Origin of the sequence: Bacillus sp. UNCCL81 (assembly GCF_900112535.1) — a bacterium.
Classification (GTDB): Bacteria; Bacillota; Bacilli; order Bacillales; family Bacillaceae_G; genus Gottfriedia; species Gottfriedia luciferensis_B.
Window position 1 is genome coordinate 1 of the sequence record NZ_FOMF01000016.1, and the last position, 57,671, is coordinate 57,671.

The window sequence follows — 57,671 nt, forward strand, 5'->3', positions numbered from 1 at the left end:
TGAATCAAGTGATGATAGCGAAGAGGTCACACCCGTTCCCATACCGAACACGGCAGTTAAGCTCTTCAGCGTCGATGGTAGTTGGGGGTTTCCCCCTGTGAGAGTAGAACGTCGCTTGGTTTATGATTATTCCGCAGTAGCTCAGTGGTAGAGCACTCGGCTGTTAACCGAGTGGTCGTAGGTTCGAACCCTACCTGCGGAGCCATTTTTAACTTAATGCTTCCATAGCTCAGCAGGCAGAGTACTTCCATGGTAAGGAAGAGGTCACCGGTTCGAGCCCGGTTGGAAGCTTAGGAAAAGTTGTACTGGCCCGTTGGTCAAGCGGTTAAGACACCGCCCTTTCACGGCGGTAACACGGGTTCGAGTCCCGTACGGGTCACCATTTTATTACGGAGGATTAGCTCAGCTGGGAGAGCACCTGCCTTACAAGCAGGGGGTCGGCGGTTCGAGCCCGTCATCCTCCACCATCTAATTTAATAAATACCGGAGGGGTAGCGAAGTGGCTAAACGCGGCGGACTGTAAATCCGCTCCCTGTGGGTTCGGCGGTTCGAATCCGTCCCCCTCCACCATTTATTGTTGGGCTATAGCCAAGCGGTAAGGCAACGGATTTTGATTCCGTCATGCCCTGGTTCGAATCCAGGTAGCCCAGCCATTTTTTTATTTTATCGTAATTTATTACGAGCCATTAGCTCAGTAGGTAGAGCATCTGACTTTTAATCAGAGGGTCGAAGGTTCGAATCCTTCATGGCTCACTCTTTTTTTTTATGTGCGGAAGTAGTTCAGTGGTAGAATACAACCTTGCCAAGGTTGGGGTCGCGGGTTCGAGCCCCGTCTTCCGCTTCATTCGCATATATTTTTATACAGTGGGGCCTTAGCTCAGCTGGGAGAGCGCCTGCCTTGCACGCAGGAGGTCAGCGGTTCGATCCCGCTAGGCTCCACCAATATACATAAAGTTAAACCTTAGTCATTTGACTAAGGTTTTTTGTTGTATATAATCATATGATATAGCAATTAATAAGCTCAAAATGCATATGTATACAAAAAAATGTCGAGTTGACCCATTTGTTTCAAAAGATTTAAACTATTAATATAATTAATAACTTTAACAGTCAAAAAATTATATTTTTTCAAAAACAAGTAAGCGTTTTCTTTTATGAAATCAGTCGATGGGGGAAATAAAAATGTTAAAAGATATTTCGATTATTGGAGTACCATTAGATTTAGGACAAACTAGACGTGGGGTAGATATGGGGCCAAGTGCAATTAGATATGCACAGTTGCACGAACGTATTGAAAGAATGTCTTATCAGGTAGAAGACTTAGGAGATATTTTAGTAGAACGTACACCAGTTAAAGAAGATAATTCAGAACATAATTTAAAGAACTTAAAATCTGTAAAAGATACATGTGAAAAGCTTGCTGCTGAAGTTGATGAAGTTATTAAAAGAAACAGAATGCCACTAGTACTTGGCGGTGATCATAGTATTGCAATCGGTACATTAGCAGGCGTATCAAAACATTATAATAATCTTGGATTAATTTGGTTTGATGCACATGGAGATTTAAATACTGCTGAAACATCTCCTTCTGGTAATATTCATGGTATGTCTTTAGCTGTTTCATTAGGTCATGGTCACGACTTATTAACGAAAATAGGTGGTTACTTCCCTAAAGTAAAACCAGAGAACGTAATCATTATTGGTGCACGTGATCTTGATGAAGGCGAAAGAGCAATTATTAAAGAATTAGGAATTAAAGTTTATACAATGCATGAAATTGATAAATTAGGAATGACAAAAGTAATGGAAGAAAGCATTGACCACTTAAAAGGGTGTGACGGTGTACACTTATCATTAGATCTTGACGGTCTAGATCCAATTCACGTTCCTGGAGTGGGCACACCTGTACCTGGAGGAATCACTTATAGAGAAGGCCACTTAGCAATGGAAATGCTATCTGATGCTGATATTATTACTTCAATTGAATTCGTAGAAGTTAATCCAATCTTAGACGAAAGAAATAGAACAGCAATCGTAGCCGTTGCATTAATAGGCTCATTATTAGGTGAGAAATTACTTTAATTTTTAAATAAAATTCAAACGGTCAATATGGATAAAGTTAAAAATATTATGCTAATTTTTAGTAAACAAATTAAAATGATTGCTTATAAATTAATGTTCGATCTTAATTGGCCAACAAACTGATTAATAAAAAGCTGTTAGATTACACTAAGTAAAGGCTATTTGATTAGGTTTTTATAACAAACTTATTTCGATGAATAAGTTGATTGGAATGGAAGGATGCTCGACTCCTATGGGATATGCGGGAAGCCTGAGACCCCACAGGCGCGCCGAGGAGGCTCAGGTCACGCCCCATGGAAAGCGAGCATCCTGTAATGCAAATCAACATCATTTTACTCCTTTACGAAAATTTGTTATTTAATTGACAAGGTTGTTTTTCAACAGCGTGAAGCTAGCATTTGCTAGCTTTTTTTTTATCAAAAAAATATGGAAAACTGTTTTTCAAAAACTTTAAAACCAAATAAGAATGGTTGGTCATTCTCCTATTAATATAAAGAGCCAATATATATAATTCTGTAATTTTGTTTAATATAACTAAAATAGTCGTTAAAGTATTGTTAATATAATTAATAACTCACAATTTTTGTGTATTGCAAAAATATGGTATAATACTCAAGATACAGTTTTATTCTAGAGAATTTGGAGGGTAAAAGATGCCTTCTTTACATATAAATTTTTTACAGTATTTACAGAATGGATTAGACATACTAATAGTTTGGTTTGTTATTTATAGATTAATTATCATTATTCAAGGGACAAAGGCAGTCCAACTCCTAAAAGGTGTTACAATCATTATCGTTGTAAAAGTATTAAGCAGCCTATTTGGCTTGCATACTCTACAATTCTTAATGGATCAAGCATTAACATGGGGATTCTTGGCGGTTATTATTATCTTTCAACCAGAATTAAGGAGAGCACTAGAACAGCTTGGACGTGGCCGTTTCTTCTCTAGAACGACTGGTAATGGGATTAATGACCGAAATGATATTGTTGAAAACATTGCAAAAGCCACTGAATACATGGCTAAACGAAGAATAGGTGCACTTATTTCTTTTGAGAGACAAACAGGAATGGGTGACTACATAGAGTCCGGTATACGTATGAATGCTAATTTATCATCAGAGTTATTGATTAATATCTTTATACCAAATACACCACTACATGATGGAGCTGTAATTATACAAGGTGAAAAGATTACGGCAGCAGCTTGTTATTTGCCTCTGTCTGAGAGTGCATTTATTTCAAAGGAATTAGGAACCAGACATCGAGCTGCAGTTGGAATCAGTGAAGTTACTGACAGTATTACGATTGTAGTTTCCGAGGAAACAGGTGCGGTTTCAGTTGCAAGGAACGGAAATCTATACAGGGAATTATCAAAAGACGAGCTTATAAATTTATTAAATACTGAACTAAAATCACCAGAAGAGTCCACTACATCTAAATGGAATTGGAAGGTGAAACGTAATGGATAATTTTATGGATAATCGTTGGATATTAAGAGGAATCGCTTTATTAGTAACATTATTACTTTTTATGTCTGTCAATCTAGTCCCACAATCAAGTTCATCGGGCTTAGGAGACATACCGTTTGTTAATAATAAAGAATTAGTGCGAGATGTACCAGTAACTCCTATTTATGATCAGCACAATCTAATTGTAACTGGGATTCCAAAGAATGTTTCAGTGCAATTAGATGGACCCAATAGTATTGTAAAAACAGCTGAGATGAAGAAGGATTTTGAAGTATATTTGGATTTAACTTCGTATGCTTTAGGTACATATGAAGTTCCTTTAAAAATTAGAAATATTTCAGATAAAATAAAAGCAACTATTAAACCAAGAACAGTTAGAGTAACAATTAATGAAAAAATTGAAAAAAATGTTTCAGTTAAAGTTGTTTATCTAAATGAAAAAAAGATTAAACATGGTTATAAGGCAGAGAATGCAATTGTTAAACCAGGTTTAGTTACAATAGTAGGATCAAGATATGATGTATCACAAGTGGCATATGCAAGTGTTGGTGTGGATGTTACTGATGCGAATCAGACATTTAGTCAGGTGCTACCTGTTCGATTATACAATAAAAAAGGTGTTCAACTTCCGTTCATTACAAGTCCAAGAAAAGTTGAAGTAACTGTCCCTATTGTTTCGGAAAGTGCTAGCTTCCCGATTAAGTTAGTGCAAACAGGAACACTTAAGGATGGTTTAAAACTAAGTAGTCTTGCTAGTGATGTTAATGCAGTAAGAATTTATGCGTCAAAAGATTGGTTGGACAAGTTTAATGGACCAATAGAAGTGCCAGTTGACATATCTTCATTTAATCAAAGTGGTACATATGAAGTAAATGTACCTACTCCAAATGGAGCATTTAGAGTTGACTCAAGCACGATTAATGTAAACGTTAATTTTGATCAAGAAATGGAAAAGAAATTTAGTAATATCCCAATTAATTTAGTGGGTGAAAATAATCAATTTGAATATAAGTTTACTAAGCCCCCTTTAGGAAAAGTAGTAGTTACTGCTAAAGGATTTAAGAAAGACTTGGATGCGATTAATCCAAGCGATTTAAATATTACAGCAAAAGTTAATGGACTAGAACCAGGAACTAGAGATGTAGCGCTTACTATTACCGGCCCAAAAGGAGCTATATATAGTTTAGATTTTGATACAATAACGATTGAAATTACTGATAAAAAATCATCTGCTCAAACTGATGAAAATGAGAATTCAGGCGATGTAGGACAGTCATCGAATTAGAAGGAGAGTTAAAATGGGTAAATATTTTGGTACTGATGGTGTACGAGGAGTTGCGAATAAAGAGTTAACTCCTGAATTAGCATATAAAATTGGACGCTGTGGCGGTTATGTTTTAACAAAAAATAATGTCAAACCTAAAATTATAGTTGGGCGTGACACACGTGTATCTGGACATATGCTTGAAGGAGCACTAGTTGCAGGTTTATTATCAATTGGTGCTGAAGTTATGAGATTAGGTGTTATTTCTACTCCAGGTGTTGCCTATTTAACAAAAGCACTAGGAGCACAAGCGGGTGTTATGATTTCAGCTTCGCATAATCCTGTTGCAGATAATGGAATTAAGTTTTTTGGTCCAGACGGTTTTAAACTGTTGGATGAACAAGAAGATGAAATTGAAGAATTAATGGATGCAGAAGTTGATCGTCTACCAAGACCAACTGGAAATGATTTATGTCAAGTTAGCGATTATTTTGAAGGTGGGCAAAAATACCTACAATTCCTTAAAAACACAATTGACGAAGATTTCTCAGGCTTATTAGTTGCTCTAGATTGTGCACATGGTGCCACTTCTTCATTAGCGCCATATTTATTCGCAGATTTAGAAGCAGATATTGTTACAATGGGAACAAATCCTAATGGATTTAATATAAATGATGGTGTAGGTTCTACACATCCTGAAGCTTTAGCAGCTCTTGTGAAGGAAAAAGGTGCTGACATCGGTTTATCATTCGATGGAGATGGAGATCGTCTAATCGCAATCGATGAAAATGGTGAAATCGTTGATGGTGACCAAATAATGTATATTTGTGCAAAATATTTAAATGAAAAAGGTCGTCTAAAACAAAACACAATTGTATCAACTGTTATGAGTAACTTAGGCTTCTACAAAGCAGTAGAAACAAATGGAATGAAAAGTGCAGTTACAGGTGTTGGAGACCGTTATGTAATGGAAGAGATGAGAAAGAATGGGTTCAATCTAGGTGGCGAGCAATCTGGTCACATCATCTTTTTAGATCATATTACGACTGGTGATGGTATGTTAAGTGCGATTCAGCTCGTTAGTATTGTTAAAGAAACAGGTAAAACTTTATCACAATTAGCTGGAGAAATGAAAAAGTATCCACAATTATTAATTAATGTTCGTGTTACAGATAAAAATGAAGCACTTAATAACGAACGCATTAAAGCAATCATTTCAGAGGTAGAAGAAGAAATGAACGGCAATGGTCGTATTTTAGTTCGTCCTTCTGGTACTGAGCCACTTATTCGTGTAATGGCTGAGGCTCCTTCTGAGGCAGAATGTAAACAATATGTAGAACGTATTGTTGCTGTTGTAAAAGAAGAAGTTGGAGAATAATATAAATTAAAAAAATATGCATTGATGAGCACTTTTGTGTAAGTCTATGCATATTTTTGTTATATACAGCTATTCTATAACTTTTTTTCAACATATTTTTGTTGACCAGTTTTAATACAGTATAGTATAGTTGTTTTATTGTTTTCCTAACAGGGAAGGAGTATAGAAATAATAAAGTATTAAAAAAGCGCCAGAACTACACTAGACGTGAATGTGTAGTTGACGAGGTGGAGTTTTATCGAAGTTTCGGCGGATGACTCCCGGTTGCTGTATCACAACCGAAATTATTTATGTAAAACACATGGGTGACTGTGTGCACAAACGTAAATAATCTGATACACCGTTTAAAACAAAAAAATGAACTCGCTAATGAGCGGAATATGAAAGGTAGGTGGATATTGCTTGTAAGTCCTCTACCATTATTAAACATGACGAGGGAATAGAAAATTAAATAGTTAAACGGTTAGGAAAACAGCGTTCCATTCCTATACATTTTGTATGTCTTGTTTTAGGACTTACTAAGCAATAGTTAATTATGTGTGGAATCGTTGGATATATTGGAAATGATAATGCGAAAGAAATTTTATTAAAAGGTTTAGAGAAATTAGAGTATCGTGGATACGATTCTGCTGGGATTTCTCTTTTAACTGACAATGGTGTAGAAGTTTATAAAGAAAAAGGTAGAATTGCAGTATTACGTAAATCAATCCCTACAAAAGCGGACGGAAACGTTGGAATTGGTCATACAAGATGGGCAACACATGGTGCTCCAAGTAAACGAAATGCGCATCCTCACCAAAGCTCTACTGAACGTTTTACACTTGTTCATAACGGCGTTATCGAGAACGATGTACAATTAAAAAACGATTATTTAAATGATATTGATTTTACAAGTGATACAGATACTGAAGTAATTGTTCAGTTAGTAGAACTTCATATTAAAAAAGGTTTATCTGTGCTTGATGCTTTTAGAGAAACACTTAAGCTTCTTAAAGGTTCTTATGCAATTGCATTATTAGATAAACAAGACGATGACGTAATTTATGTAGCAAAAAATAAAAGTCCATTACTAGTTGGTGTTGGTGAAGAGTTTAATGTTATTGCATCTGATGCGATGGCAATGTTACAAATTACTGATCAATTTATTGAATTAATGGATAAAGAGGTTATTTTAGTTACTAAAGATCGTGTTCAATTAATGGATCTTAACGGAAATATTAAAGAACGTTCTCCGTATACTGCAGAAATTGATGCTAGCGATATCGAAAAAGGAACTTATCCTCATTTCATGTTAAAAGAAACAGATGAGCAACCTTTAGTAATCCGTAATATTATCCAAAAGTACCAAGATGAAAATGGCGAGCTTGTAATCGACGCAGAAATTAAAGCGGCTTTAGCAGAAGCTGACAGATTATATATTGTTGCTTGTGGAACTAGTTATCATGCTGGTCTTGTTGGAAAACAGTTTATTGAAAAAATGGCGGGAGTACCTGTAGAAGTACATGTTGCAAGTGAATTCTCTTACAATATGCCACTGCTTTCAGAAAAACCATTATTCATTTATATTTCACAAAGCGGTGAAACTGCTGATAGTAGAGCATGTCTAGTACAAACAAATAAATTAGGTCATAAAGCAATTACACTTACAAACGTTCCAGGATCAACATTATCACGTGAGGCTGATTTCACTCTTCCTTTACACGCAGGTCCTGAAATCGCAGTTGCATCAACGAAAGCTTACACTGCACAATTAGCAGTACTTGCAATTGTTGCAAATGCTCTTGCAAAAGAAAAAGGAAAATCAGTTAACTTTAACCTAGTTAAAGAACTTGGAATTGTAGCAAATGCAATGGAATCAATTACAAACCAAAAAGAAGAGTTTGAAAAAATTGCTACAGAATATTTAGCTACAACTCGTAATGCATTCTTCATCGGTCGTAACGTAGATTACTTCGTTTGCTTAGAAGGCGCATTAAAATTAAAAGAAATTTCTTACATCCAAGCAGAAGGATTTGCTGGTGGAGAGTTAAAACACGGTACAATTGCTCTAATCGAAGAAGGGACTCCAATCTTCGCATTAGCAACACAAGAATCAGTAAACTTAAACATTCGTGGAAATGTAAAAGAGGTTGTTGCTCGTGGTGCTAACCCTTGTATCATTTCTATGGAAGGATTAAATATGGAAGGCGATCGCTTCATTTTACCAAGAGTACAAGAAGAATTATCTCCAATCCTTTCAGTCGTACCATTACAATTAATTTCTTACTATGCTGCTTTACATCGTGGTTGTGATGTTGATAAACCACGTAATCTTGCAAAATCAGTTACTGTTGAATAATAAAATTAGTAATCTCAAAGTTTATTAAAAAACAGATTTGAAAATAAAAACTGAGCAGGGAGTGTAAAAAGATGACCAAATTTAACGATGAAAATATCATCCCTACAAAAGACGATTTTCACGTTAGTGAAGTTGATGAGCGTGTTGTAATAAGAAAACCAATTAAATAACTTTAAATTTAAAATACAGGGGACTAGTGGTGATAACCATTAGTCCTTTTTTATTTTGAACATGATAATACATACAAGCAGCAAAAATTTAACAAAACTAAGAATAAAACTAGAACAAGCAATCCATCTTAAGAATATGGGAAAATTCGCATTTAAATACTGAGCAGGAGTGAAAAATGATGATAAAAGTTTACGATGAAAACTTCATTCCAACAAAAGATGACTTTCATGTTAGTGAAGTTGATGAGCGTGTTGTAATAAGAAAACCAAATCAGGTTGAACTTTAATAGAAAAGAGGCTAAGTTGAAATCTAAATTTTCAGCAGCCTCTTTTTTGTTTCTTCCGTAAATTATCGAACAAAGTGATGATATTTAAAAAAATTGTTTTTTATACACGTTTTTCTTATTGCCAATATTTACGAATATCCACATGATATTCGTACAAATTAATAAAGAGGTGATGTATATGAAGTTTAAATCAATTCAAAATAACATTGATTTTCAAAAACGTAGCCTAAAAAAATATAATAAAACGATCACTCTTTACTATTTAAATTCAGTATGTGATGGGAATAAAATTACTGAACTTCTTATTACACCTTTTTATGAATATGAATCATTTGTTTTATATAAAAACTACCTTAAAACATTAAATAATTGGGAGATCGTTTCCGAAGAATCAGTCATGGTTGAAAAGATTCTAAACGGAAATATTATTATAAATTTAGATGAAATAAACTACTCAATTATGATCAGCGAATTTAGTGCAAGTTCTGTTGGAGTGTCGACCGAAGAAAATGTGTTACAAGGACCAAAGGACGGATTAAATGAAAAAATTGATGTATCTTTAAACTTGATTCGTAATCGGTATAGAAAGAGTACTTTAAAGGTTGAAAACTATATTGTAGGAAATTTATCAAAAACTAAAGTACTTGTGTTATATGATGAGAACTTAGTAGATGGTAATGTATACAAACATCTCATAGAAAAAGTTAAAGGGATAACAATTGATGTATTACAATCCTGCGGTCAACTTCAAAAAATATTAATTAATAATAAGTGGAGTTTATTTCCTCTATTTCTAACTACTGAGCGGCCAGATCGAGTCGTATTTAATCTATCAACTGGAAAGATAATTTTACTTGTTGAGGGAACGCCATGGGCGCTAATTGGACCTGCGACTTTCGCCGACTTCTTTAAATCGATGGATGATACGGTGGAACTAACGTTAGTGTCGAAGTTTTTTATTTCAATCCGTTATATAGCTTTAATGATTACAGTGTTTTTACCAGCTATTTATGTCGCAGTTATTTCTTATTCTCCAGAAGTTTTACAAGTCCAATTCGCCTTACTCGTTGCCGGAAGTAGAATGTCAGTGCCGTTTCCTTCTTATATTGAAATTCTTTTTCTCATGTTAATGGCAGAATTTTTAATAGAAGCAAGTTTGAGATTACCTAAATCAATTAGTTCTACAGCTACTACTGTAGGGGGGCTAATTTTAGGGCAAACTGCATCACAGGCAGGTCTAGTAGCAGACATCATGATTATCGTTGTTTCATTAGTTGCCATCTCTTTATTTAGTATTCCAATTAATGCGATGCATCAAGCAATTAGAATTGTTCGATATCCGATTATACTATTTGCCTCATTGTTTGGGATGATTGGCGTTATAGTAGGTACACTAGCTATACTTTGCCATTTATGTAATTTAAGAAGCTTAGGAAAACCTTATTTGACACTTTTTAATAAAAATTAAATAATGGGGTGCATTTTTTGCTAGGGAAAAGATATATTACATACCTATTTTATTTAAATACGGTTATTAGCATAACTGCATTTGGGCCACAAATATTGTATAGGAATAGTTTAGATGGAAGTATTACAAGTATTGGTTTGGCCATTATAGTAGGTGGCTTTTTTATTTATATTTTACAAAAGTTATTTAGTAAATTTCCTGAACAAAATATTAGTCAAATCATAAAAAATGTAGTTCCCGACTGGTGTCGAAAATGCTACATAATTTATAGCTTAATTTTTTGGTACTTGACGGGTGCATTATTTATTATTGCGTTAATTCACGTTGTAAATATATTTATCAATCCAAATACCCCTATCTTAATAACTTATATTGTATTTCTCTTAGTAATAATTTTTGCGATTTTACTAAAAACAGAATCATTATTATACGTTACAGAAATACTCGTAATACTTCATATTCCAATTGTTTTATTTGTGCTTATAAGATTTTTGACTGATCGTTTTGTTGTAGTCGATTCCCTTTACCAATCTATTAACTATTTCAAACATCTACCAAAAATTAGTGCGTTCACCGCTGCCCTATTTGTCTTTACGGGATTCTCTAATTTAATTATTTTTAATGAAAAAATAAATTTAAATTTTATAACCAAAAAATTTCTTCTTTGGATTTTTCTATGTGGGATGTTTATAATCTGCAGTAATTATTTAATACCAATCGGATACTTAGGCTTAAACGGTGTTAGGAAAGAAGTGTTTGTTTGGTTAACGACAGTTGATAGTATGCATTTTGACTATTTGATAGTAGAGAGGGTTATTTACATTCTACTGTTTGGCCAAATCATTATTTCATTAATATATATCATACTTAGCTGGCATACCTCATTAGAGCTTTTTAAAACTCTCAATTTAAGTTATGGAGGATCTTATAAATGGTTATTAATTTCCTTCTTTATCTGTTTAACTACAGTTATTCAACTTCTAATAAGAGAAACAGATTTAGTAAAATATTTTACTTTGTATTTCAATTTAAATGCTATCTCAAACTTCTTATTAATCATTTCGTTATTATATGCGTCTATAAAAAAAAGGAACGTTATTTAAGTCTTAGCTTTTTTATGATTGGTGCAACGCTCCTATTATCTGGATGTACCTTTAAAGATATTGATAAGAGAGCATTCGTAACATCTATTGGAATTGATCAATCTGAGGATCCTCAAAAAAAATATAAAGTGATGATTAAAGTAGCAATTCCTAATGGAGATCCGAAAATACCAAAATCAGAATTTCTTATACTCACAGCAAATACTGACTCGATTTCAGAAGGTCTTAACTTAATGAAATCACAGATTGATAAGGAATTGGTTTATGGACATAGTAGTGCGATTGTGATTGGAGAAAAATTAGCTAAAAGTAATATACAACCGCTATTAGAGTTTTTTGTAAGAAGACCGGATATTCAAATGACGTCTTATTTAAGCGTTGCTAAACCGAATGCATTTGAAGTGCTTAACTTTAAACCTATACAAGAACAAGTATCAGGCGGTGTTTTAAAATCATATTTTGATTTTAGTAGAACTGAATCGCCATACATAGATTCAGTTTGTCTTTTCGACGCATATAGGAGAGAAACAGAAGACGGAATAGACATCGTTATGCCTATTATTGAATCAAATAAAAAAGATTTATTAGTAGACCGAATAGCATTATTTGATAAGAGTAAAATGATTATGGACCTCAGTCCAAGTGAATCAGAAACTTATCGACTTTTAACGACTGGAATTTACGATGAAAGCTTAAAGGTCAAAAACAAGAAAGTTATGTTTGTAATGAATTTAGAAAAAGGAAAGGCAAATTACAAATTAAAACATCAAAATAAAAATATTGTTGCCAATTATACGATTAAGGTGAGAGCGGTTATAGAAGAAAAGATTGATGACCTTGATTCGATCAAAGAAAGTGACATACCAAAACTTAATAAGCAATTGGAAGATAAAATAAGTGCAGAGACTAAAGCTTTACTAATTAAAATAAAAGAAAAAGACATTGATCCAATCGGTTTTGGTTTAAGATACTTATCTAGGAATAGCGAAAATAGAAATTTATCATTATGGAACAAAAAGTACGATAGCCTAGCCTTTAAGATTAAGTCTGAAGTGAAAATTAAAGGGACCGGATTAATCAAATAATTTTAAAAGAAAAAGAGATAGGAATGCAGATGAAAATCTGTTACCTATCTTTTTTTATGAACAAAATTAATTTTTGGTTTTCACCATAATTTCACCATCCTCTATTAGAATTCAATTTATTAAGAAATGAGAGGAGGGAAATAACATGAATAAAAGAGTAAAGAGAATATTTACGTGGGTCTCTATAACTGCAGTTTTTGTTTTAGGGGTACACTTTTTTCTTAGATTACTAGGTGGCTTTCATGAAAGACGTTTTGCTGATCAACATTCAATGTACATGGATAGAGGCGGTCGAAACGAATTTAGATCACATCAGATAATGCATGGTCCACACCATTTTCATGATTTTTCTTGGATTGGTTTAGTATTATTCCTTTTAATCGCAATTGCGGTAGTGACTTTTATCTTTAAAAAGTTAGTTAAAAAGGGACAAGCTAGCCAGGTTAATCAAATTTCATTAGATACAACTAGTTTTAATACACCTATAAACAGAACAAACGCAGACTTATTGGATAAATGGGAAAAAAATCTATTGTCAAAAAAGGAGAATAAATAAAATGGGCATTTTTAAAAGAATGAAATCAATATCATTGGCTAAAGTGAATGGAGCATTGGATGGTTTAGAAGATCCAATCTCAATGTTAAATCAATATATTAGAGAAATGGAAGAAGATCTTTTGAAAGGTCAGGAAGCACTCTCTCGTCAAATCTATCTAGAGAATAAGCAAAAAGCATTGATTTTAGAGACAGAAGGGCTGGTAAACAAAAGAAGTGGACAAGCTAAGCTAGCAGTTGAAAATGGTGAAGATTCCATTGCAAAACTGGCAATACAGGAAAAACTTGTTCATGAAAAACAGTTAAGTCTCTATACAGAGCAACTAAATACAATTCAAAATCAAACTCAGTCACTTTATGAAAAATTAGATGAACTGAAAGGTAAATATGATGAATATCTGCATAAGAGACTGTTACTAGTTTCTAGAGCAAATATTGCAAAATCAATTAAACAAATTCAACAAACATCTGTTTCATTTAATTCAGAAACAATCGCAAATGGCATATCACGTGCAGAAGATCGAATACTTATGATGGAGGCAGAAGTACAAGCTCAAAATAAATTTGCATATCATACTAACCTATCTAATGGATATAAAGATAACGTAATGAGTGAAGAAGTAGAAGAAGAGCTACAAAAGCTAAAACAGCTAAAACAGCATGCTGTGGAAACTGCGTAAGGTCATGATCTAAAAGAAATATAGGGGAGCACCGTATTAATTAACGGGTGCTTCCTTTTATTTTATAATTGATTTGAAAATGGAAAAGATGAAGAAGATAACCGAAAAAAAATAGAGATACTTATATAAAACGAGGGAGTATTTTTGATGATGAATATACTAGTAGCTGAAGATGATTTGAAACTCGGTGAGCTAATCAGTTATATGTTAAAGAAAAAAGCAGGTTATAAAGTGGAATGGGTTACAGAGGGAGAAGAAGCCTACTATTACTCTACAAACAGTCATTATGATGTATTAGTATTAGATTGGATGATGCCAGGTGGAACAGGAATAGAAGTGTGTCGTAGGTTACGCAAAGAAGGATATTCAGGAGCGATTTTAATCCTTACGGCTAAAGACGCCCTAGAGGACCGCATTGTAGGACTGGACTCAGGAGCTGATGATTATTTAGTTAAACCTTTTGAAATTGATGAGCTACTTGCTCGATTAAGAGCGCTTTCTAGACGTAATTATGCTCCTATATTAGAGGAAGAAATTATTATTAGTGATATGATTCTTAATCGTACAAGCCAATCAATCAGAGGTGGAGATACTGAAATTCAATTAAGCCCTCGCGAATTTCAATTAGTTGATTTTTTAATACAAAATAAAGGGCAAGTATTACCTCGTGAAATTATTTTGGAGCGGGTATGGGGTTTTGATTCAGATGTTGCAATGAAAACGATTGATGCCACTGTTAAACTTCTTAGAAAGAAACTAGATTTGCTTGGTAAACAAGATTTGCTACAAAGCATTAGAGGGGTAGGATATAAATTTGATAACTAATCTTATTTCTTCTTTACGTGATTTTCGAAATCGCGGAGGTAGAGATGTTTTTAAGCGTACGCAAAATCGCCTAACGATACTATATAGCGGACTTGTTATGCTTTTTCTAATTATATTCATCATCATCGTCTTTGCAGCGTTATATGTAGTCATAATGAATGATCAAAGACGTACAGTGGAATCATTGGCTAGTCAAGAAGCAAAGATTATCGAAAACTATATGATTCAAAATCAACAAGGAAACCTCCAGGATGATGACAAAGAGGTAGTTTTAGCAGGTGTCGATCAATTTTTTTATTATGTCGTTAATCCAAATGGTGAATTAATAATGGGACAGGAGGATATCCCACAAATAAGGTCAAGGCTGTTTGGGCAAATAAAAGATTGGATTCCTAAAGGAAATGAAACACGAAAGGTAAAAATTAAATTAGAACATGAAGAGTTTGAAAAGGACATGAGAAAATTCCATGATCATGAAATACATGTTCCTTCAAATCGAAAAGAGATTAGTTTGATGGTATCAGGTAAACCACTATTTTATAAGGGAGATTTCATCGGTACGATCTATGTTGGAAAAGATATTTCAGATGTTTACCATTTATTTAAATTTGTTGTCATCATATTGGTTGGCTTAACAATCGTATTTTCTGGAGTTGCACTATATATCAGTTTTTTTATGTCAAAAAAAGCGATGATTCCTATCTTTAAATCATTTAACCGACAACGCGAATTTGTTGCAGATGCTTCTCATGAATTAAGAACACCATTAAGCGTTTTGTTATCGTCGATAGATGCAATGGAAATGACGATTGATACAGAGAAAGATGATTTTTCTCGAAAGCTTTTATTTAATATGAAAGACGAAGTAAAAAGGATGACAAACTTAGTCAGCGGATTATTAACTTTAGCTCGTTCAGACTCAGATCAAGTTGAAATTAAATTAGAAAAGTTTGAGTTTCGCTCCATTGCAGAAAAGGCGATAGGATCTCTACAACCGTTAGCTGCATCTAAACAAATCAATTTAAACTTAACTGCTTCAGAGAATGTAATCGCTGAGGGAGACTCTGAAAAGTTATCACAGCTCTTATATATATTAATAGATAATGGGATTAAGTATACGCCAATTGGAGGAGAGGTTCAGTTAGTTCTTTCGAATAAAGAAAATGAACTATGTATTCAAGTAACAGATACTGGTATTGGGATTAAACCGGAGGACCACGCCCGAATATTTGATCGTTTTTATCGATCAGATAAAGCTAGATCTAGACAAATTGGTAGCCATGGTTTAGGCTTGGCAATTGCAAAATGGATCGTGGAAATTCATAATGGAACTATTCAAGTAGATAGTGAAGTTGGAAAAGGAAGTACGTTTACTATTCGGATTCCAACTTCTAATATGAGTAGTAAAAAGACATATGCCACAAGAGTAGAATAACCGATACAAAGAAGTAAAAAATATAAATGGTAAATTTGAATGGCGTATTTCCCAATGTTTAAAAAGAACAATTGCCGAAATTGGAAATCCATTTTTCCTAAAAGAGAGGAATGTTGACGTTGAAAATTGCTTTCATTGCACACGATCAAAAGAAAAAAGATTTAGTAAATTTTGCAATGGCATATGAATCTATCTTATCAAAACATGAATTATATTCAACAGGAACAACTGGAACAAAAATAATGGAAAATACAAATTTAAAAATACACCGATTTAATTCTGGACCACTAGGGGGAGATCAAGAAATCGGTGCCTTAATAGCTAAGAATTTGATGGATATTGTAATCTTCTTTCGCGATCCACTCACAGCGCAACCACATGAACCGGATATTTTGGCTTTAATTCGTTTATGTGATGTTTACTCAATTCCTTTAGCAACAAACATGGGAACAGCAGAAATTTTAATTCATGGTTTAGAGCGAGGGGACTTAAAGTGGAGAAACATCGTACATGATAAACAAATTCGAGAAAGATAAGCAAAAAATCCTAAAAAAGATGTAGTAATCGAATAATTAACTTTGATGAAGGAAATAGTAATTCTAGTTCAATTGAAAAGGAGGTTTATCATGGATAATCAAGGATTTGGACATACACATGATACAGGTGAAACAGTTATGATTTCGGGCTACTATACTGACGCAGACGGGGAGCATATTGAATTAGAAGCAGGACAAAAGTTCCCTAATTGCCCTAAATCAGGAAAACCAACTAAATGGAGACATGGAAGTTAAGATAGAAATTCAGTAAAAAAAGATTGTACTATGTACAATCTTTTTTTACTGAACAAATACGCTATACATTAGTCCAAGATACATTGTAAACAAAAAGCAAAGACTAAATGTAATTGGTAACATGATTTTTGTCTTTTTCATAAAGCTGATGACTAGTAATACTAGGAAGATGATCGACATACTCATTAACATCGTTCCTTCAGCCGTAAAACTAAAAGCTATTCTAATAGGTAAAGTAATATCAATCCCCATAATCCATTCAATCCATTTAGATGGACCCTCATTTTGCAAAGTTAAATTAATATTATGCGGTGGAGATTTAGTACCCATTATAGCTGTAAAAAAGAATACAATTATGATGGTAATATACTCTGCTTTTAACCAACTACGAATATTACTCGAAGGGCCTTCAGCGGACTTTCTCATTAGTACACCATTGAAAAAAGCAAAAAACAATACTGGAATGATGCTGATGTGCTTCAAGACTAACATCTGTCCATAAGGAAGCAACCAAGCATTTGTATAGTCTTTTAATTTAACGACTTCTAGCATTAAGACTACACCACTAATAAATATAATAACAACACATATGATGGCTAAAGGTGTAAACCATTTTAAGAAACGACCATAGTTATTAGTGTCCTTAGCTAGCCAAGTGACGTTAAATAGAATTCCACTCCAAATAGAAACCATTAGAAAATGACTACTTTGAAAGATAAAACCCGTCCAAAAATTCATAGAGGTTATATGACCAGCATAACCGATACTTAAAATCATCATAAATAGCCAAAAGAAATTAAAAAACTTTTTACCATCGCTATAAATATTAATGACAAGCATAATGGCAAACATACTCGAGTAAATCCATGCATTACCAACAGCTGTTTTTATGAAAACAGAATAAAGGGCTGTTTTAAGATGAACATCATCTAAGAAAAAAGTAATAATTCGTAGAGCAGGAAATAGTGAAAAGAATAATATGCCGACAATAACTAAATAAACAGCACCTTTCGAAATTCTGATTGTTGGTTTTTTATCTGACGGTACAAAATCTAAAACAAACTTTCCTGCTAATATCGAATAAAGGATATATGTTATGAACTCCGTGATTGGAACAATATAACTCATTTTCTATTCCAAAGAACAACTCCACCAACCATTAACGCGATTCCAAAAAGCCCAATTGCGATTAATGGAATAAGATATTTAGATCTTTCTTTTTTAGGAGTAGCCTCTTTTTGTTTTTCTTTAGCTGGCGTTTGATCCTTAACTGCTTTGTCAGTTGTTTTACTTTCAGTTGTCGTTTTAGTTTCAACTTGCTTCAATTGCACTTTGAATGGAATTTGACCTGTTACTGGATGACCATCTTCACTTACAACTTTCCACTCAATCTTATAATCACCATTTTCTAGATCGTTTGGTAAATCAGCAATTAATTTATTCTCTTTAACTTGCACGTTTGTAACAGCTGTAGCAGTTCCAGCTTTATACAATTTGATCGTACCTAATTGCTCAAGTGCTTCTTCAAATTCAAGCGTAATTTGTTTAATTGGTTCAGTGATTATTTGCCCATTTGATGGATTAGAAGAAACAAGCTTGGTATGGGCACTCGCCATAGATGGGAATAAAAATAGCAGTAAAATAATAATTGATAAACCTTTTTTCATATAAATCTCCTTCTTTGTGTAAAATTCGTGCTTAATTTAATATAATGTAAAACCTTGTGATTATGAAATATTATTGTTTTAGTTAAATTAACCACTCTATTCAATTAGATAGTTTAGTTCAAAAATGTGATGTATTTGTGAAGAAGACGGAACTAGTCAGTTTATATTTGAATGCTAAGAAAAGTTGTGGTTGGTTTTAATTAAGAAAATTAATATAGTAAAAACAATTCTTAATACTCTATTTACAGAACCTCCAAAGTAAATTAATAAAATTTCATTAAAATTAAGAGGTGAAATCTAATGAAATTTTAATTTTTAGGGGGTTTTTTTATGTTCAGAAACAAACTTAAGAAAAAGTTAATTCCAGTGGCGGTGCTTTCAACAATGGCATTTGGTTCGTTTATTGGCTCATTTGCAAATCATAAAGTACAAGCTAAGGAAACAAACAAGAATGAAATCAGAAATGTAATCTTTTTAATTGGAGATGGAATGGGTGTATCATACACGACTGCCTATCGTTATTTAAAAGATAATCCAAAAACAAATGTAGTAGAACAAACAGAATTCGATCATTACTTAGTAGGGCAACAAATGACATATCCTGAGGATCCAAAGCAAAATATTACTGACTCTGCAGCAGCGGCAACAGCTATGTCAGCGGGAGTTAAAACATATAATGCTGCAATAGGCGTAGATAATGATGGCTCAAGTGTAAAAACAGTACTAGAGGCTGCAAAGGAAAAAGGAAAAGCAACAGGGCTTGTAGCTACTTCAGAAATTACACATGCTACACCGGCGTCTTATGGAGCTCACGATGTAAGTCGTAAAAATATGAATGCAATTGCAGATGATTATTATGATGAACTAATTAAAGGTGGACATAAAATAGATGTCATGCTTGGTGGCGGATTAAGTAATTTTGTACGAGAAGACCGTGATTTAACAAAGCAATTTAAAAAAGATGGCTACTCTTATGTAACGAATAAAAATCAAATGTTAAATGATAAAAATAATAAAATGTTAGGCTTATTCGCACCAGGTGGAATGCCGAAAATGATCGATCGTGATGATTCAATGCCATCATTAAGCGATATGACAAATACAGCTATTAATAAATTAAGTAGAGATAAAGATGGCTTCTTTTTAATGGTAGAAGGTAGTCAAATTGATTGGGCTGGACATGACAATGATATTGTAGCAGCTATGAGTGAAATGGAAGATTTTGAAAAAGCATTTAAAGCTGCAATCGCATTTGCTAAAAAGGACAAGCATACATTAGTCGTTGCAACAGCTGACCACTCAACAGGTGGCTATTCTATCGGTGCAAAAGGTGATTACAATTGGTACGGTGCACCGATTGCTGCAGCTAAACGTACGCCAGATTTCATGGCTGAACAAATTAGTAAAGGTGCAGAAGTAGAAAAAACATTAAAATCGAATATTAACTTAGAATTGAAGCCTGAAGAAATTCAATCTGTTAAAAAAGCAGCAGAGTCAAAAAATATGGTAGAGATTGATAATGCAATCGAAGCAATTTTTGATAACCGTTCAGTAACTGGTTGGACTACTGGTGGTCATACAGGTGAAGACGTAAATGTTTATGCATATGGACCTGGCAGCCAATTATTTGCAGGGAAAATTGATAATACTGATCAAGCAAAAAACATCTTTAGAATATTAAAGAATGGTAAATAAGTAATAAATCAGATCCCGTTAAATGAACTTATTTAACGGGATTTAAGGATGAAAGGGGATTTATATGAAAAAATTGATTCCATTTATTTTACTTTCTTTAATGCTTTCAGGATGTAGCTTAGTTCAGAAGGAGAAAACAACTGCTTCAGCAGAGAATATAAAAAAGGTCTCTACAATCTCTAAAAGCCGAGCAAAGTCTTTAAACGATGTATATGTTCCTAATCCACAGGTTTCAGATGATACGAGTTTACTCCTTAAAGGTCAAACACTTAAAGATGATAAAGGAGAAGTTACTTTAGAGGGCATTGCTTCATTAAATAAGTCCTATTCAATTGGCCCAATCGAAATGAAACTTAAACAGATTAAGCTGATTAAAAACTTACCGACCTATTCTTTAATGGATTATTTTCATTATTATACAGAAAGCTATGAAAGTTTTCGATTTATTAAGGTAGAGGTAGAAATCATTAATCACTCGAATAAAAAATTACACTTTGGTCCAGTTGCCCATTTGATGACGAGTAATAATGAAGTAAAGGAATTTAAAGATGACTTCTATATTGAATATTTAGGTGGGGAAATGAGTCCTAATAGTTCAAAGCAAGGAGCAATGGGATTTATAGTTGATCATATTGATCCTAGCTTGAAATGGATTGAGCTAACAACTAGCGATGTATTGGATGATCAGCATAAAGTAATTGCGAAAGCACAAAAAATAAAAGTTAATTTTAATTAGATTGCAGATAAAAACTCCTTTCATTTAGAAGGAGTTTTTTCACGCTATTGAAAAACAATTTTGTCAATTAAATTACCAAATTTTCGTAAAAGGAGTAGAGTGATGTTGATTTCCACTACAGGATGCTCGCTTTCTATGGGGCGAGATTCTTTAGCCTCCTCGGCAAGCCTGCGGGGTCTCAGCCTTCCCGCTAATCCCATAGGAGTCGAGCACCCCTCCGTTCCAATCAACTTATTCATCAAAAAAAGTCTCTGCAATAAATACTAATCAAATAGCCTTTACTAAAGTAACCTAACAGTTGTTTATTAATCAGTTTGTAGGTCAATTAATATCAAAAATTATTTAAACTAAACTAATCAATTGAATTTGTTTTTCTAAAAATTAGCTCATAATTTTTTAACTTCTGAAAAAAATCATTACTTGTGTTATTAGAAACATGAAATTGCTCAAACATATTAACATTTAAAACCATTAAAAATGATAATCTCATCATTAAATAATGTTCATTTAATGTCTGTTTCCCCTATTAACCATTTTATATTTCAACACTCTTAAAAAAACTCCTTTCAATAGAAGGAGTTTTTATTTTATAGAGTTACTTCATCCTCAACTGGTGGAAGAAGTACGTCATTTTTATCAGGATACATTGTTTCAATATGGTTTTCTCCCCAAGTGCACAGTAGATCTAATACTTCTTTTAAAGACCATCCGTAATCCGTTAAGGAATATTCCACTTTTGGAGGAACCTGATTAAATACTTTTCGATGAACGATATTGTCTTCCTGTAATTCTTTCAGTTGCTGAGTTAACATTTTTTGGGTAATGTTCGGCATTAACTTTTTTAACTGAGAAGTTCTTTTCGTCCCTTTTGTCAAATGACAAAGAATCACTACCTTCCATTTACCACCAATTACATCTAATGAAGCTTCAACCGGAATATTGTATTTTTTCATTTTCTCCTCTCCCTCATTCATATTTAAACAAAACGACCTACGCAACATATTTTTAATGATTAAAATATCATAACATTCTCTTCGTAAACTGTGTAGTTTCAAGTCTGTTAAAAAACTTTTTGTAATTTTTTCTCTGTTTTAAGCCTTTATTCTCTTAAATGTTACTAAAAAGTAACTATATCACTTCAAAGTACATACTTCTCTAACTTATTCCTATCGCTCATAATGACAAATAGTTAATTGATTAACAAACATTTACTAAAAAGTATTTTTATAAAGGAAACTTTGATCTTTTTACTATTTCATTTATGTTTTGAATGACAATGAGACTTTATTCAGGCGCCACGTCTCGTGTATTCAAACTAATCATAAAAAATAACAATAACAAGGAGGATTCTCTATGAGTTCAACCGCTGCTTCAATTAAGATGCAAGAGAAAAAAAGTGGCACACCTGCGTTAATGGCTCTTGCCATTAGTGCATTTGGTATCGGAACAACCGAATTTGTTCCCGTTGGTTTATTATCAACTCTTGCTGGTGATTTGAACATTTCAATCACTTTAGCGGGATTATTAATTTCTGGATATGCGATGGGTGTTGCATTTGGAGCACCAATTTTAACCGCATTAACAAACAAAATTGGTCGAAAATCGTTACTAATGCTATTAATGGTTATTTTTATCATAGGAAATAGTGTAGCTGCTTTTTCAACTAGTTTTGGTTTATTGTTAGTTGCTCGAATCATTACTTCATTTTCACATGGTGTATTCTTCTCAATCGGTTCAACAATTGCCGCCGATGTAGTGCCTGAAAACAGACGTGCAAGTGCGATTGCATTTATGTTTACAGGTTTGACGGTTGCGACTGTAACAGGTGTTCCATTAGGCACGTTTATTGGTCAACATTTTGGATGGAGATCAACTTTTGGAGCTGTTGCATTACTAGGTGTTATTGCAATCATTGCAATTGCAATATTAGTTCCAAAAACAATTAAACAACCACCAGCATCAAAATTTAGTGATAACCTGAAAGTTTTAAAAAATGGACCATTACTTTTAGCTTTTGCTATTACAGCATTAGGATATGGAGGTACTTTTGTAGCATTCACATATTTGTCACCAATCCTTGAAAAAATTACCGGCTTTGCTCCAAACTCTGTAAGTATTATCTTACTTGTTTATGGAATTGCAGTAGCACTTGGTAACACGATCGGTGGAAAAGCGGCTAATAAAAATCCTTTAAAAGCATTAACGTGGATGTTTGCCGTTCAAGCGATTGTTCTCATCATTCTATCGTTTACGGCTCCATTTAAACTAGTAGGAATTGTAACGATTTTCTTTTTAGGCTTGCTTGCTTTTATGAATGTACCTGGTCTACAAATTTATGTTGTGAAATTAGCTGAGAAGTATGTCCCATCTGCAGTAGATATTGCATCAGCGTTAAATATAGCAGCATTCAACGTAGGTATTGCAATTGGAGCATTTATTGGTGGTTTAGTCGTAGATACAATCGGATTGATTCATACACCGTGGATAGGTGGAATCATGGTATTAGGAGCAGTTCTGCTAAGTATATGGAGCGCTTCTTTAGAAAAGAAAAAGTAAATTTTAAAAAATACTAAATAGATAAAAGGAGAAATAAAATTGAATAATTTAGTTAAGTTAAATAATGGTTTAGAAATGCCAATTATAGGGTTAGGAGTTTTCCAAGTAGAAGACGGACAAGTCGTAATTGATTCTGTAAAAGCTTCAATACGAAATGGCTACCGTAGTATCGATACTGCAGCGATCTATCAAAATGAAGAAGGTGTAGGGCAAGGGATTAGAGAAGCTCTTGAAGAAAATGATCTTAAACGAGAAGACTTATTTATTACTTCAAAGGTTTGGAATGCCGATCTAGGCTACCAATCAACTATCGATGCTTTTGAATTAAGTTTGAAAAAACTAGGTCTTGATTATTTAGACCTATATTTAATCCACTGGCCAGTTGAAGGTAAATATGTTGAATCATGGAAAGCACTTGAAACACTATATAAAAACGGAAAAGTAAAAGCAATTGGAATGAGTAACTTCCAAATTCATCACTTAAAAGAAGTAATGGCGAATGCTGAAATAATGCCTATGATTAATCAAGTTGAATTACACCCAATGCTAAGTCAAGTTGAACTAAGAGAATTTTTAAAAGAAAATTCAATTCAAGTAGAAGCGTGGGCTCCATTAATGCAAGGACAATTATTTGAAAACGAAACCTTATCACAAATAGCAAACAAACATAATAAATCAATTGCTCAAGTTGTATTACGTTGGCATTTACAAAACGGTGTAGTAATCATACCAAAATCAATCAAAGAACACCGCATTCAAGAAAACGCAAATATTTTTGATTTTGAACTAACAGAAGAAGATATGAACCAAATTAACTCACTGAACCAAAATCTTCGTGTTGGCCCAGACCCTGACAATTTTGATTTCTAATCAAAAAATAAAAGTAAACGACTGTCAAATCTTTGACAGTCGTTTTTATTAAGTGTTGAAATATAAAATGGTCAAAAGTATAGTAAGTGAATTGATAATTAATTTAATTAATTCATTTTTAGATTTCTTAATAATGATTTTAAATGTTAGTTGTTTAAGCAGTTTTATAATATTAACGAACACTAGTAATTGTTTATTCCGGAGAAGTAAAAATATTTGAGGGCTAATTTTTAAATGATTATTTTAATACTCTGATGTTCTATCCAAATTTACCTATTAACAGATTATCAAACTGTTATGCTACTCTAAGTAAAGGATATTAGATTATTTTTTTAGTGTAACCTTTTTTTGATGATTAAGTTGATTGGAGTGGAGGGCTGCTCGACTCCTATGGGATATGCGGGAAGGCTGAGACCCCACAGGCTCGCCGAGGAGGCTAAAGAATCACGCCCCATGGAAAGCGAGCATCCCGGAGTGGAAATCAACATCACTCTACTCCCTTTACGAAAATTTGGAAATTAGATGACAAGGTTAGTTGTTTTTCAACAGCGTCTAGACGACTGTCAAAATCTTTGACAGTCGTTTTTATTTCTACTCGAATGTGGTAATTGCACATCAAATCTTAAAAAAAAATATTAAATTCGATCTAAATCATAGAGGCATTTTGTACTAAGGGTCGAATATTCGAATATAACAATTTCAATTACAAAAACTTCCTCACTGTAAGACTTAAGACTTAGTAAGTTTAATACTTAAGTTCGTTTCATATTATATACTGTTTCGTTACGATAAACATAGTAGCGAAAAACATTGAACGGTCAAGCTGTAGTAGAGGAGTTGATTACTTTGAAGAAAGAGAATAAACAGTTTAATACGATGAAAGAACTTACGCTACACATAGTATTAGCTACAATATCGATCTTAATATTAGTCACTAGTTTACCTACTGTCGTAACGATCTATAAAATATCATTCATTTTTGCAATCATGGGAATTCTGCTACTAGATTTCTATCTAGTTGTCTCGAATCATAGAAAGTTTTTAAAGGTTACAAAAATAGCGCTAATTAGTTTACTACTTTGTATAGCAGTAGTTGGAATTGTATTTTATGCTAGTCAATTTCTAGTATTTGTAGATCAGTACGGAGTTGAGCGATTATTAACCAATCATATCGCAACTGCAAAATTACTATTTTTCTTAATCTGTTTATTTCAACCGATTTTTTTACCTTTACCAGAAGCACTTACTATTCCTGCGGGTAGTGCTGTAATTGGATCGTTTTCAGGAGCGTTAATTGGATTTTTAGGTTCAACTTTAGGTATTGTCATTATGTATTTCTTAGCAAGAATAGGTGGACTTAAACTAGTTTCAAAGTTTGTTAAAGAAAGACAGTTAAATAAATATCAGGAATATGTCAAAAAAAATGAAACAATTATATTAACTTTAATGTTTATCATTCCGATTTTACCAGATGAAATTATTTGTGTAGGGGCAGGAATTAGTAAAGTATCTTTCAAAAAGTTTCTATTAATTGCTTCGATTTCAAAATTAATTACATCATCTCTACTATCATACTCTGTCTACTTGGCTAAATTTTTCTCTTTAACAACATCGCAAATAGCTTTAACTAGCTCCATTGTAATTGCCTGCATCTTATCTTTATCATTTATGATTAAAAAATCAATTAAACGAACAAATTCAAAAGAAGCTTATGTTACCCAAAGTGAATAATACAAAAAGGCAATGTAATGGTTTAACATTACATTGCCTTTTTACTTATTAAGAAAGTTTAAAATTGCATTTGTCGAAATTGAAAATTTCCTGAGAAATAATGTAGAAAACATGACGAATTTACATCAGTACTTTAATACCTTGAACAATATTCCATATAAAGACGATTAAATTAACAATGAATGCTAATATAAATCCACCTATAAGAGCAAAACCTGCACCGTCACCAAAAGTATTAAAAGTGAAAAGGGAAATAACCGCTAAAATAATAATTGTTAGAAATGGTAGGATATGTGAAAAAAATGCTCGTTTAGAATGCGATTTTAGTTGTTGATCCTTTGCGACGAAATACACAATTATTGGGAATAAGAAAGGTGCGAAGAATACGCTAAAATAACATAATGAGGACAAAATCTTATTTGTTTCCATCTTTTTACCTCGGTTTCTTAAAGAATTCTAATTAATCTTAGTATAGTTTAATTTATATATAAAAATCGATTTATTTATTAATAATTTTTTAAAATACATATTGAAAAAGTTTAGGCTGAGAAATGTGTATCCTTTTTTTGTCTCTTTTTTAAAGAAATGAAAATGAAAAATCCGACTAAGATTGTAGCAGTAATACAGATTGTAATCCATGGTGAGCCAAGTAAGAAATTTCCGTATAACGTATAAAGAACTGCAATCGGAATATTACCAGCAAACACAATTGCAATATAGGACAAGTATTTCATATTAGTGGAGGCTGCGATAAAGCATGCTCCATCTGTTGGAGCTAATGGGGTGGCAACTGTTAAGAATAAGTATCTCTTTCGGTTCGAAATAATTTCTTCAAATAGAGAGGGATATTTATTCTCCATGAATTGTTGGATCGAATCACTAAAAATACTTCTACTTAATAAGTAAATAATTGATTCTGTGATGGCCATTCCAATTAATGATAAGAGAATGGTTTCAAACGGGTGAAAAAACAAGCTACCTACTACAATTAATACAGAGCTCGGAATGAATAGAAAGATTCTTGCACAGAAAATTGCGACAAATAATAGCATCGGATTGAAGGAAGAATTAGCAATAAACTGTTTTATATCTTGCAATGATAAATGAAATAAATGATATCGAATTGCGAGTAGTAGCATTAAAATCCAAAAGCCGATTACAATTAGTGGAACGACTTTTTTCATGATTCATGCTCTCCTTTTGAGTTAGAAAATCTTCTGTTATAGTATTCTATTCCTAAAAGACAAGAAAACTGATTCATTTTTAAAAATTTATAATAAAGGTCATATATATGTCAAAAAAAGAATAAAAATAATTATGCACTAAATATCTCAAATTAAAGAGAATTGAGGTGGAGATATGCTTGATGAAGGCCTATTAGTTATTAGACTTGTTTTAGGTATTATTTTATTAGGTCACGGGGTGCAGAAAGTATTTGGTTGGTTTGGTGGTTACGGTATTAAAGGAACTGGACAATGGCTAGAGTCGATTGGAATCAAACCTGGAGCATTTTTTGCTTTTATAACAGGAGCGGCAGAAGTTGTAGGTGGATTCTTTGTAGCGGCTGGTGTATATACAGAAATAGGTGCATGGTTGATAATAGTAGTGATGGCAGTAGCGGTAATAAAGGTTCATATAAAGAACGGATTCTGGAATAGTTCGAATGGATTTGAGTTTAATCTATTAATTATTGCAGCCGCAGTAGGGTTATTGCTCACTGGTCCAGGATCAATGGTATTATTTTAAGGCTTTGATTGTTAATAAGACTGGAGGGAGTCTCACTATTGAGGCTCTTTTTTTGATTCTTAATGATCGTTTAAACAGTCATCTGTTTCTATCGAGAAAACATCTTTTTCATGAAAAATATCCCTCATTCGTGATACGATCATTTTAGTAATAATCTGATATGGAGGGATCAAGATGGCAGATGCTATTTTTGAACAACTTAGGTTTACAAGAGTTTATACATTGAAAGTTCTTAGTTCTGTTTCAAAAGAATCTGTAGATGTAATACCGGCAGGATTCAATAATAATATTCTTTGGAATGCAGGTCATGTGCTAGGGGCATATGAGCAATTACTTTATGCTAACACTGGTGATGCTGGCCAACTTTCAAAAGAATTCATTGATTTCTTCAAGGGTGGGACTAAACCAGGTGACTGGCAAGCAGAGCCACCATCATATGAGGAAATTGTTACTTTATTAGAACAGCAAGTTGAACAAGTTATTGCTACATATGAAGGACGTTTAGATGAAATCATTTCAAAAGAGATGAAACTAGGTAGTTTTGAAATAAAGACTGTTCGAGACATGATTAGCTTTAACATTTTCCATGAAGGGCTACATGCTGGATTAATAAATGGTTTAAAAAGATCACTTCACCAGTAAAGTTATTTTTTGACTTTTGTCCATACATTAAATCTAAGAGTTTATGCTCTTAGATTTTTTTGTTATAATCATGTTTAACAATTTGTCATTTTGATAGTTTGAAAATTGTGGTTATTCAAAATAAAATATGGCTCTTTCTAATTGATTTTTGTTTTTTAGTAACAATAATAATATAAAATAGCAATGATTATGACGAAAAAGACCAAAAAAAACGAGGTTATATAAATGAAGAAAGAAAGTAATTTAATTATTTACGATCTAATTTTGTATTTAGTATTTCCGCTTGTTTTATATAAAGTTTTACAACACTATTTTAGTGATTATTGGGCGATGCTTTTACCGACGGTTCCAGGGATCTTATATACTTTATTTCGTTTTTGGTATACTAAACAGTTTAATGTTACTGGTATTTTTATTATCTCAACATTAACTGTAAGTACAGCTGTTGATTTAATGGCATTAGGTTCTGCGAAAAACTTAATTTTGTATAATGTGTATTACCATTTTGGGGTTGTCGCAGTATTTTTAGTTTTATTAGCTTTGAAAAAGCCATTACCATATTATTTTATGATTGATATTGCTGCAATACAGGGGCAAGATCGTGAAGAAAGTAAAAAATTATATAAACATCCTTCACTATTTAAAGTATTTCAATATTTGTTTGTCGCATGGATTATTAAAGATATCGTATTTGCTGTTGCACAATGGTGGATGGTTGATACGTATGGATTAAAAGCATATTACTCACGTACGATTATCTTTACAGTTGGTGGATATGTATTTGGCATAATTATGGCGATTGGCTATGCGATGGTTACGATGAGAGCTCAAAAATTAAAAGGAGACGACTCAGAGCAACCTTCCGATGAAATTATTATTTAGTAAAAGCCCTTTAAAAAGAATGAACCCCACAAGTTCTTTGTGGGGTTTTTTTAATTACTGATGTCCATTTATCCCTTGAATGAATTTCCTACTCTTTGTAATTCCTGCTCTTCTTTGTTTGCTGCGTTTATGAAATCACGTTTTTGTATTCTTTCATTTTCTGGTTCGACATGAATTAATATTTTAGGATCAACTAAAACCTTTTTTATTTCTTCTTCTATTTTGTCACATAGTAAATGGGCTTCTTCAATGCTCATGTGTGATGGTAATACTAAATGGAAATCAATATGCTCCTCAGCACCCGAACGTCTCGTGCGTAAATCATGGTATTCGATAAATTGGGATTTAAAAGAATATAATACATTTTCGATTTGTTTTAATTCATCTGTAGATAGCCCAGTATCAAGTAGGGGGGTAAACGACTTACGCCCAAGTTCGATTGATTCTTTCATTATATAAATTGCGATTCCAATTCCGATCAATGCATCGAGAAATTCCCAACCAGTAAGACTTACTAAAATTAAACTTACTGCGACTCCGAGTGATGAATAAACGTCTGTTAATAAATGCAAAGCGTTTGATTGCATTGCAACAGAATGTGTATCATTTCCTACTTTTTGAACGATTTTTCCTACTCTCCAATTGATTAACGCTCCAATTAACATGACGACTACACCGATCATTGGCATTTTAATTGGAGTAGGATGAAGTAACTTTTCAACGGATTCAATGATAATCCAAATACCAGCTACAAATATTAAGATTGTTTCGACTGTACCTGAAATATTTTCAAACTTACCATGACCATAAGGATGTTCCTTATCAGGTGGTCTATTTGAAATCCTTACAGAGAAAAATGCAATGACTGAAGCGACTAAATCCAATAAAGAATGAATTGCCTCAGAGATAATTGCTACGGAACCAGTAAAAATCCCGACAATTAATTTTAATAAAACGATGAATGTGTTACTACATATTGAAAGTACTGCTATTTTGCTTGAACGCAATCTATTCACCCCTGTCCAATTTTTTCTACTTAAGTTAAGAGTTTTGTAATAAGGCAACAAAAAAGAAAAACCACTAACAGTTTGTTAGTGGTTTGTTTTTTTTAGATTTAATTTAAATTTATTGAAATGATTTTTCATTTTTGAATCACCTTTTCTCTCGCATAAAACATATTCTATATTATAGATATTATTTTGAAAAGGAAAAGCTGTGTGTATGAAGTGAATATAAATCGACAATATTATTCAAAAATGGTTTGACATCTATTTTTAGACTGTGTTATACATAGACTAATATAAAAAATAACAGTCTATTCGTAGAGGTTGCATTGTATATGAGTATCATTTTAGAGAACTGTGGGTTTTATGACGAAATGAGAAAGGATCCTATGCCGAAGAAATAAATTGCCACACATTTTATTTCTGGGACTACATTTAATAAATGTAGTACTGTCACATGTGTTTGTGAAGAGCTATTGAAGAGATGTGATTGGCTAAGTCCTTTTTTAAAAAGAGATAGGCACATGAACATATCCTTCATGTGTCTTTTTTAATACACTAATACATTGAGGGAAGCTTCTTAGAATGATCTTACATTTGATTTGAAGGGAGAATACGAATGTATTTACATGGTAATAGTCGAATTAATAATGAAGGACATTTAGAAATCGGAGGTTGTGATACTGTAGATTTAGTAAAAAATTACGGTACCCCTCTATACATTTATGACGAAGCATTAATTGAATCAAAATGTAGGGAATTCCATGAAGCTTTAAGAGAAACGGGAATGAAATATCAGGTTGCTTACGCGAGTAAAGCGTTTCTATGTGTTGAACAAGCCCGCTTAATAGAAAGAGAAGGTCTATGTTTAGATGTTGTTTCCGGTGGAGAGCTATATACAGCTTTGCAAGCAGGTTATCCAGCTGAGAAAATTCATTTTCACGGAAACAACAAAACAATTGAAGAAATAGAAGAAGCTTTAAATGCAAAAATCGGTTGTTTTGTAGTCGATAATTTCTTTGAGCTAGAAGTATTACAGGCCTTAGCTGAACAACGTAATGAAGAAGTATCAATCTTATTACGTGTTACGCCTGGTGTTGAAGCACATACACATGAATATGTAATGACGGGCCAAGAAGACTCTAAATTCGGTTTCGATATTATGTCAGGTCAAGCTAATGAAGCAGTTGAAGTTTCGTTAAATTCAACTAACCTAAAATTATTAGGAGTACATTCACATATAGGTTCTCAAATTTTCGAACCAGATGGATTTGTTCATGCAATCAATGTATTAATGAGCTTTTTAAATGGACTTAAAAATGATTTAGGTTTTACAGCTGATATTTTAAATGTAGGTGGAGGCTTTGGTATTCGTTATACTTCAGAAGATGAGCCTTTAGCTATTGCTAAACATATAGAAAAAATTACTACTATTATTAAACAACAATGTGAAGAGCTAGACTACAAACTACCAGAACTATGGTTAGAGCCTGGCCGCAGTATTGTTGGTGAAGCTGGAACAACACTTTATACGATTGGTTCAACAAAAACTCTTCCTTCAATTCGTAAATATGTATCTGTTGATGGGGGAATGACTGATAATATTCGTCCTGCACTATACGGATCAAAATACGAAGCGATGCTTGCAAATCGAGCAAATGATGAGAATAAAGAAGTTGTATCGATTGCTGGTAAATGCTGTGAAAGTGGCGATATGCTAATTTGGGATTGTAACTTACCTGTTGTACAAAACAAAGATCTATTAGCTGTATCTTGCACTGGTGCTTATGGCTATTCAATGGCTAATAATTATAACCGTATCCGTCGCCCAGCAGTAGTATTTGTTAAAGATGGTGTTTCAAGAGAAGTAGTCCGTCGTGAAACATATGAAGATTTAGTTAGAAATGACAGAGTTTACATCGAAAACTCTAGTAGATAGATAATTAACGTTTTTGTGTTATTTGTATCAATACTGACACTTCTATATAATATAGAAGTGTTTTATTTCGTTTCCTTTAATAAAAGATGATAATTTATCGACATATAAAGACATATTTATCATTTATATTACAATATTGTAACAATTGCGACTCTCTTCGGGAATCTATGGTATAAATATTTACGTAGATTAGCGAGAGGAGAACGCTGAAATGTTAAGAAAAAAACTAGCAGTGCTGGCGATGGCAAGTACAATAGTATTATCATTAGCGCCAAATGCTTCAGTATTAGCTGATAGCAAAGTTGAAACAAAGCAAGCTGAAGTAGATAAGTTCCAATCACAATTTAAAGAATTAAGCAACGAGATAGAGAAAATAGATCAACAAATTAAAACAACGAAGCAAAACATAGAAGCAAAAAAAGCAGAAATTTCTGAAACAGAAGAAATTATTAAAGATAAAAATGCAAGAATTACATACTTACAAGACAGAATTCAAAAACGTAACGATTTATTAGAGGATCGTTTAGTTGCAATGCAAAAGCAACCAAAAGTGAATCTAGTAACAGACGTTTTATTTAATTCAGACTCAATCGTAGATTTCTTTAATCGAGTAAACTCAATTTCAACACTTTTTGAAGCTGATGAAAATATCATTAAAGAACAAAAGTCTGAACAAGCAGAAGTATTAAAAGAAAAACAACTTGTTGATGAGAAGAAAGCATCTTTAGTAACAGCAAAAGAAGATTTAGTTTCTCAACAAAGTGAACTTTCTAAATCACAAGCTGAAAAGCAAAAATCATTAAATACTGCAGAAGCAAACTTAAAGTTAGCTGTTAAAGAACTAGAGAATGCAAAAGAAGATGAGAGAGTTCAACGTCTTGAGCAACAATCTCTTGAATTAGCTGCTTTATCTAGCGATGATGGTGAAGATGACAGCGTTAGCAGCACTCCAGCCGCTAAATCTAGTTCAAATTCTGATTCGAAATCTGATTCAAATTCTAGTTCAGATTCAAATTCAAATTCTAAACCTGATTCAGGTTCAAATAATGATGGTCCAGTAGCAACTGGAGGCCTTGTAGATTATGCTTTACAATTCCAAGGTGTGCCTTATGTATTTGGTGGAACGTCTCCAAGCGGTTTTGATTGCAGTGGTTTCATCTGGTATGTATATTCACATAATGGATATGGCATCTCTCGTGGAAATGTAAAAACATATTGGAGCAATGCGACAAAAATCAGCTCTCCACAACCTGGAGACCTAGTATTCTTACAAAATACTTATATTAATGGTCCTTCACATATGGGTATTTATATTGGTGGAAATAAAATGGTTCATGCTGGAAGTAAAGGAATCAGCGTAATCAGCTTAAGTAATAGCTGGGTTCGTTCTCACTTCTTAGGTTATGGAAAATTCTAATAGTTTATTAACCTCGTATTATAATTAGTATAGTACGAGGTTTTTTATATTTTCTTACGGGTAATCAAAAAGGTATAAGCTTTTAGCTTATACCTTTTTGATTTGAAACCTGTTCTTTTAATAAATCACGTATTTCAATAAGTAGTGCTTCTTCTTTAGTAGGAACCACAGGTTTTGCTTCTTCTACTTCTTTCTTTCTAAATGAAAGTCTATTAATTAATCGAATAAAGAAAAATACTGAGATTGAGATGATTAGGAAGTCGACTACTGTTTGGATGAATGAGCCATATTTAATTTGAGTTTTATTGTATGTGTACATTAAACTTGAGAAATCTACACCTCCAGAGATCAATCCGATTAGAGGCATCATAATATCTCCAACTAAAGAAGATACGATCTTACCAAAAGCACCCCCAATAATTACCCCGACTGCTAAATCAAGTACATTCCCTTTAAGGGCAAACTTCTTAAATTCTTCAAACATTTTTATTTCCTCCTGTGTAATTATCGTATAAGTTTACATACAAATCTCAATTCTTTCAAGTTAAGAATTGGTCTTTTTTAAGCAAAAATATTTATATCGGCTATTAGATATGGTAAATATAATTAATGACAATTTTTAGGAGGAGTAAAGGTATGGGCACAGAATTGGCTACATTTGCTGGTGGATGTTTTTGGTGTATGGTAAAACCGTTTGATCAACAGGACGGAATTATAAAAGTTGTTTCAGGCTATACAGGTGGGGAAAAAGAAAACCCGACATATGAAGAAGTATGCACACATTTAACAGGTCATTATGAAGCTGTTCAAATTACATTTGATCCAGAAGTCTATCCGTATGAAAAATTATTGGACTTATTTTGGCAACAAATTGACCCAACAGATGTAGGTGGGCAATTTAATGATCGAGGTAGTTCGTATAAAACTGCAATTTTTTATCATAATGAAAGTCAAAAAGAGCAAGCTCTAGCTTCGAAAGATAAACTAGAGAAAAGTGGCGTTTTCAAGAAATCAATTGTGACTGAAATTTTACCTGCAAAACCATTTTATGAAGCAGAAGAATATCATCAGCATTATTATAAAAAGCACCCGGTTCGTTACCAACTTTACTTTAAAGGATCTGGTCGTCAAAAATTTTTAAAGGAACACTGGAAAACGGGCCAAGAGGAGCTTAAGCAAAGACTAACACCGATTCAGTATGCTGTTACTCAGGAAGATGCAACTGAACCACCATTTAGAAATGAGTTTTGGAATCATAAAGAAAAAGGAATTTATGTTGATATCGTATCAGGACTTCCTTTATTTAGTTCATTAGATAAATTTGATTCAGGCTGTGGATGGCCAAGTTTTACAAAGCCGATTCTAAAAGGTGAAATTGAGGAGAAGAAGGACTATAGTCATGGAATGTTGCGTATTGAAGTCAGAAGTTCTGAAGCTGACTCGCATCTAGGGCATGTATTTGATGATGGACCTGGACCTGAGGGCCTTCGCTACTGTATAAACTCTGCGGCATTAAGATTTGTTCCATATGAAAAAATGGATGAAGAGGGCTATGGTAATTATAAGAGTATCTTTCTTAAATAGACACTAAGGATATTTAACTAGGTACCATCAAAGTGAAATAATTAAAATTTTAACCGAGATGACTATTTGTCTCGGTTTTTTTGTTTTTTATTTAGAAGGGGGAGGTTTGTTACTATTGAACAAAATATTTTCAAAAAAGTTTTCTGAAAATATTTACAATTGTGAAATAAGTGTGTTACTATAAAAGTGTCACAAAGTTGTCACAAATTAGGTATTGCAATTCACAAAAAAGATGAAAACAGGAGGTTAATCATTATGAAGCGAACTGATTATGAAATCGTTGAAACATATACTCAATATTCTGGTATTGCCTTTTTTATTGGTCTTATTCTTTTTTTACTATATTTTACTGGAAGCGGTTTCTTACATACAGGCATAAGCTTAACGGTGAGCATAGTATTGATGGGCTCTTGTTCAACCTTATTTCTATTAGGTACTTTTTTGGGATTGATGTTCTCAGTTCCTTCAAAAGAACAAGTTTAAAAGTTAAAAAAAGAGTGGGTGTTCAAATGGCGATAAGTCAATTTGAACGCCCTTTTGTTTTGTATAACATATTTTATCGGATACGTATATAAAGTAATTTGAAACTTAAAATTCTTCCGATATGATTAAAATATGGAAGTTATGATGCACTAGGAGGTGCTGCTAAGGATGAATTTTTTTAAAAAGTTAAAAGGTATGGATCGTAATGTGTGGATTCGAGTAATCGGAGAAACGATTACGAGTAGTGCAATGATGATGCTTATGCCATTTTTTGCTCTATACCTAGAAGGAAAAGTTGATTCAATGCTAAAGGTAGGATTTATTATGTCGATTTCACCTATAGCATCATTATTTGGTTCGATGGCTGGTGGTAGACTCGCTGATTTATATGGTCGAAAACGTATGATGGTTTTTTCGACGCTTGGAACATCTCTTATTTTAGTATCCTTTGCTTTAGTAGAAGGCTATACAGCATTTTTAATTTTATCAATTTTACTAGGTATTAGTAACTCGTTCTTTAGTCCAGCAGCTTCTGCTATGGTAGCTGATGTTACTAAACCAGAGAAAAGAACTGAAGCATATGGATTATTAAGGGTTGGAAGTAATGTAGGTACCGTAATCGGTCCGTTATTAGGAAGTTCTGTTGTTTACTTTTCGAAAGACAGTTTATTTTATATTGCAGCAATCACTTTAGGGCTTTATAGTATTGCACAATTAATTCTATTAAAAGAAACACTTCCTGCAGAAAAGAATGTTAAAGAAAAGACTGAAGTAACGAAAATACCTTTTAAAAAGGTTATGAAAATCATTAGATCTGATAAATTATTAATTTTTTACGTAGCAACAGGTGTAATTATTTCAATGGGTTTCTCACAAATTGAGGGAATGTTACCACTTTATTTTAAACAAACCTTTCAATCTCAATTTGGTATGTGGAATCCTTACCCGTTTTTAATGTCGCTTAATGGATTGTTAGTTGTTCTTTTGCAATTTCCGATTTCAAGTTATTTATCGAATCGTTCAATTGGAAAAACGATGTTTTATGGAACCATCTTATTCGGCTTAGGTATTTTATCAATCGGCCTTGCACCTCCATTATTACTTACAGGTGGTGTAGGTAAGTGGATGATTCTATTTTTCTTAGCAATAATCTTCATATACTACACCTTTGGAGAAATGGTTATGTCACCAGTTCAAATGACATTTGTGGCCAACATTGCACCTGAAGAATTAAGAGCGACCTATATGGCGGTTGGTAGTATGAAATGGACGATTGGTGGATTTCTTGGGCCTTTATTAGGTGGATTTTTATTTGATTTAAAACTTGGAATATGGCTATTTATAATTCTTGGAACAGGAGTTGTGCTATCAGGAATAATGTATCGATCACTTGATGAAAAAGTAGCGATTAGAGATAATCAACAGGGTATAGCGCAATAGGTCGCAGGATGCTTGTTTCTTTGTTGCTTCGTCAATTGAGCAGTGCTTATTACACTTATCAAACTGCCCGAAAACGCTTGTAATCAATCTGAAATTCAAGTTTTTATATTCTTGTCTACAAACTAAGTATAGCTTAAGTAGAGCTATGCTTTTTTTAGTTGTAAAGAAATCACAAAACAGATATCATTGCATATGTTGTAAAGAAAAATAGGTTTCTACCCATAAAAGCTTATACACATTTGTATAAAGTGGTACAATAGGGAGAGCAAAAAATAGTAGGGGGAACATCATGAAGATTAAGTTAGGATTATTATATGGCGGTAAATCTGCAGAACACAAAGTATCATTACAAACAGCTTTTGCCGTTATTTCTGCTTTAGATCACACAAAATTTGATGTGTATCCAATTTATATAACAGAACAAGGCGAATGGTTACAAGGGAAACAAATTGAGGGGAAAGTAGAAAGTGTTGCAGCTTTAAAATTCTCAAATGAAGATCAACATGTAAATGAAATCGCTCCTGTCGCGTTAACTTCATCAATTATTCCTGCAGCTTCAAATCAAGATTCAACTGGCCCAGTTGACGTTATTTTCCCATTATTACATGGACCAAATGGTGAAGATGGAACAGTTCAAGGTTTACTTGAGCTATTAAATATTCCTTATGTAGGAAATGGTGTATTAGCTTCAGCGGCTGGTATGGATAAAGTGATTATGAAAAACTTATTTGCTCAAGCTGGAATTCCTCAAGCTAAATATGTACACTTCTTAAAAACAGAGTGGAAATCAAATGCAGAGTCTTGCTATGAAGCAGTCGAGAAAGAATTAGGCTATCCTGTATTTGTTAAACCTGCAAACTTAGGTTCAAGTGTTGGTATTACGAAAGCTAAGAATCGTGAAGCATTAATGGCTTCATTTGAAGAAGCATTCCAATTTGACCGTAAAATAATTATTGAAGAAAATATTGTTGGACGTGAAATTGAAATTGCTGTATTAGGTAACGATCAAGTTGAATGTTCTGTTGTTGGCGAAATCAAACCATCAGTAGAATTTTATGATTATACTGCAAAATATGAGAGTGGCGATACTGGTCTAATTATCCCAGCTCCTGTAGAAACTGAAACATATGAAAAAATTAAACATTATGCAGAAGTGGCGTTCAAAGCAATCGATGGATCAGGCTTAACTCGCGCTGATTTCTTCGTAACAGAAGATGGTGGCGTATTAATGAATGAAGTTAATACAATGCCTGGATTTACTCCGTTCAGTATGTATCCTCAATTATGGCAGGCTACTGGATTAACATATCCAAAATTAATTGAAAAATTAATCGATCTTGCAATTGAACGTTACGAACAAAAACAACAAATTAAATATAATATTTAACAATTGAAAACACTATTCATGGTTGAATAGTGTTTTCATGTGAATAGAAGAAAAATGCTATAGAAGAGGAGTCGGTGACAATGTCAATCGTACGTACTTTATCTCAAATCATTAACATGATCCCTGGTAGCGAATTAAAGGGTGAAGATTTAACAATCAACGGAGTTTCAACAGACTCTCGTGTAGATTTAAATGGAAAATTATTTATACCGCTAATTGGTGAAAAATTCGATGCACATCAATTTTTACCTCAAGCAATTGAAAATGGTGCTAGTGCAGTACTTTGTTCTAGAAAGTTTTCAAATGTACCAACAAATGCATCTGTCATCTTAGTTGATGATACATTAGAAGCCTTACAAAAACTGTCCAAATCATATTTAAGTGAGTGGAATGGAAAAATAGTTGGTATAACAGGAAGTAATGGGAAAACATCGACAAAAGATATTTTAACTAGCATTCTTTCAGCAAAATATAAAGTACATAAAACACAAGGGAACTTTAATAATCATATCGGACTTCCGTTAACAGTTTTAGCGATGGCAGAAGATACAGAGGTTGCTGTCTTAGAAATGGGTATGAGCAATTATGGAGAAATTGAATTTTTGTCTAATTTAGCTGAGCCTGACGCGGCAATCATTACAAACATCGGTGAGTCTCATATGCAGGAACTAGGCTCAAGGGCTGGGATCGCAAAGGCGAAGCTTGAGATTGCTAGCGGACTATCAAAAAATGGTTTACTTGTCATTAATGGCGATGAACCATTATTAATCGAAGGTACAAAAGACAAAAACTTAATCTATACGATCGAAACTTTTGGTTTAAGCGAAAGTAATGATGTATATCCAACATTTATTGAAATGAATGAATCTGGAAGTGAATTTGAAATAAATAAAGCGAAGGATTTCCGTTTCAAATTGGCCGTACTAGGCAAACATAATATTAGTAATACATTGGCAGCTATTGCAGTTGCGAGGAAGTTTTCATTAACATGGGATGAAATTAGTTCTGGAATGCAGAATTTAGAAATGACAAAAATGCGTATGGAACTATTAAAGAATGAAAATAATGGAATAACTGTTATTAATGATGCCTATAATGCAAGTGTTACATCAATGAAAGCGGCTCTTTTATTTGCTTCAGAACTAAAGGGTTATAATCGAAAATTTGTTGTATTCGGCGATATGTTAGAATTAGGTGATCAAGAAATTGCTTTTCATGAAGAAATTGGAGAAGAAGTTGTAAACCTTCATTTCGATTTTCTTTATACTTTTGGACCATTAAGTAAATTTGCAGCAACGTCAGCTTTTGAACAAATGGACTCTTCAAGAGTAAAAAGCTTCGAAGATAAAAATAAGTTAATTGAAGATTTATTACAACAAGTCCGACCAAATGACTTAGTATTAGTAAAAGCTTCTAGGGGAATGAAATTAGAAGAAGTTGTAAATGCGTTAGTAAATCAAGGGTAAGCATATAATAAGGAAGGGAAGGCAGGAGAAATAGGGATTAAAAAATTTCCTTATTCCATTCGTTCTGCTTCTGCTCTTCGCTTCTTGTATGTAAAAATATGCGAAGTGAAAACTTTTTACGCGTAATTTAACAAATGAAAACTGTTCGTAATATAAGGGATGAAGAAGGCTATAAACATGATTTTATAGTGAATTTAACTATAATATAAGGGCAAAATATAGTTTGGAAATCAAATTGTTAGAATATAACTTCATTTGCTTTTTAGATAGAATGTCCGTATAATGGGTAGATATTGTTTCCTTTTCATGATACTTCGGACTATTGTTTTCCACTAAAAACGAACCTTCCATATGAACAGTCACGAAACATATAATTTTTTTAAATTTTTATAGATCAATTGAGATACAAAGGAGATTAACCAAATTGACAACATTTCAAGAATTAGGATTAAGTAGTAAGATCCTGTTTGCGATTGAAAAATTAGGCTTCGAGGAAGCTACTCCAATTCAAGCGCAGACTATTCCATTAGCAAAACAAGGCCATGATGTAATTGGTCAAGCGCAAACTGGTACTGGTAAAACTGCCGCTTTTGGTATTCCATTACTAGAAAAAATTGATGTAGATAGTAACAATGTCCAAGGACTTGTTATCGCACCTACACGTGAGTTAGCTATTCAAGTTGGTGAAGAATTACACAAAATTGGTATGAATAAAGGTGTAAAAATCCTTCCAATATACGGTGGACAAGATATTAATCGTCAAATGCGTTCATTAAAAAAATTCCCACATATTATTGTTGGAACTCCAGGTCGTATTCAAGACCATATTAACCGCCGTACAATTCGCTTAAACAATGTAAACACAGTTGTTTTAGATGAAGCGGATGAAATGTTAAACATGGGATTCATTGAAGATATTGAAGCGATCTTAAAAGAAGTTCCAGAAAACAAACAAACACTTCTTTTCTCTGCTACAATGCCTGATCCAATTCGTCGCATTGCAGAAACTTTCATGACAAATCCACAAATCGTAAAAGTAAAAGCAAAAGAAGTTACAATGCCGAACATTGAACAACATTTTATTGAAGTTCAAGAAAAGAAAAAATTTGACGTTCTTACACGTTTATTAGATATTCAAACACCAGAATTAGCAATTATTTTCGGACGTACAAAACGTCGTGTTGATGAATTATCAGAAGCGTTAAACTTACGTGGTTATGCTGCAGAAGGTATTCATGGTGATTTATCACAAGCAAAACGTGAGCAAGTACTTCGTAAATTTAAAGCTGGTTCAATTGATGTTTTAGTTGCAACTGATGTAGCAGCTCGTGGATTAGATATTTCTGGCGTTACACATGTATACAACTTTGATATTCCTCAAGATCCTGAAAGCTACGTTCATCGTATTGGACGTACAGGACGTGCTGGGAAATCAGGTATAGCGATGTTATTTATTACTCCTCGTGAGTTTAATCAATTAAAAAATATCGAGCGTACAACTAAACGTCGTATGGAACGTATGACTGCACCTACATTAGACGAAGCAATTGAAAGTCAACAACGTATCATTGCAGAAAAATTAACTTCGACTATGGAAAGTGATAATTTAGCGTTCTACAAACGTATTGCAGAAGAATTACTTGAAGAGCATGATTCTGTAAGTGTTGTAGCTGCAGCTTTAAAAATGTTAACAAAAGAGCCTAATGAAACACCAGTTCGTTTAACTGATGAGCCACCAATGGTCAAACGTGACCGTGGCGGACGCGGAGGAAACGGTGGCGGCGGCGGTGGATACCGTCGTGGTGAAAATAGACGTGGCGGTGGAGATGGACGTCGTAGCGATAATCGTCGTGGAGATGGACGTCGTGGAGACCGTGACAACCGTGGAGGAAACTTCCGTGGCAAACGTAACGAAGGTTCTCGCGATAACAACCGTGGTGGACAACGCAAACCACAAGACAGCAGTAAATAAGATAATAGATAAGGTGCATGGATAATATTCCATGTACCTTTTTTATTGTCATTTAATATAAAAGCTGTGTGAATTTGGACAGATTCCATACACTAACTAAAAACGTATGAGAGTTGGAATAAAAATGTTAGTAAGACTTGGATATGTCGCAATGAGTATGAATTTACAAAACGCCTCACCATCAAAGACAATGACGGTTACTCAATTTTTAAAACAAAAGGATAAAGATGCGGCGATTCGTAAGCTAGAGCAAATTGCTAATACTAATATTAATAACTGTCTAAGACTACTAAAGCACAACAAAGCACATGATATATCTTTTTTTCGCCTGAGCAGTAAATTAATCCCTTTAGCAAATCATGAAGAAGTAGCAGACTGGAATTACATAAAGCCATTAAAGGAAAGTTTACTTGAATTAGGTAAATTTGCAATTACGAATGAAATGAGGATTGATTTTCATCCGGATCATTTCGTAATCTTAAATTCAACTGATGAAGACCTATTAAAAACATCGGTAAAAACCTTGAAAATGCATTATCAGCTTTTAAAAGCGATGAAGATTAATACAGAACAACGATGTGTACTCCATATTGGTGGAGGGTATGATGATAAGGAAAAATCACTGGAACAATTAATAGAGAATTTTAGCCTTGTTCCTGCGCAAATTCAAAAAATGCTAATGTTTGAAAATGATGATACTACATTTACGTTTGATGAAACTTTATTTGCTTGTGAAAAATTAGGAGTCCCACTTGTATTTGACTATCATCATCATCTAGTTAATCATACAAATGAAGATTGGGTAAAAAATTGGGGTTATGCAGTTGATACATGGAAAACTTCAAACTTGCCTATGAAAATGCATATATCAAGTCCTAGAGATGAGAAAGACATACGTGCTCATGCTGATTTTGTGGACCCTAACATGTTTATTACATTTTTAAATGAAATTTATGGCTCGGTTAAGCAAATTGATTGTATGATTGAAGCAAAGCAAAAAGATAATGCACTATTTCAATTAATGGATGATATGAAAGCTCATCCGTCTATTGAAATAATTAATGATTCAAGCTTTTATTTTAAACCGTAGTACTCGACAGTTAGGGTGTGGAATATGATCGTAGGTATTGGATTAGATTTAGTAGAAATTGAACGAATGAAAGAAATTATAAGCTCGCAGCCACGGTTTGCGAAAAGGATTTTAACAGAAGCAGAATATGAAATATACGACAACTTATCAGAACGAAGAAAACTTGAATTTTTATCAGGAAGATTCGCCGCAAAAGAAGCTTGTTCAAAAGCTTTTGGTACAGGAATTGGGAAAGAATTAGGGTTTCATGATATTGAAATCTTAAATGACGAAAAAGGTAAGCCTGTATTAACCGTTGATTTGCCATTTATACCGTTTTTATCAATTACGCATACTGAACATTATGCAGCTGCTCAAGTAGTCTTACAGCAAATATAATACCCTTTTAAACAGTCACTCTTTTGAGTGGCTTTTCTTTTTTTGTACTCGACGTAGTTGCTAAATTTTAAAGATTAATTAATATGTGTAACAACATTGTCTTCACATACAGCCTTCGCTAATCAGAGCGTTTTCTTTAAATTTTTTAAATTAGCTTGTCATGCTAGTCTGCATATTTTAGAGCTTGACCTCATATAGTTTCATGAGGATATGAGAAGCAAGGTTGCAACGTGCATGAATAAATCCAGATTATACTTCTAAGCTACTCGCGCACATTTATTCATAAGCCTTTGCATAAAATTCTCTTTTTTACAATTTAAGAGGAATAAAGGAGCTGGGGAGATGAAGAAAAAGCTTGTAGCGATGCTTTTGACAATCATGTTAGTACTATCATTGGCTGCATGTGGCAAGAAATCGAAAGATGATGTCGTAGGTTCACTTAGCAATCAGATGGAAAAAATGAATGGCTATAAGGCTGATGCAACATTAACGATTAATAATGGGAATGATCCTCAAAAGTATGAAGTAGTCATTTGGCATAAAAAGCCTTCCTACTACCGAGTACAATTAAAAAATGCTAAGAGTGATCAAAACCAAATTATTTTAAGAAACAAAGAGGGTGTGTTTGTTTTAACGCCAGCATTAAATAAAAGCTATCGCTTCCAAAGTGATTGGCCATCAAACAGCAGTCAGCCATATTTACCGGAATCATTAGTTAATGACTTAGTACAAGATAAGAATGCAACGTTTAAAACAACTAAACTAGGGTATGTGTTTGAAACAAAAACAAATTACACAAATAGACAATTGCTCCCAACACAAGAAATTACTTTTAATAAAAAAGGTCTGACACCAGAATCAGTAAAACTATTAGATACAGATAAAAATGTTGTGTTGGATGTTAAATTCGATAAAGTACAATACAATGCAAAGTTTGATAATGATGCTTTTGATGTGAAGAAAAATATGACAAGCGCTCGTTTAAGTGTACCTACATCTACAAATCCAAATAATGATCCTAATTTATTAGTTACACTTTACCCTAATTATTTAATGAAGGGTGTTGTGTTAGATGACCAACAAGAAGTAAAAACGAACAATGGTGTTCAGGTTATACTTTCATATAAAGGTGATAAAAAATCGTTTACTTTAATAGAGGAAAAAGCAAGAATTTCAGAGTCTGGAACAACGATGGAAATCACTGGTGAACCAGTAGATTTAGGTAAAACAGTAGGAGCTTTATCAGATAAGATGATTACATGGTCATACGGTGGAACAGATTTCACGATTGTTTCTAAAAACTTAACTCAAGGTGAGTTAATTCAAGTTGCCCAATCAGTCGGAGATACAGGCACAAAATAATATTTTTTTCAAACTTAAAAAGGGCGTGATGATGCTTTATCACGCCTTTTTAAATTTTAAATAAACTATAAATGAGTAGTATATTGGTTGACATTTATAGTAAAATAAGCAAATAATTTTACACATATAAAAAAGAGTAATGGGTAAATCGATAAGGAAGTGTAGATCATGACAGAAACATCATTTTATCGCGACACTTGGGTAGAAGTAGACTTAGATGCAATTGAGGAAAACATCAAAAATATTGTATCGCTTTACCCTAATCATCAAGAAATATATGTAGCTTTAAAAGCGAATGCATATGGACATGGTTACGTTGAAGTAGCGAAACAAGCATTGGAGTCTGGAGCAACAAGATTATTAGTTGCTTTTATTGATGAAGGGATTTTTCTGCGTAACGCGGGTATAGAGGCGCCGATATTAGTTTTAGGAGCTACTAGACCAGAGGATATTAACGTTGCCATCAAGAATAAATTAACTTTAACGGCATATAATGTTGATTGGTTAGAAGGTATTTCTAAAAATCTAAAAAGCACAGATCGTACAATGATTCATATTAAATTTGATACTGGGATGGGTAGATTAGGCCTAAAAACAAAATCTGAATGGGAGCAAGCTGCATCGATCTTACGAAAAAATCCATCAATTATACTGGAAGGTTTGTTTACACATTTCGCTACTGCAGATGAGCTAAATAGATCCTATTTTAAAGAGCAAGTCGACAAATTTTATGAATGTATAGAATGGGTTAAGAGCAGTGGATTCTCTCCAGAGCTAATTCATTGTGCTAATAGTGCAGCGGCTGCATTAGAAACAAATTTATTTAATACTGTACGTGTTGGTATTATCATGTATGGTTTAACTCCATCTTTAGAAATAAAACCAATGTTACCATTTACATTAAAACCAGCACTATCGCTTTATACGAAAATCTCTCATATTAAGCAATTACCAGCTAATAGTGGTGTAAGCTATGGTGCAACGTATTTTACTTCTGATTCTGAGTGGATTGCGACGTTACCAGTTGGGTATGCAGATGGCTGGCTTAGAGATATGCAAGGATTTTCTGTGTTGGTTGAAGGTGAAAAGGCAGAAATCGTTGGTAGAGTTTGTATGGATCAGTGTATGATCAAGCTTTCTAAACATTATCCTGTTGGTACAAAAGTAACTTTAATAGGAGAAAGTAAGGATGGAGCAGTAACGGCTGAGGAAGTCGCTACACATATGAATACAATCAACTATGAAGTAACTTGCCTTATAAATCATAGAGTACCAAGGGTATATAAAAAGGATGGAAATATTAAGTCCATAAGTAATTATCTAGTATCAGATAAATTGTAATTTGATGTATTAAAGTATGAAACACTGTTATTTGGTTAAGATAAACGAAGATATGTGTCTTTCCAATCACTGAAAATAATGGTATGATGTAGTATAGGGAGATATATGGGTAATAGTTGATTCTGGAGGTGCTGAAACTTGTCCGAACTAAATGCGACAACTGAAATAACAGTACGTTTACCAAAACATGTAGTAAGCGAACTAGATGGATTAGTAAAGCAAGAAAACGGTAATCGAAATGAGTATATTTATCAAGCGACTAAGATGTTTTTAAAAGATCGTAAAAGACGCCAAAGTCGCGAACAAATGCGACGTGGATACATGGAAATGGCTAAAATCAACTTATTAATATCTTCTGAGTCATTCTATGCTGAGTCTGAAGCGGATTCTAAAGTGGAGCGCTTAGTTAGCGGGGGGTAATCACTTGATAGTAAAACGTGGCGACGTATATTTTGCAGACCTTTCCCCTGTAGTTGGCTCAGAACAAGGTGGAGTTCGTCCGGTTCTCATAATACAAAATGATATCGGTAATCGTTTTAGTCCTACCGTTATAGTCGCTGCGATTACAGCACAAATCCAAAAAGCAAAGCTTCCAACACATGTTGAAATCGATGCTAAAAAATATGGATTTGAACGTGATTCGGTTATACTACTAGAACAAATTCGAACGATTGACAAACAACGATTAACCGATAAGATAACACATCTTGATGATGAGATGATGGATCAGGTTGACGAAGCGTTGCAAATCAGTTTAGGACTTGTTGATTTTTAAAGTTGCTTTTATAGCAGCTTTACCTACATAGATTATAATAAATTGTTTTGTAACCCTTTCGTCTTGAAAGGGTTATTTTAGGTCTGTTAAAATTGCCAAAAAATTGGAGGCGTTATTTTTGTCACAACAATTGATTAATAAAATTGCATCTGATTTATCGATTACTACAAAACAAGTAGCTACTGTAATTGAATTAAAGGAAGAAGGAAATACGATTCCCTTTATTGCCAGGTATCGAAAAGAAAAAACGGGTTCTCTAGATGAGGTGCAAATTCATTCCATTTTAGAAAAATATGAGTATGCTGTAAATCTTCAAACTAGAAAAGATGAAGTAATCCGTTTAATTGAGGAAAAAGGGAAACTGACTGAAGACTTACGTAAAAGTATTACATTAGCTACAAAGCTACAAGAAGTTGAAGATTTATACCGACCATATAAAGAAAAAAGAAGAACTCGCGCTACAGTTGCAAAAGATAAAGGGTTAGAACCTTTTGCAGAATGGTTATTTTCAATGCCAAATGAAGGTTCACTTGCGGATGAAGCGTTAAAATACATAAATGTTGAACTAGAAGTTAATACAGTTGATGAAGTTATTCAAGGTGGAAAAGATATTATTGCGGAATGGATTGCAGATGATGCTACTTATCGCAAGTGGATTCGTGAAGTCACTTTCAAAAAGGGAACGATTGATAGTACGGTAAAAGACTCCGAAAAAGACGAGAAAAAAGTATATGAAATGTATTACGAGTACTCTGAACCAATTTCAAAGATTGTTCCACATAGAATATTAGCCATGAATCGTGCTGAAAAAGAAGATATTTTAAAGGTTGCAATTCAATCTCCTTTTGATGAGATTATTTTATACTTAGAAAAAAGAGTTATTACAAAGGATACTTTTGTACGACCAATCTTAATGGAAGTCGTTGAAGATGCATATAAAAGATTAATTCAGCCTTCAATTGAAAGAGAGATTCGTAAAGAATTATCTGAAAAAGCTGATTCACACGCGATTAATATTTTCTCAGAAAACTTGCGTTCATTATTACTACAACCACCATTAAAAGGGAAAATCGTTCTAGGAGTAGACCCTGCATTTCGTACAGGTTGTAAACTAGCAGTAGTAGATGAGACGGGCAAAGTACTCAAAATAGATGTGATTTACCCTCATCCTTTCAGAGGAGAAAGGGAAGAGGTTCAAAGAAATAAACGAGAACAAGCAATTGCAAAAATTAAAGATATTCTTATCAAATATAAAATAGAAATGATCGCAATTGGAAATGGTACGGCTTCGAGAGAAACAGAGCTGTTTATATCTGGTATTTTAAAAGAAATGAAAAATAATACTTACTATGTAATCGTAAATGAAGCTGGCGCAAGTGTTTATTCAGCATCTGAGCTAGCAAGAGAAGAGTTCCCAGATTTCCAAGTTGAGGAACGAAGCGCTGTATCAATTGCTAGAAGACTACAAGATCCATTAGCAGAACTAGTTAAAATTGATCCGAAATCTGTTGGGGTAGGATTATATCAACACGATGTGTCTCAAAAGAGCTTAAATGAATCATTATCATTTGTCGTTGAAACTTCTGTTAACCAAGTTGGTGTAAATGTAAATACAGCATCAGTTTCATTACTTCAATACGTATCGGGCTTGTCTAAAACAGTAGCGAAAAATATTGTTAATTATCGTGATGAAAAAGGAAAAATTACAAACCGAAAAGAGCTTAAAACAATACCGAGATTAGGCGCTAAAACATATGAGCAATGTATTGGATTTTTACGTGTTCTTGAAGGAGATGAGCCATTAGACCGTACAAGTATTCACCCGGAGAGTTACATACAAGTAAAAAAATTATTAAAGCAATTAAATTTCTCAACGAGTCAAATTGGTTCAAATGAATTGAAAGAACAGTTAAAAACGATTAATTTAAAAGAAGTATCAGAGCAACTAGATATTGGTGAAATTACGTTAAAAGATATTTTTGCATCATTAATGCAACCTGAAAGAGATTTACGAGATGAATTAGCAGCACCAATCCTTCGCCAAGATGTTCTTCAAATTGAAGACCTAAAAATAGGGATGGAACTTGAAGGAACAGTAAGAAACGTAGTCGATTTTGGTGCGTTTGTTGATATTGGATTAAAGAACGATGGCCTTGTTCATATTTCTAGAATGAGTAGTAAATTTATTAAGCACCCACTTGATGTTGTATCGGTAGGTCAAGTAGTAAAAGTATGGATTGCTGAAGTAGACCAAAAGAAACAAAGAGTAGGTTTATCTATGCTACCAATTGAATCGAAAGAAATCGTCAAAGCTTAATTTTTTGATAATAAAACCAACATTGATTCAATAATTTAATTTGATAACGGTTTTTTTCATAAAATGCTTTTTGAATTTGAGTTTTAAGCCAACTAGGCATTACCATGATGAAAACCTCCAACTTAAAAATCTTCGCCCATCTTTTTTGAGGATGGGCGATGAAATAAATGAGTGAGGGGTAACCTTCCGATACATTGTATAAAAAGGATAACTGTATTGTTCATTTTGATAGTAAAAATTACGCCGTTGTAGAGAGATTTACTAAGAGCAGCCCATTTAGCATAAATCGTACTAATAAGATCTTTTGAAATTCTCATTTGTAAGTTTAATGTATGCGCATACCCAAGAATTTGTGAGTTGTTCAGTTAGAATAAAGAGAAAAAAAGGATGGAGATTCATAAATGGATAATGAGGAGATACAAAAACTGGTTGAAGAACTATCAATCACTTATTTCGATCGACCATTTCTCCACCAAGCTTCTTTTAATACTAGATTGAGGACAACTGGTGGTAGGTATTTATTAAAAACAAGCAATATCGAATTAAATAAGTTTTATTATGAAGAACACGGAATTGAAGAGTTAAAAGGGATCATATTACACGAGCTCTGTCATTATCATCTTCATATTATGAAGAAAGGCTATAAACACGAAGATAGAGATTTTAAAGAGCTATTAAAAAAGGTAGGTGCTCCTAGGTATTGCAAACCACTAAATTCAATAAAAAAAAGAACGCATTCATATAAGTATAAATATAGATGTTCAGGGTGTGGGCAAGCTTTCTTAAGAAAAAGAAAAGTGGACATAAACCGCTATGTATGTGGATTATGCAAAAGTCCATTAAAACTATATAAATAGTGTTGACATCTAATATGCATTTAGTTTATATTAATACTTGTCATCATGTTTCAGCACCTGATGAAAAGATTAGTATTTTTCCGCAGTAGCTCAGTGGTAGAGCACTCGGCTGTTAACCGAGTGGTCGTAGGTTCGAACCCTACCTGCGGAGCCATTATTATAGAGAAGTACCCAAGTGGCTCAAGGGGCGCCCCTGCTAAGGGTGTAGATCGTTTACGCGGTGCGAGGGTTCGAATCCCTTCTTCTCTGCCATATTTTTTTTTGGCCCGTTGGTCAAGCGGTTAAGACACCGCCCTTTCACGGCGGTAACACGGGTTCGAGTCCCGTACGGGTCACCATTTTATCCTGGAGGATTAGCTCAGCTGGGAGAGCACCTGCCTTACAAGCAGGGGGTCGGCGGTTCGAGCCCGTCATCCTCCACCATTAACTTCATATGGTCCCGTGGTGTAGCGGTTAACATGCCTGCCTGTCACGCAGGAGATCGCCGGTTCGATCCCGGTCGGGACCGCCACTAATTACTACAAATTGTAGTATTTTTTTCTTTATTTGGAGAAAATTAGTAAGAGTGGATGGTTGGAGTTGGATTGAATGTCGGATTGTTTTTTATCTTGAGGAGTAATTCGAGAGGTAGAAGCAATACAAATTCTACGGTGTGGGTTCATGTAGGATATTCGTATCTTTTATAAAGATGAGTGTCGAAATGTCGGATTGTTTTTATCTTGAGGAGATTATTCGAGAGGTAGAGGCATTACAACATAAAAAAAATCCTGCGGTGTGGGTTCATGTAGTTAATTCGAGGGAGTTAGTTCATGATGCTAAATCAATGGGCTATAGCCAAGCGGTAAGGCAACGGATTTTGATTCCGTCATGCCCTGGTTCGAATCCAGGTAGCCCAGCCATTTTGTTTTTTTGTAAGATAGAGTATATTTGTATTTTTTTAGGATGTCGGATTGTTTTTTATCTTGAGAGGTTGATTCAAGAGGTAAAAGCTCATGAAGATTACTCGTATTCTATAAAAAGATGTATACCGAAATGTCGGATTGTTTTTATCTTGAGGAGTAGATTCGAGGGGTTAAAACAATACAACATAAAAAAATCCTGCGGTGCAGGTTCATGTAGCATACTCGTGGAAGTAGAGCATGCAGTTAAATCAATGGGCTATAGCCAAGCGGTAAGGCAACGGATTTTGATTCCGTCATGCCCTGGTTCGAATCCAGGTAGCCCAGCCATTTTAGTTTTTTATAAATATGTTTAAGGTAAGGGGATTGGCTTTTATCTTAGACGCGATCGTGTAAACAGTAAGTTGGTTTAAAAATATATGGTTTTTAGTTATAATTGTAATATCTTATATTATGAAAGTGTAATTGCTCTCTGGGGCAAGAACGTCTTTTAGAAACAGGCTATATTTTATAAACTTTGTTATTACGAGCCATTAGCTCAGTAGGTAGAGCATCTGACTTTTAATCAGAGGGTCGAAGGTTCGAATCCTTCATGGCTCACTTTTGTTTATTCGCGGTCGTGGCGGAATGGCAGACGCGCTAGGTTGAGGGCCTAGTGGAGGTTTCTCCGTGGAGGTTCAAGTCCTCTCGGCCGCATCAAATTATATAATAAGTAATAAGGCTTCTACGTAATGTAGAGGCCTTTTTTGTGTTTAAAAATTGTTTGAATTTTATAGGTTAAGTTGAAGTAAGGTACTAAACTTTAGAAGTATTGGTAAACCGTTTCTTAAAATCATTGTTTGATTGGAATCTGGACTTTGTAGGTTTTAAAAATGAATATTAAAAATTTTTAAAATTTATTGTATTTTATGTTATTCTTGATTATAATACAAAGCATAACAAATAAAACAACTTTGAAAGAAAGGAGGTAATTAATGAAAGTAGCAGGGATGAATATTACATTCAAGCATTATCCTATCCAATATTTTTTTGATTGTATGGACCAATTAGGCATCAGTAGCATTGAATTATGGGCTGGTGAACCTCACCTCTATGTTTATAGAAACTTGCTTTGCAATTTGAGAGAGATAAAGAAAGAAATTAAGGCTAGAAGTATGGAAATAGTCTGCTATACTCCAGAACAATGCATTTATCCATACAACCTTGCTGCTTCAGATTCAAATTGGCGAAAAAAGAGTATTGATTATTTTATTGAAAATATTCACTCTGCGGTGGAGTTGGATACTGATAAGATGCTAATTACTTCAGGGATTGGCGATTTCTCCCTAACAAAAGAAGAATCATGGAAATATGTAAGTGAATCAATATATCAAATTACAAAGGTGGCAGAGCACGAGGGGATCACACTTGCACTAGAACCTTTAACAAGATTTGAATCTAATTTAATTATTAATACACAGGGATTAAAGAGAATGGTTGATGAAATAAAATTCCCTTCCTTAAAAGGGATGATTGATACCGTTGCTATGAACTTGGCGGGTGAAACACCAGATGATTTTTTCTTATTGCTTCCTGAGTTATGTCATTTCCATTTAATAGATGGTGATAGCAAGACAGATTCTCATCTTGCTTTAGATGATGGTAATTTACATTGGAGGGAATATGTGAAAAGCGTGCAAAAGCACCAATACGATGGGGCATTCACTCTTGAAATAATGGGGTCAACTTACTATCAAAATCCACTAGATGCTGTTAAAAAATCCTTAGTTAAACTAAATGAATTAGGAATTGTATAATCTAAAAATTTGGAGGAGCCTTTATGAGTAATACTACGCTTACAAGAAAGCTCGGATTTTGGTCGGCATTAGCAATTGCTGTTGGTACGACTGTAGGATCAGGTATCTTTGTCTCGTCTGGTGATGTAGCAAAAGCAGCGGGAACCCCTTCTATTTCTATTTTAGCTTGGATTATTGGTGGTATTATTGCTATTCCGCAAGTGATGGTTCTTGCTGAGTTGTCGACTGCTTATCCTGAAAATGGAAGCGGTTACGTCTATTTGAATAAAGCAGGCTGGAGACCTTTAGCCTTTTTATATGGATGGGCAACATTTTGGGCGCTTGATCCACCTTCAATTTCAATTATGGCTCTAGCAGTCGTTTCATACTTGGCAAGCTTTTTCCCGTTTTTCTCTGGAGTTGCTGGCAAGTTGTTAGGGGTTGCGATAATTTTAATAATTACTTCAATTCATTATCGAAGTGTAAAAGAGGGCGGGCTTTTTCAAGTAATTATTACCGCTGTGAAAATCATTCCGTTCATTATCGTTATTGTTCTAGGTTTAATGTATATGCACCCGGGGAACTTCTCCTATACGGCTCATGGAGAAGTGGTAAAAACAAGTCTAATCGGTGGTGTCTCTGCTACAACATGGGCTTATACCGGTATGGCCGCTATTTGTTTTATGGCAGGTGAATTTAAAAATCCCGGAAAAACGCTACCTCGTGCCTTGATTAGTTCTGTCTTTATTGTATTAATTTTGTATACTTTGCTTGCAGTCTGTGTAATTGGGTTAATGCCTTTTAGTAAATTGATGAGTTCTAGTGCAGCTGTTTCTGATGCGGTTAAGTATATACCAGGCCTATCTCATATTGCTTCTTCGTTTGTTGCGATTACTGCAATTATCGTTATTTTAGGCTCACTAAGTTCATGTATCATGTTTCAGCCTAGGTTAGAATACGCGATGGCGAAGGACGGGCTGTTTTTCCAGCGTTTTGGTCGTGTCCATCCAAAGTATGAAACTCCAAGTTTTTCAATTATTGTTCAAGTTACCTATGCATGTATTCTAGTTTTTGCAACTAATTTAACGACTTTACTAGGCTATTTTACATTAATTCAATTAGTGATTAATATTTTGGATTTTGTAGCAGTTTATAAATGCCGTAAGCGTGAGGACTATAACCCGATTTACAGGATGCCAATGTGGAGACTAACGACGATTTTAGCAATTCTTGGAGCTTCTTGGCTTGCTTGGGGTACGTTTACTTGGGCTCCATGGCAAGGGATGGTAGCAGCATTCATTGTCATCGCTACCGGACTACCTGTTTACTTTTACTGGGAAAAACGGTACGGTCCGAATAAGAAAAATGACGGTAATCTAGTAACAAAGAAGAATTCAATTATCTCAGGAAGCTAGTGAACTTTTGCTAGCTTCTTAATTTTTTGAAAAAGCAATTGCTTTATTTGTTATATTTAATTATAATACAAGGCATAACAAATATGTTTTAGGGGGATCTAACCATGTTAAAATTTGATGAAGCGTTATTTTTAAAACTTGTAGAAAAAGAAGGACTTGCATTTAGAAGTAAAATTGAGGATATCGTAGATTCAATCTGTCAAAAAGGTTACAGCAATCTTTTCCTGATTGGTGCTGGCGGAACGATTGCAATGATGTATCCTTATAAATATATTTTAGAATCAAACTCTACAATCAATGTACATGCCGAAATCGCAGCCGAGTTTATGGTCATGAACAATAAGCACTTTTCAAAGGATTCCGTATGTATTTTCACCTCAGTTTCAGGGACAACACAAGAAACTGTAGCGGCGGCAGAGTTTTGTAAAGAAAGAGGGGCTACTACAATTGCTTTAGTAGCGGAACCAAATACTCCATTAACGCAAGTAGTAGATTACTGTATTACAACCGGCTCGGAAAAACATTCGTTTGATACATTCTTTATGCTGTTGTACATCGTAGTATTTCGCTTCATGTATAATAACAATGAATTTCAGCAATATGAACAGTTCACAAAAGAAGTTTCCTTGTTGCCACAAGCTATTTTAGCTGCTGTAAAAGACTTTGATAATAAGGCTGAGGAATTTGCTATTAAACATAAGGATACAGATTATCATATGATGGTGGGTTCAGGTAACTTATGGGGTAACACTTATTCATATGCAATGTGCATTTTGGAGGAAATGCAATGGATTCACACAAAATCCATCCATGCAGCGGAGTTTTTCCATGGTACGCTTGAGCTAGTAGTTGAAGATACTAGTGTTATTTTACTGAAAGGTGAAGATGAAACAAGACCATTGATGGATCGAGTAGAAAGGTTTGCGGAAAAAATTACGAATCAATTAACTGTTATTGATACAAAGGACTTTGAATTGCTAGGTATTAGTGAGGAATTTAGAAAACACTTTTCTGTCAGTGTTAACTGGGCAGTTTTAAGTCGAATTAGTGTTTACCTTGAAAGGGAAAGAAATCACTCATTAGACCTAAGAAGATACTACCGTAAAGTAGAATATTAAAAAAATTAGTGGGCACTACATAGTAGTGCTCGTTTCTTAGATTAAAAAGAAGGTTGGGATTAGATGAGAATTGTTACAGTCGGCGATAACTGTATGGATGTCTATCTTGCAAACGAGAAAGTGTATCCTGGAGGAAATCCGGTAAATGTTGCTGTCTACTTAAAAGAGCTTGGGGCAGACTCTTCGTATATAGGTTGGGTTGGAAGTGATTCCTTTGGTGAACAAATGATTAAATCGATTCAAAGTAAGGGGGTCGATACATCATTTATTTCTAAAAAGATAGGAAAAACAGCAGTTACCCATGTAGAATTGGTTAATAATGACCGCCATTTTGGAGATTACGATGAAGGGGTAATGGCCCAGTTCACATTAACTGGTGAAGAACAGGAGTTTATTCAAACCCATCAACTTGTCCACGCTGGTATATGGGGACATGTTGAGGAGTATTATCCACTTTTTAAACAAAAAGGATTGCTTACTGCATTTGATTTTTCAGACCAGTTAGAGCACGATTTAGTAAAGACGCTACCTTGTTATGTGGACTATTCCTTTTTTTCTTATAAAAAGGATGATGAGTTTATCAGGGGATTTTTAAAGGATGTAAAAACACAAGGATCCAAGGTTGCCGTTGCCACGCTTGGAGAAAATGGATCTCTAGCTTTCGATGGGAAACATTTTTATCAATTTGGTGTATTGGAAGATAACGTTGTAGATACGATGGGAGCAGGAGATTCTTTCATAGCTGGATATATTTATGGTACTTTACAGGGCTTTTCGATCGAACAGTGTTTGGAATTGGGAACTAAAACGGCTGCAAAAACAATTGGCTATTTCGGTGCATGGTGACGATAACTAGTCGGCAGTGTATAATAATGTTGAAAAACATTGACGGATAGGATGAAAATTATGAACCTAAATTCTTCAACCCCACAACCTCTCTATATGCAGATTAGGCAAATGCTACAGAATGATATTCAACAAGGGAAATATAAACCAGATCAACAGATTCCCACAGAAGCTGAGCTTTGTGAAATGTATAATGTCAGTCGAATCACTATTCGAAAGGCCATTGAGGAATTAGTGAAGGATGGTACATTAACACGCATACCACGTAGGGGCACGTTTGTAGCTTCAAATAAGTTTAATAATGAACTGTTATCTGTAAGCGGATTCTCAGAGTTTAGTCACCAACTAGGAATGATTCCAAATTCCCGAATCCTTAGAAGTGAAGTCATCCCGGCATCAAAGGATGTTGCAGAACATCTTAAAGTTGAAGAGGGAAGTCGAGTACTTGAGCTTGAGCGACTTATGTATGTGAATGAACGTCCACTTTTTTATGATATTGCACATTATTCACTAACTCGTTTTCCTGATTTGGAAAAGAAAATTGCAACAGACGAATCTACATATAAAGTACTCTCAAAGGACTATAATACAGAAATCCTAAGCAACGATAAAATTATCGACGTAATAGGAGCGACAAAAGTATATGCCAATTACCTTGAATGCGATATAGGAGCCAATCTTTTTAAAATCCTAAAAATTGCCTACGATTCAAATGAGGAACCTGTCCACCTTTCAACGTTTATGTGTGAAACAAGTAAAGTAACCTTAACCGTTCATCGTACAAAATAGAGTTAACTCTATTTTATATGAATTACATATTTTAATAAAAAAACTCACTTTTGATTTTATTCAAAAGTGAGTTTTTTTATTAATAATTTGCAGGATTTACCTGGATAGCTTTAAAGTTTTGATTATTATCTGAGTAATGCCACCATTCTTTAGAATAGCCTACAAAACCTACTTGTCTCATTGCCTTATCCATAATATGATAACTCTTTTCCTGTACACTGCTTCGTTTATAGCTTCGAGATGCTCGTGAAGAAAAATCATCGAAATTAGATTGCATTTGTACTTCTTTTCCATCTAAAGTACATAGTGTTATATCCACCGTTGCACCAAGTTGGTGTCCACGGATATTTTTAGGATCAGGTTTAGCTACATAATCCGAATTAGGATATGCGTTCCAAAGTGTTTGTTGTGCAGATAAAGGTCGGTAAGCATCCCATACTTTAATTATATATCCTTGTTTTTTAAGTATTGCGTTTGCTTTTGCTAATTTTTTTGCTGTACTTGTCCTAAGTATTGCTTGACTAAAATTATAAATACGTTTGCCAGTGAAGTTATTAGT

Annotated in this window: 52 protein-coding genes, 18 tRNA genes, 1 rRNA gene and 1 riboswitch (1 of these 72 running past the window's edge); of the genes, 62 read left to right on the plus strand and 9 right to left on the minus strand. The window is 33.8% G+C overall.

Going from position 1 to position 57,671, the window contains the following annotated elements; all coding sequences use genetic code 11:
* Positions 1-4 precede the first annotated feature (4 nt).
* From rrf to BM319_RS24895, 24 genes are all read left to right on the plus strand, one after another.
* A 5S ribosomal RNA gene (rrf, locus tag BM319_RS22195) occupies positions 5-120 on the plus strand.
* A 10-nt stretch (positions 121-130) separates the two neighbouring features.
* Positions 131-205 (plus strand) — tRNA-Asn (locus tag BM319_RS22200).
* A 13-nt stretch (positions 206-218) separates the two neighbouring features.
* A tRNA-Thr gene (locus BM319_RS22205) sits at positions 219-291 on the plus strand.
* Positions 292-307: 16 nt separating this feature from the next.
* Positions 308-382 (plus strand) — tRNA-Glu (locus BM319_RS22210).
* Positions 383-391: 9 nt separating this feature from the next.
* Positions 392-467 (plus strand) — tRNA-Val (locus BM319_RS22215).
* 18 nt (positions 468-485) lie between these two features.
* Positions 486-570, plus strand: a tRNA-Tyr gene (locus BM319_RS22220).
* Positions 571-578: 8 nt separating this feature from the next.
* A tRNA-Gln gene (locus tag BM319_RS22225) sits at positions 579-653 on the plus strand.
* Positions 654-680: 27 nt separating this feature from the next.
* Positions 681-753 (plus strand) — tRNA-Lys (locus tag BM319_RS22230).
* A 16-nt stretch (positions 754-769) separates the two neighbouring features.
* Positions 770-841: transfer RNA gene (locus BM319_RS22235), tRNA-Gly, on the plus strand.
* 25 nt (positions 842-866) lie between these two features.
* Positions 867-942, plus strand: a tRNA-Ala gene (locus BM319_RS22240).
* Positions 943-1,182: 240 nt separating this feature from the next.
* Complete coding sequence (rocF, locus tag BM319_RS22245) at positions 1,183-2,082, plus strand: arginase (RefSeq protein WP_084006898.1); 900 nt, start codon at positions 1,183-1,185, stop codon at positions 2,080-2,082.
* Between the two features lie 653 nt (positions 2,083-2,735).
* Positions 2,736-3,554, plus strand: a complete 819-nt coding sequence (gene cdaA, locus BM319_RS22250) for a diadenylate cyclase CdaA (protein WP_025671686.1) — start codon at positions 2,736-2,738, stop codon at positions 3,552-3,554.
* Positions 3,547-4,839 carry a CdaR family protein gene (locus tag BM319_RS22255; RefSeq protein WP_091024730.1) on the plus strand — a complete coding sequence of 431 codons (1,293 nt, stop codon included), beginning with the start codon at positions 3,547-3,549 and terminating at the stop codon, positions 4,837-4,839. The genes cdaA and BM319_RS22255 overlap by 8 nt, the downstream gene beginning before the upstream one ends.
* A 13-nt stretch (positions 4,840-4,852) precedes the next feature.
* A complete protein-coding gene (gene glmM / locus BM319_RS22260) occupies positions 4,853-6,196 on the plus strand; it encodes a phosphoglucosamine mutase (protein WP_025671688.1) in 1,344 nt (447 codons plus the stop codon).
* Between the two features lie 535 nt (positions 6,197-6,731).
* On the plus strand, positions 6,732-8,534 hold the full coding sequence (gene glmS, locus BM319_RS22265) for a glutamine--fructose-6-phosphate transaminase (isomerizing) (RefSeq protein WP_069033929.1): 1,803 nt from the start codon (positions 6,732-6,734) through the stop codon (positions 8,532-8,534).
* A 635-nt stretch (positions 8,535-9,169) separates the two neighbouring features.
* Positions 9,170-10,459 carry a spore germination protein gene (locus BM319_RS22270; protein ID WP_175403495.1) on the plus strand — a complete coding sequence of 430 codons (1,290 nt, stop codon included), beginning with the start codon at positions 9,170-9,172 and terminating at the stop codon, positions 10,457-10,459.
* Between the two features lie 17 nt (positions 10,460-10,476).
* A complete protein-coding gene (locus BM319_RS24445; protein WP_069033927.1) occupies positions 10,477-11,562 on the plus strand; it encodes a GerAB/ArcD/ProY family transporter in 1,086 nt (361 codons plus the stop codon).
* A 14-nt stretch (positions 11,563-11,576) separates the two neighbouring features.
* Entirely contained in the window at positions 11,577-12,647 is a 1,071-nt protein-coding gene (locus BM319_RS22275; RefSeq protein WP_069033926.1) for a Ger(x)C family spore germination protein, read from the plus strand.
* 145 nt (positions 12,648-12,792) lie between these two features.
* Positions 12,793-13,203: a hypothetical protein gene (locus BM319_RS22280; RefSeq protein WP_069033925.1), complete on the plus strand. Its 411-nt coding sequence runs from the start codon at positions 12,793-12,795 to the stop codon at positions 13,201-13,203.
* A 1-nt stretch (position 13,204) separates the two neighbouring features.
* Positions 13,205-13,882 carry a PspA/IM30 family protein gene (locus tag BM319_RS22285; protein ID WP_069033924.1) on the plus strand — a complete coding sequence of 226 codons (678 nt, stop codon included), beginning with the start codon at positions 13,205-13,207 and terminating at the stop codon, positions 13,880-13,882.
* Between the two features lie 150 nt (positions 13,883-14,032).
* On the plus strand, positions 14,033-14,707 hold the full coding sequence (locus BM319_RS22290; protein ID WP_069033936.1) for a response regulator transcription factor: 675 nt from the start codon (positions 14,033-14,035) through the stop codon (positions 14,705-14,707).
* On the plus strand, positions 14,697-16,142 hold the full coding sequence (locus BM319_RS22295; RefSeq protein WP_286143879.1) for a sensor histidine kinase: 1,446 nt from the start codon (positions 14,697-14,699) through the stop codon (positions 16,140-16,142). The genes BM319_RS22290 and BM319_RS22295 overlap by 11 nt, the downstream gene beginning before the upstream one ends.
* Before the next feature lie 119 nt (positions 16,143-16,261).
* A complete protein-coding gene (gene mgsA, locus BM319_RS22300; protein WP_056476125.1) occupies positions 16,262-16,678 on the plus strand; it encodes a methylglyoxal synthase in 417 nt (138 codons plus the stop codon).
* 90 nt (positions 16,679-16,768) lie between these two features.
* Positions 16,769-16,933 (plus strand): hypothetical protein, encoded by a 165-nt coding sequence (locus BM319_RS24895; RefSeq protein ID WP_175403494.1) that lies wholly within the window; start codon positions 16,769-16,771, stop codon positions 16,931-16,933.
* A gap of 45 nt (positions 16,934-16,978) precedes the next feature.
* Here the strand turns inward: BM319_RS24895 and BM319_RS22305 are convergent, their stop codons facing one another.
* The gene (locus BM319_RS22305; protein ID WP_091024735.1) at positions 16,979-18,061 is read right to left on the minus strand and encodes a CopD family protein; all 1,083 of its coding nucleotides are present in this window, start codon (positions 18,059-18,061) and stop codon (positions 16,979-16,981) included.
* On the minus strand, positions 18,058-18,600 hold the full coding sequence (locus BM319_RS22310; protein WP_091024737.1) for a copper resistance CopC family protein: 543 nt from the start codon (positions 18,598-18,600) through the stop codon (positions 18,058-18,060). The genes BM319_RS22305 and BM319_RS22310 overlap by 4 nt, the downstream gene beginning before the upstream one ends.
* Positions 18,601-18,930: 330 nt before the next feature.
* Here BM319_RS22310 and BM319_RS22315 point away from each other — a divergent pair, with 330 nt between their 5' ends.
* A complete protein-coding gene (locus tag BM319_RS22315) occupies positions 18,931-20,295 on the plus strand; it encodes an alkaline phosphatase (protein WP_091024739.1) in 1,365 nt (454 codons plus the stop codon).
* Between the two features lie 64 nt (positions 20,296-20,359).
* The gene (locus tag BM319_RS22320) at positions 20,360-21,031 is read left to right on the plus strand and encodes a hypothetical protein (protein ID WP_091024741.1); all 672 of its coding nucleotides are present in this window, start codon (positions 20,360-20,362) and stop codon (positions 21,029-21,031) included.
* 587 nt (positions 21,032-21,618) lie between these two features.
* On the opposite strand, the gene BM319_RS22325 is transcribed toward BM319_RS22320, so the two are convergent.
* Positions 21,619-21,984 (minus strand): winged helix-turn-helix transcriptional regulator, encoded by a 366-nt coding sequence (locus BM319_RS22325; protein WP_091024744.1) that lies wholly within the window; start codon positions 21,982-21,984, stop codon positions 21,619-21,621.
* A 400-nt stretch (positions 21,985-22,384) separates the two neighbouring features.
* On the opposite strand from BM319_RS22325, the gene BM319_RS22330 reads away from it, so the two are divergent.
* The 3 genes from BM319_RS22330 to BM319_RS22340 all read left to right on the plus strand — a co-directional run bounded on the left by BM319_RS22330 (position 22,385) and on the right by BM319_RS22340 (position 26,188).
* Positions 22,385-23,587, plus strand: coding sequence for an MFS transporter (locus BM319_RS22330; protein WP_091024746.1), 1,203 nt, complete (start codon positions 22,385-22,387; stop codon positions 23,585-23,587).
* A 75-nt stretch (positions 23,588-23,662) separates the two neighbouring features.
* The gene (locus tag BM319_RS22335; protein ID WP_091024786.1) at positions 23,663-24,457 is read left to right on the plus strand and encodes an aldo/keto reductase; all 795 of its coding nucleotides are present in this window, start codon (positions 23,663-23,665) and stop codon (positions 24,455-24,457) included.
* Positions 24,458-25,303: 846 nt separating this feature from the next.
* Positions 25,304-26,188, plus strand: coding sequence for a TVP38/TMEM64 family protein (locus BM319_RS22340; RefSeq protein WP_286143880.1), 885 nt, complete (start codon positions 25,304-25,306; stop codon positions 26,186-26,188).
* A gap of 120 nt (positions 26,189-26,308) precedes the next feature.
* Here BM319_RS22340 and BM319_RS22345 read toward each other — a convergent pair whose 3' ends face one another.
* Positions 26,309-26,617, minus strand: coding sequence for a magnetosome magnetite crystal formation protein family (locus BM319_RS22345; RefSeq protein ID WP_091024747.1), 309 nt, complete (start codon positions 26,615-26,617; stop codon positions 26,309-26,311).
* A 110-nt stretch (positions 26,618-26,727) separates the two neighbouring features.
* The gene (locus tag BM319_RS22350) at positions 26,728-27,372 is read right to left on the minus strand and encodes a TVP38/TMEM64 family protein (protein ID WP_091024748.1); all 645 of its coding nucleotides are present in this window, start codon (positions 27,370-27,372) and stop codon (positions 26,728-26,730) included.
* A 175-nt stretch (positions 27,373-27,547) separates the two neighbouring features.
* On the opposite strand from BM319_RS22350, the gene BM319_RS22355 reads away from it, so the two are divergent.
* The 3 genes from BM319_RS22355 (at position 27,548) to BM319_RS22365 (ending at position 29,458) form a co-directional block, all read left to right on the plus strand.
* Entirely contained in the window at positions 27,548-27,934 is a 387-nt protein-coding gene (locus BM319_RS22355) for a DoxX family protein (protein WP_091024750.1), read from the plus strand.
* Positions 27,935-28,108: 174 nt separating this feature from the next.
* Complete coding sequence (locus BM319_RS22360; protein WP_091024752.1) at positions 28,109-28,576, plus strand: DinB family protein; 468 nt, start codon at positions 28,109-28,111, stop codon at positions 28,574-28,576.
* 225 nt (positions 28,577-28,801) lie between these two features.
* Positions 28,802-29,458: a VC0807 family protein gene (locus BM319_RS22365; RefSeq protein WP_091024754.1), complete on the plus strand. Its 657-nt coding sequence runs from the start codon at positions 28,802-28,804 to the stop codon at positions 29,456-29,458.
* Between the two features lie 68 nt (positions 29,459-29,526).
* On the opposite strand, the gene BM319_RS22370 is transcribed toward BM319_RS22365, so the two are convergent.
* Positions 29,527-30,465, minus strand: coding sequence for a cation diffusion facilitator family transporter (locus BM319_RS22370; RefSeq protein ID WP_091024756.1), 939 nt, complete (start codon positions 30,463-30,465; stop codon positions 29,527-29,529).
* Between the two features lie 307 nt (positions 30,466-30,772).
* Positions 30,773-30,946, plus strand: a riboswitch (Lysine riboswitch).
* A gap of 135 nt (positions 30,947-31,081) precedes the next feature.
* Here BM319_RS22370 and lysA point away from each other — a divergent pair.
* Together lysA and BM319_RS22380 are read left to right on the plus strand one after the other, a co-directional pair.
* Complete coding sequence (gene lysA, locus BM319_RS22375; RefSeq protein WP_091024758.1) at positions 31,082-32,401, plus strand: diaminopimelate decarboxylase; 1,320 nt, start codon at positions 31,082-31,084, stop codon at positions 32,399-32,401.
* A gap of 211 nt (positions 32,402-32,612) precedes the next feature.
* Positions 32,613-33,818: a C40 family peptidase gene (locus tag BM319_RS22380; protein WP_091024760.1), complete on the plus strand. Its 1,206-nt coding sequence runs from the start codon at positions 32,613-32,615 to the stop codon at positions 33,816-33,818.
* Between the two features lie 82 nt (positions 33,819-33,900).
* Here the strand turns inward: BM319_RS22380 and mscL are convergent, their stop codons facing one another.
* Positions 33,901-34,302, minus strand: a complete 402-nt coding sequence (gene mscL, locus BM319_RS22385; protein ID WP_069033908.1) for a large conductance mechanosensitive channel protein MscL — start codon at positions 34,300-34,302, stop codon at positions 33,901-33,903.
* A gap of 152 nt (positions 34,303-34,454) precedes the next feature.
* Between mscL and msrA the strand changes: the two genes are divergently transcribed.
* The 13 genes from msrA (at position 34,455) to BM319_RS22450 (ending at position 49,413) form a co-directional block, all read left to right on the plus strand.
* Positions 34,455-35,402 carry a peptide-methionine (S)-S-oxide reductase MsrA gene (gene msrA, locus BM319_RS22390; protein WP_254664597.1) on the plus strand — a complete coding sequence of 316 codons (948 nt, stop codon included), beginning with the start codon at positions 34,455-34,457 and terminating at the stop codon, positions 35,400-35,402.
* A 255-nt stretch (positions 35,403-35,657) separates the two neighbouring features.
* Positions 35,658-35,885, plus strand: a complete 228-nt coding sequence (locus tag BM319_RS22395; RefSeq protein ID WP_069033906.1) for a hypothetical protein — start codon at positions 35,658-35,660, stop codon at positions 35,883-35,885.
* Positions 35,886-36,053: 168 nt separating this feature from the next.
* Entirely contained in the window at positions 36,054-37,325 is a 1,272-nt protein-coding gene (locus BM319_RS22400; protein WP_069033905.1) for an MDR family MFS transporter, read from the plus strand.
* A 286-nt stretch (positions 37,326-37,611) separates the two neighbouring features.
* Positions 37,612-38,712 (plus strand): D-alanine--D-alanine ligase, encoded by a 1,101-nt coding sequence (locus tag BM319_RS22405; protein ID WP_069033904.1) that lies wholly within the window; start codon positions 37,612-37,614, stop codon positions 38,710-38,712.
* Between the two features lie 80 nt (positions 38,713-38,792).
* Positions 38,793-40,178 carry a UDP-N-acetylmuramoyl-tripeptide--D-alanyl-D-alanine ligase gene (locus BM319_RS22410; RefSeq protein ID WP_091024764.1) on the plus strand — a complete coding sequence of 462 codons (1,386 nt, stop codon included), beginning with the start codon at positions 38,793-38,795 and terminating at the stop codon, positions 40,176-40,178.
* Between the two features lie 424 nt (positions 40,179-40,602).
* Complete coding sequence (gene cshA / locus BM319_RS22415; RefSeq protein WP_091024766.1) at positions 40,603-42,150, plus strand: degradosome RNA helicase CshA; 1,548 nt, start codon at positions 40,603-40,605, stop codon at positions 42,148-42,150.
* Positions 42,151-42,274: 124 nt separating this feature from the next.
* Positions 42,275-43,240 (plus strand): UV DNA damage repair endonuclease UvsE, encoded by a 966-nt coding sequence (gene uvsE / locus BM319_RS22420; RefSeq protein ID WP_091024768.1) that lies wholly within the window; start codon positions 42,275-42,277, stop codon positions 43,238-43,240.
* 24 nt (positions 43,241-43,264) lie between these two features.
* A complete protein-coding gene (gene acpS, locus BM319_RS22425) occupies positions 43,265-43,618 on the plus strand; it encodes a holo-ACP synthase (RefSeq protein ID WP_091024770.1) in 354 nt (117 codons plus the stop codon).
* 342 nt (positions 43,619-43,960) lie between these two features.
* Positions 43,961-44,980: a LolA family protein gene (locus BM319_RS22430; RefSeq protein ID WP_091024772.1), complete on the plus strand. Its 1,020-nt coding sequence runs from the start codon at positions 43,961-43,963 to the stop codon at positions 44,978-44,980.
* 168 nt (positions 44,981-45,148) lie between these two features.
* Positions 45,149-46,321, plus strand: a complete 1,173-nt coding sequence (gene alr, locus BM319_RS22435; RefSeq protein WP_091024774.1) for an alanine racemase — start codon at positions 45,149-45,151, stop codon at positions 46,319-46,321.
* A gap of 138 nt (positions 46,322-46,459) precedes the next feature.
* Positions 46,460-46,741 (plus strand): CopG family ribbon-helix-helix protein, encoded by a 282-nt coding sequence (locus BM319_RS22440; RefSeq protein WP_069033898.1) that lies wholly within the window; start codon positions 46,460-46,462, stop codon positions 46,739-46,741.
* Between the two features lie 4 nt (positions 46,742-46,745).
* On the plus strand, positions 46,746-47,096 hold the full coding sequence (gene ndoA, locus BM319_RS22445) for a type II toxin-antitoxin system endoribonuclease NdoA (RefSeq protein WP_056476047.1): 351 nt from the start codon (positions 46,746-46,748) through the stop codon (positions 47,094-47,096).
* A 118-nt stretch (positions 47,097-47,214) separates the two neighbouring features.
* Positions 47,215-49,413 carry a Tex family protein gene (locus tag BM319_RS22450; protein ID WP_286143883.1) on the plus strand — a complete coding sequence of 733 codons (2,199 nt, stop codon included), beginning with the start codon at positions 47,215-47,217 and terminating at the stop codon, positions 49,411-49,413.
* Here the strand turns inward: BM319_RS22450 and cmpA are convergent.
* On the minus strand, positions 49,403-49,513 hold the full coding sequence (cmpA, locus tag BM319_RS22455) for a cortex morphogenetic protein CmpA (RefSeq protein WP_088044329.1): 111 nt from the start codon (positions 49,511-49,513) through the stop codon (positions 49,403-49,405). The genes BM319_RS22450 and cmpA overlap by 11 nt on opposite strands.
* A gap of 301 nt (positions 49,514-49,814) precedes the next feature.
* Between cmpA and BM319_RS22460 the strand changes: the two genes are divergently transcribed.
* The 15 genes from BM319_RS22460 to BM319_RS22530 all read left to right on the plus strand — a co-directional run bounded on the left by BM319_RS22460 (position 49,815) and on the right by BM319_RS22530 (position 57,112).
* Positions 49,815-50,270, plus strand: coding sequence for a SprT family protein (locus tag BM319_RS22460; protein WP_069033896.1), 456 nt, complete (start codon positions 49,815-49,817; stop codon positions 50,268-50,270).
* A gap of 79 nt (positions 50,271-50,349) precedes the next feature.
* A tRNA-Asn gene (locus BM319_RS22465) sits at positions 50,350-50,424 on the plus strand.
* A gap of 7 nt (positions 50,425-50,431) precedes the next feature.
* Positions 50,432-50,522 (plus strand) — tRNA-Ser (locus tag BM319_RS22470).
* Positions 50,523-50,533: 11 nt separating this feature from the next.
* Positions 50,534-50,608, plus strand: a tRNA-Glu gene (locus BM319_RS22475).
* A 9-nt stretch (positions 50,609-50,617) separates the two neighbouring features.
* Positions 50,618-50,693 (plus strand) — tRNA-Val (locus BM319_RS22480).
* A gap of 12 nt (positions 50,694-50,705) precedes the next feature.
* Positions 50,706-50,781 (plus strand) — tRNA-Asp (locus BM319_RS22485).
* A gap of 313 nt (positions 50,782-51,094) precedes the next feature.
* Positions 51,095-51,169: transfer RNA gene (locus BM319_RS22490), tRNA-Gln, on the plus strand.
* A 255-nt stretch (positions 51,170-51,424) separates the two neighbouring features.
* Positions 51,425-51,499 (plus strand) — tRNA-Gln (locus BM319_RS22495).
* Between the two features lie 197 nt (positions 51,500-51,696).
* Positions 51,697-51,769, plus strand: a tRNA-Lys gene (locus BM319_RS22500).
* A 13-nt stretch (positions 51,770-51,782) separates the two neighbouring features.
* A tRNA-Leu gene (locus BM319_RS22505) sits at positions 51,783-51,865 on the plus strand.
* Positions 51,866-52,143: 278 nt separating this feature from the next.
* Complete coding sequence (locus tag BM319_RS22510; RefSeq protein WP_091024779.1) at positions 52,144-52,965, plus strand: TIM barrel protein; 822 nt, start codon at positions 52,144-52,146, stop codon at positions 52,963-52,965.
* 23 nt (positions 52,966-52,988) lie between these two features.
* Complete coding sequence (locus BM319_RS22515) at positions 52,989-54,359, plus strand: amino acid permease (RefSeq protein ID WP_091024782.1); 1,371 nt, start codon at positions 52,989-52,991, stop codon at positions 54,357-54,359.
* A gap of 104 nt (positions 54,360-54,463) precedes the next feature.
* Complete coding sequence (locus BM319_RS22520; protein ID WP_069033893.1) at positions 54,464-55,477, plus strand: SIS domain-containing protein; 1,014 nt, start codon at positions 54,464-54,466, stop codon at positions 55,475-55,477.
* 63 nt (positions 55,478-55,540) lie between these two features.
* Positions 55,541-56,323: a fructoselysine 6-kinase gene (gene frlD, locus BM319_RS22525; RefSeq protein ID WP_069033892.1), complete on the plus strand. Its 783-nt coding sequence runs from the start codon at positions 55,541-55,543 to the stop codon at positions 56,321-56,323.
* Between the two features lie 60 nt (positions 56,324-56,383).
* Entirely contained in the window at positions 56,384-57,112 is a 729-nt protein-coding gene (locus BM319_RS22530) for a GntR family transcriptional regulator (RefSeq protein ID WP_069033891.1), read from the plus strand.
* 79 nt (positions 57,113-57,191) lie between these two features.
* Here BM319_RS22530 and BM319_RS22535 read toward each other — a convergent pair whose 3' ends face one another.
* Positions 57,192-57,671: the 3' portion of a M15 family metallopeptidase gene (locus BM319_RS22535; protein ID WP_084006896.1), read on the minus strand. 339 nt of this gene lie beyond the right edge of the window; 480 of the gene's 819 nt are visible here — the last part of the coding sequence; its start codon lies off the right edge, out of view; the stop codon is at positions 57,192-57,194.

Bases quoted from the DNA above. Each gene is read 5' to 3' on its own strand.
- lysA (WP_091024758.1), top strand. From the start codon at position 31,082: ATGTATTTACATGGTAATAGTCGAATTAATAATGAAGGACATTTAGAA.
- BM319_RS22430 (WP_091024772.1), top strand. From the start codon at position 43,961: ATGAAGAAAAAGCTTGTAGCGATGCTTTTGACAATCATGTTAGTACTA.
- BM319_RS22270 (WP_175403495.1), top strand. From the start codon at position 9,170: ATGAAGTTTAAATCAATTCAAAATAACATTGATTTTCAAAAACGTAGC.
- BM319_RS24895 (WP_175403494.1), top strand. From the start codon at position 16,769: ATGGATAATCAAGGATTTGGACATACACATGATACAGGTGAAACAGTT.
- BM319_RS22515 (WP_091024782.1), top strand. From the start codon at position 52,989: ATGAGTAATACTACGCTTACAAGAAAGCTCGGATTTTGGTCGGCATTA.
- BM319_RS22325 (WP_091024744.1), bottom strand. From the start codon at position 21,984: ATGAAAAAATACAATATTCCGGTTGAAGCTTCATTAGATGTAATTGGT.
- BM319_RS22285 (WP_069033924.1), top strand. From the start codon at position 13,205: ATGGGCATTTTTAAAAGAATGAAATCAATATCATTGGCTAAAGTGAAT.
- alr (WP_091024774.1), top strand. From the start codon at position 45,149: ATGACAGAAACATCATTTTATCGCGACACTTGGGTAGAAGTAGACTTA.
- BM319_RS22320 (WP_091024741.1), top strand. From the start codon at position 20,360: ATGAAAAAATTGATTCCATTTATTTTACTTTCTTTAATGCTTTCAGGA.
- BM319_RS22275 (WP_069033926.1), top strand. From the start codon at position 11,577: ATGATTGGTGCAACGCTCCTATTATCTGGATGTACCTTTAAAGATATT.
- uvsE (WP_091024768.1), top strand. From the start codon at position 42,275: ATGTTAGTAAGACTTGGATATGTCGCAATGAGTATGAATTTACAAAAC.
- BM319_RS22255 (WP_091024730.1), top strand. From the start codon at position 3,547: ATGGATAATTTTATGGATAATCGTTGGATATTAAGAGGAATCGCTTTA.
- acpS (WP_091024770.1), top strand. From the start codon at position 43,265: ATGATCGTAGGTATTGGATTAGATTTAGTAGAAATTGAACGAATGAAA.
- mscL (WP_069033908.1), bottom strand. From the start codon at position 34,302: ATGTTTGAAGAATTTAAGAAGTTTGCCCTTAAAGGGAATGTACTTGAT.
- frlD (WP_069033892.1), top strand. From the start codon at position 55,541: ATGAGAATTGTTACAGTCGGCGATAACTGTATGGATGTCTATCTTGCA.
- BM319_RS22410 (WP_091024764.1), top strand. From the start codon at position 38,793: ATGTCAATCGTACGTACTTTATCTCAAATCATTAACATGATCCCTGGT.
- BM319_RS22330 (WP_091024746.1), top strand. From the start codon at position 22,385: ATGAGTTCAACCGCTGCTTCAATTAAGATGCAAGAGAAAAAAAGTGGC.
- BM319_RS22460 (WP_069033896.1), top strand. From the start codon at position 49,815: ATGGATAATGAGGAGATACAAAAACTGGTTGAAGAACTATCAATCACT.
- cdaA (WP_025671686.1), top strand. From the start codon at position 2,736: ATGCCTTCTTTACATATAAATTTTTTACAGTATTTACAGAATGGATTA.
- BM319_RS22395 (WP_069033906.1), top strand. From the start codon at position 35,658: ATGAAGCGAACTGATTATGAAATCGTTGAAACATATACTCAATATTCT.
- BM319_RS22355 (WP_091024750.1), top strand. From the start codon at position 27,548: ATGCTTGATGAAGGCCTATTAGTTATTAGACTTGTTTTAGGTATTATT.
- BM319_RS22280 (WP_069033925.1), top strand. From the start codon at position 12,793: ATGAATAAAAGAGTAAAGAGAATATTTACGTGGGTCTCTATAACTGCA.
- msrA (WP_254664597.1), top strand. From the start codon at position 34,455: ATGGGCACAGAATTGGCTACATTTGCTGGTGGATGTTTTTGGTGTATG.
- BM319_RS22335 (WP_091024786.1), top strand. From the start codon at position 23,663: ATGCCAATTATAGGGTTAGGAGTTTTCCAAGTAGAAGACGGACAAGTC.
- BM319_RS22315 (WP_091024739.1), top strand. From the start codon at position 18,931: ATGTTCAGAAACAAACTTAAGAAAAAGTTAATTCCAGTGGCGGTGCTT.
- BM319_RS22310 (WP_091024737.1), bottom strand. From the start codon at position 18,600: ATGAAAAAAGGTTTATCAATTATTATTTTACTGCTATTTTTATTCCCA.
- BM319_RS22520 (WP_069033893.1), top strand. From the start codon at position 54,464: ATGTTAAAATTTGATGAAGCGTTATTTTTAAAACTTGTAGAAAAAGAA.
- BM319_RS22345 (WP_091024747.1), bottom strand. From the start codon at position 26,617: ATGGAAACAAATAAGATTTTGTCCTCATTATGTTATTTTAGCGTATTC.
- BM319_RS22350 (WP_091024748.1), bottom strand. From the start codon at position 27,372: ATGAAAAAAGTCGTTCCACTAATTGTAATCGGCTTTTGGATTTTAATG.
- glmS (WP_069033929.1), top strand. From the start codon at position 6,732: ATGTGTGGAATCGTTGGATATATTGGAAATGATAATGCGAAAGAAATT.
- glmM (WP_025671688.1), top strand. From the start codon at position 4,853: ATGGGTAAATATTTTGGTACTGATGGTGTACGAGGAGTTGCGAATAAA.
- cmpA (WP_088044329.1), bottom strand. From the start codon at position 49,513: ATGCCTAGTTGGCTTAAAACTCAAATTCAAAAAGCATTTTATGAAAAA.
- BM319_RS22530 (WP_069033891.1), top strand. From the start codon at position 56,384: ATGAACCTAAATTCTTCAACCCCACAACCTCTCTATATGCAGATTAGG.
- BM319_RS22365 (WP_091024754.1), top strand. From the start codon at position 28,802: ATGAAGAAAGAAAGTAATTTAATTATTTACGATCTAATTTTGTATTTA.
- BM319_RS22380 (WP_091024760.1), top strand. From the start codon at position 32,613: ATGTTAAGAAAAAAACTAGCAGTGCTGGCGATGGCAAGTACAATAGTA.
- BM319_RS22360 (WP_091024752.1), top strand. From the start codon at position 28,109: ATGGCAGATGCTATTTTTGAACAACTTAGGTTTACAAGAGTTTATACA.
- BM319_RS22305 (WP_091024735.1), bottom strand. From the start codon at position 18,061: ATGAGTTATATTGTTCCAATCACGGAGTTCATAACATATATCCTTTAT.
- BM319_RS22510 (WP_091024779.1), top strand. From the start codon at position 52,144: ATGAAAGTAGCAGGGATGAATATTACATTCAAGCATTATCCTATCCAA.
- BM319_RS22400 (WP_069033905.1), top strand. From the start codon at position 36,054: ATGAATTTTTTTAAAAAGTTAAAAGGTATGGATCGTAATGTGTGGATT.
- BM319_RS22290 (WP_069033936.1), top strand. From the start codon at position 14,033: ATGAATATACTAGTAGCTGAAGATGATTTGAAACTCGGTGAGCTAATC.
- rocF (WP_084006898.1), top strand. From the start codon at position 1,183: ATGTTAAAAGATATTTCGATTATTGGAGTACCATTAGATTTAGGACAA.